The organism is Stenotrophomonas maltophilia complex sp. Om-AH-Sm3, assembly GCF_059337855.1.
Genome location: NZ_JBYBLQ010000025.1, coordinates 1 through 49,438 on the forward strand (window position 1 = coordinate 1; position 49,438 = coordinate 49,438).

At 66.7% G+C, this 49,438-nt stretch carries 38 protein-coding genes, 1 rRNA gene and 1 riboswitch; of the genes, 16 read left to right on the top strand and 23 right to left on the bottom strand.

Annotation, left to right across the window (positions count from 1 at the left end; all coding sequences use genetic code 11):
- Window positions 1–222 precede the first annotated feature (222 nt).
- The 8 genes from AC10QF_RS19265 to AC10QF_RS19300 all read right to left on the bottom strand — a co-directional run bounded on the left by AC10QF_RS19265 (window position 223) and on the right by AC10QF_RS19300 (window position 6,364).
- A complete protein-coding gene (locus tag AC10QF_RS19265; RefSeq protein ID WP_019661748.1) occupies window positions 223–570 on the bottom strand; it encodes a lipid-A-disaccharide synthase N-terminal domain-containing protein in 348 nt (115 codons plus the stop codon).
- On the bottom strand, window positions 570–1,292 hold the full coding sequence (locus AC10QF_RS19270; RefSeq protein WP_005420380.1) for a glycosyltransferase family 2 protein: 723 nt from the start codon (window positions 1,290–1,292) through the stop codon (window positions 570–572). Before AC10QF_RS19270 ends, AC10QF_RS19265 begins: the two co-directional genes overlap by 1 nt.
- Window positions 1,293–1,382: 90 nt before the next feature.
- Window positions 1,383–2,348, bottom strand: a complete 966-nt coding sequence (locus AC10QF_RS19275; protein WP_005420382.1) for an NAD-dependent epimerase/dehydratase family protein — start codon at window positions 2,346–2,348, stop codon at window positions 1,383–1,385.
- 45 nt (window positions 2,349–2,393) lie between these two features.
- Entirely contained in the window at window positions 2,394–3,128 is a 735-nt protein-coding gene (locus AC10QF_RS19280) for a suppressor of fused domain protein (RefSeq protein WP_053498802.1), read from the bottom strand.
- 125 nt (window positions 3,129–3,253) lie between these two features.
- Entirely contained in the window at window positions 3,254–4,177 is a 924-nt protein-coding gene (locus AC10QF_RS19285; RefSeq protein WP_005420385.1) for a ParB/RepB/Spo0J family partition protein, read from the bottom strand.
- The gene (locus AC10QF_RS19290; protein WP_005420387.1) at window positions 4,177–4,974 is read right to left on the bottom strand and encodes a ParA family protein; all 798 of its coding nucleotides are present in this window, start codon (window positions 4,972–4,974) and stop codon (window positions 4,177–4,179) included. Before AC10QF_RS19290 ends, AC10QF_RS19285 begins: the two co-directional genes overlap by 1 nt.
- 112 nt (window positions 4,975–5,086) lie before the next feature.
- Window positions 5,087–5,725, bottom strand: a complete 639-nt coding sequence (gene rsmG, locus AC10QF_RS19295) for a 16S rRNA (guanine(527)-N(7))-methyltransferase RsmG (protein WP_005420388.1) — start codon at window positions 5,723–5,725, stop codon at window positions 5,087–5,089.
- 39 nt (window positions 5,726–5,764) lie between these two features.
- Window positions 5,765–6,364, bottom strand: a complete 600-nt coding sequence (locus AC10QF_RS19300; protein WP_005420390.1) for a 4'-phosphopantetheinyl transferase family protein — start codon at window positions 6,362–6,364, stop codon at window positions 5,765–5,767.
- 84 nt (window positions 6,365–6,448) lie between these two features.
- Between AC10QF_RS19300 and AC10QF_RS19305 the strand changes: the two genes are divergently transcribed.
- Complete coding sequence (locus AC10QF_RS19305) at window positions 6,449–6,700, top strand: GlsB/YeaQ/YmgE family stress response membrane protein (RefSeq protein WP_005411656.1); 252 nt, start codon at window positions 6,449–6,451, stop codon at window positions 6,698–6,700.
- Window positions 6,701–6,772: 72 nt separating this feature from the next.
- On the opposite strand, the gene xth is transcribed toward AC10QF_RS19305, so the two are convergent.
- Window positions 6,773–7,540, bottom strand: coding sequence for an exodeoxyribonuclease III (gene xth, locus AC10QF_RS19310; RefSeq protein WP_069138894.1), 768 nt, complete (start codon window positions 7,538–7,540; stop codon window positions 6,773–6,775).
- 162 nt (window positions 7,541–7,702) lie between these two features.
- Entirely contained in the window at window positions 7,703–9,112 is a 1,410-nt protein-coding gene (locus tag AC10QF_RS19315) for a coniferyl aldehyde dehydrogenase (RefSeq protein WP_069138895.1), read from the bottom strand.
- Between the two features lie 619 nt (window positions 9,113–9,731).
- On the opposite strand from AC10QF_RS19315, the gene AC10QF_RS19320 reads away from it, so the two are divergent.
- Genes AC10QF_RS19320 through AC10QF_RS19330 form a run of 3 tightly spaced genes read left to right on the top strand, consistent with a single transcriptional unit; the run spans window position 9,732 to window position 11,571 of the window.
- A complete protein-coding gene (locus AC10QF_RS19320) occupies window positions 9,732–10,172 on the top strand; it encodes a hypothetical protein (protein ID WP_222523836.1) in 441 nt (146 codons plus the stop codon).
- A 14-nt stretch (window positions 10,173–10,186) separates the two neighbouring features.
- Window positions 10,187–10,882 (top strand): hypothetical protein, encoded by a 696-nt coding sequence (locus AC10QF_RS19325; protein ID WP_494542706.1) that lies wholly within the window; start codon window positions 10,187–10,189, stop codon window positions 10,880–10,882.
- A gap of 44 nt (window positions 10,883–10,926) precedes the next feature.
- Entirely contained in the window at window positions 10,927–11,571 is a 645-nt protein-coding gene (locus tag AC10QF_RS19330; RefSeq protein WP_069138898.1) for a hypothetical protein, read from the top strand.
- A 295-nt stretch (window positions 11,572–11,866) separates the two neighbouring features.
- Here AC10QF_RS19330 and AC10QF_RS19335 read toward each other — a convergent pair whose 3' ends face one another.
- The gene (locus AC10QF_RS19335) at window positions 11,867–13,528 is read right to left on the bottom strand and encodes an MFS transporter (protein ID WP_069138899.1); all 1,662 of its coding nucleotides are present in this window, start codon (window positions 13,526–13,528) and stop codon (window positions 11,867–11,869) included.
- A gap of 127 nt (window positions 13,529–13,655) precedes the next feature.
- The gene (locus AC10QF_RS19340; protein WP_053498792.1) at window positions 13,656–15,083 is read right to left on the bottom strand and encodes a DcaP family trimeric outer membrane transporter; all 1,428 of its coding nucleotides are present in this window, start codon (window positions 15,081–15,083) and stop codon (window positions 13,656–13,658) included.
- Between the two features lie 245 nt (window positions 15,084–15,328).
- Between AC10QF_RS19340 and acs the strand changes: the two genes are divergently transcribed.
- The 3 genes from acs (at window position 15,329) to AC10QF_RS19355 (ending at window position 18,953) form a co-directional block, all read left to right on the top strand.
- The gene (gene acs / locus AC10QF_RS19345) at window positions 15,329–17,272 is read left to right on the top strand and encodes an acetate--CoA ligase (protein ID WP_494542707.1); all 1,944 of its coding nucleotides are present in this window, start codon (window positions 15,329–15,331) and stop codon (window positions 17,270–17,272) included.
- A gap of 80 nt (window positions 17,273–17,352) precedes the next feature.
- Window positions 17,353–18,018 carry a response regulator transcription factor gene (locus tag AC10QF_RS19350; RefSeq protein WP_494542708.1) on the top strand — a complete coding sequence of 222 codons (666 nt, stop codon included), beginning with the start codon at window positions 17,353–17,355 and terminating at the stop codon, window positions 18,016–18,018.
- A gap of 181 nt (window positions 18,019–18,199) precedes the next feature.
- Window positions 18,200–18,289, top strand: a riboswitch (yybP-ykoY riboswitch).
- Window positions 18,290–18,377: 88 nt separating this feature from the next.
- Window positions 18,378–18,953, top strand: a complete 576-nt coding sequence (locus AC10QF_RS19355; protein WP_494542709.1) for a manganese efflux pump MntP — start codon at window positions 18,378–18,380, stop codon at window positions 18,951–18,953.
- A 190-nt stretch (window positions 18,954–19,143) separates the two neighbouring features.
- Here the strand turns inward: AC10QF_RS19355 and AC10QF_RS19360 are convergent, their stop codons facing one another.
- Window positions 19,144–22,590 carry a hybrid sensor histidine kinase/response regulator gene (locus AC10QF_RS19360; protein ID WP_494542710.1) on the bottom strand — a complete coding sequence of 1,149 codons (3,447 nt, stop codon included), beginning with the start codon at window positions 22,588–22,590 and terminating at the stop codon, window positions 19,144–19,146.
- A 135-nt stretch (window positions 22,591–22,725) separates the two neighbouring features.
- Window positions 22,726–24,873, bottom strand: a complete 2,148-nt coding sequence (locus AC10QF_RS19365; protein ID WP_053498782.1) for a S46 family peptidase — start codon at window positions 24,871–24,873, stop codon at window positions 22,726–22,728.
- Window positions 24,874–24,999: 126 nt separating this feature from the next.
- On the opposite strand from AC10QF_RS19365, the gene AC10QF_RS19370 reads away from it, so the two are divergent.
- From AC10QF_RS19370 to AC10QF_RS19380, 3 genes are read left to right on the top strand one after another with little or no spacing between them, the layout of a single operon-like run.
- On the top strand, window positions 25,000–26,688 hold the full coding sequence (locus AC10QF_RS19370; RefSeq protein WP_111176072.1) for a molecular chaperone HscC: 1,689 nt from the start codon (window positions 25,000–25,002) through the stop codon (window positions 26,686–26,688).
- Complete coding sequence (locus AC10QF_RS19375) at window positions 26,685–28,142, top strand: J domain-containing protein (protein WP_494542711.1); 1,458 nt, start codon at window positions 26,685–26,687, stop codon at window positions 28,140–28,142. Before AC10QF_RS19370 ends, AC10QF_RS19375 begins: the two co-directional genes overlap by 4 nt.
- The gene (locus tag AC10QF_RS19380; protein WP_111176076.1) at window positions 28,139–29,386 is read left to right on the top strand and encodes a J domain-containing protein; all 1,248 of its coding nucleotides are present in this window, start codon (window positions 28,139–28,141) and stop codon (window positions 29,384–29,386) included. Before AC10QF_RS19375 ends, AC10QF_RS19380 begins: the two co-directional genes overlap by 4 nt.
- A gap of 11 nt (window positions 29,387–29,397) precedes the next feature.
- Here AC10QF_RS19380 and AC10QF_RS19385 read toward each other — a convergent pair whose 3' ends face one another.
- From AC10QF_RS19385 to glyQ, 4 genes are all read right to left on the bottom strand, one after another.
- A complete protein-coding gene (locus AC10QF_RS19385) occupies window positions 29,398–33,255 on the bottom strand; it encodes a translocation/assembly module TamB domain-containing protein (RefSeq protein ID WP_494542712.1) in 3,858 nt (1,285 codons plus the stop codon).
- Window positions 33,252–35,048 (bottom strand): autotransporter assembly complex protein TamA, encoded by a 1,797-nt coding sequence (locus AC10QF_RS19390; protein WP_032954656.1) that lies wholly within the window; start codon window positions 35,046–35,048, stop codon window positions 33,252–33,254. Before AC10QF_RS19390 ends, AC10QF_RS19385 begins: the two co-directional genes overlap by 4 nt.
- Window positions 35,049–35,292: 244 nt before the next feature.
- Window positions 35,293–37,368 (bottom strand): glycine--tRNA ligase subunit beta, encoded by a 2,076-nt coding sequence (gene glyS, locus AC10QF_RS19395; protein ID WP_494542713.1) that lies wholly within the window; start codon window positions 37,366–37,368, stop codon window positions 35,293–35,295.
- A gap of 87 nt (window positions 37,369–37,455) precedes the next feature.
- A complete protein-coding gene (glyQ, locus tag AC10QF_RS19400) occupies window positions 37,456–38,367 on the bottom strand; it encodes a glycine--tRNA ligase subunit alpha (protein ID WP_049412007.1) in 912 nt (303 codons plus the stop codon).
- An 83-nt stretch (window positions 38,368–38,450) separates the two neighbouring features.
- Between glyQ and AC10QF_RS19405 the strand changes: the two genes are divergently transcribed.
- From AC10QF_RS19405 to AC10QF_RS19415, 3 genes are read left to right on the top strand one after another with little or no spacing between them, the layout of a single operon-like run.
- Complete coding sequence (locus AC10QF_RS19405; RefSeq protein WP_494542714.1) at window positions 38,451–40,286, top strand: GspE/PulE family protein; 1,836 nt, start codon at window positions 38,451–38,453, stop codon at window positions 40,284–40,286.
- Complete coding sequence (locus AC10QF_RS19410) at window positions 40,258–41,004, top strand: glutamine amidotransferase (RefSeq protein ID WP_111177763.1); 747 nt, start codon at window positions 40,258–40,260, stop codon at window positions 41,002–41,004. Before AC10QF_RS19405 ends, AC10QF_RS19410 begins: the two co-directional genes overlap by 29 nt.
- Before the next feature lie 49 nt (window positions 41,005–41,053).
- Window positions 41,054–41,965, top strand: coding sequence for a BPSS1780 family membrane protein (locus AC10QF_RS19415; RefSeq protein ID WP_005420447.1), 912 nt, complete (start codon window positions 41,054–41,056; stop codon window positions 41,963–41,965).
- 76 nt (window positions 41,966–42,041) lie between these two features.
- Here the strand turns inward: AC10QF_RS19415 and tatC are convergent, their stop codons facing one another.
- From tatC to AC10QF_RS19435, 4 genes are all read right to left on the bottom strand, one after another.
- Window positions 42,042–42,791: a twin-arginine translocase subunit TatC gene (tatC, locus tag AC10QF_RS19420; protein ID WP_005420449.1), complete on the bottom strand. Its 750-nt coding sequence runs from the start codon at window positions 42,789–42,791 to the stop codon at window positions 42,042–42,044.
- On the bottom strand, window positions 42,788–43,249 hold the full coding sequence (tatB, locus tag AC10QF_RS19425) for a Sec-independent protein translocase protein TatB (RefSeq protein WP_494542715.1): 462 nt from the start codon (window positions 43,247–43,249) through the stop codon (window positions 42,788–42,790). The genes tatC and tatB overlap by 4 nt, the downstream gene beginning before the upstream one ends.
- A 15-nt stretch (window positions 43,250–43,264) precedes the next feature.
- Window positions 43,265–43,492 (bottom strand): Sec-independent protein translocase subunit TatA, encoded by a 228-nt coding sequence (gene tatA / locus AC10QF_RS19430; protein ID WP_005420453.1) that lies wholly within the window; start codon window positions 43,490–43,492, stop codon window positions 43,265–43,267.
- A 75-nt stretch (window positions 43,493–43,567) separates the two neighbouring features.
- Entirely contained in the window at window positions 43,568–44,461 is an 894-nt protein-coding gene (locus AC10QF_RS19435) for a lipid-binding SYLF domain-containing protein (protein WP_069138914.1), read from the bottom strand.
- A gap of 165 nt (window positions 44,462–44,626) precedes the next feature.
- Here AC10QF_RS19435 and hemH point away from each other — a divergent pair, with 165 nt between their 5' ends.
- The 3 genes from hemH (at window position 44,627) to AC10QF_RS19450 (ending at window position 48,836) form a co-directional block, all read left to right on the top strand.
- A complete protein-coding gene (gene hemH, locus AC10QF_RS19440) occupies window positions 44,627–45,589 on the top strand; it encodes a ferrochelatase (RefSeq protein WP_494542716.1) in 963 nt (320 codons plus the stop codon).
- Entirely contained in the window at window positions 45,586–46,440 is an 855-nt protein-coding gene (locus tag AC10QF_RS19445) for an alpha/beta fold hydrolase (RefSeq protein ID WP_353076114.1), read from the top strand. The genes hemH and AC10QF_RS19445 overlap by 4 nt, the downstream gene beginning before the upstream one ends.
- 290 nt (window positions 46,441–46,730) lie before the next feature.
- Window positions 46,731–48,836 (top strand): methyl-accepting chemotaxis protein, encoded by a 2,106-nt coding sequence (locus AC10QF_RS19450; protein WP_494542717.1) that lies wholly within the window; start codon window positions 46,731–46,733, stop codon window positions 48,834–48,836.
- Between the two features lie 479 nt (window positions 48,837–49,315).
- Here AC10QF_RS19450 and rrf read toward each other — a convergent pair.
- A 5S ribosomal RNA gene (rrf, locus tag AC10QF_RS19455) occupies window positions 49,316–49,430 on the bottom strand.
- Window positions 49,431–49,438 lie beyond the last annotated feature (8 nt).

Genomic DNA, 49,438 nt, shown 5'->3' on the forward strand with positions numbered 1-49,438 from the left:
AAACGGCGTCAAACGGGCATTTTTATGATGGTTCATCCGGGCTCTTTGGGGACTGGATAGGTGTGGTAACCACCATTTTCCAAAGATGCCCCGGATGAACAACCTACCGAGAGATCACAGTTAGTCGGCTGCTCTTCCGCCAGACGTGGCAAAGTCCGCGCTCCGCGCGAAAGTCGACTGACAGTCGACTCTACCCGCGGCAGACCGCATCCCGGCGCAGCCTCAGTGACTGGCCTTGTCCCGCTTCCAGCCGCGGTGCTTGATGTCCAGGTGCAGGCTGTACAGGGCGGTGAACGCCGGGAACAGGTTCTGCAGTACACCCACCGAGTCCTGCTTGGCCGAGAACAGGAAGTAGCTCAGGGTCATCAGGCTGCCGAGCACGCTCATGTACCAGAACAGGCGCGGTATGACGGGTTTGCCGGCGCGCTTGGAGGCGATGAACTGGACCAGCCAGCGGCCGCCGAACATCAGTGCGCCGGTGTAGCCGATCAGCTTCCAGCCGGTCACATGCAGGCCTGTCCAGTACAGCCAGGTCAGGGGCTGATCCAGCCAGTGCAGCTCCAGATCCATCAGCGCTCCTCCACCGCGGTGCGCTTGCTTCGGGTGATCAGCCAGGCTACGCCACGCAGGTCGCGGATGCCGACCAGCGCGCGGCCGAGGTTGTTGTACTTGGACACGCCGGCGGTACGGTGGCGGTGATTGACCGGCACGCTGGTGGTCTTCCAGCCGGCACGCTGCATCAGCGCTGGCAGGTAACGGTGCATGTGGTCGAAGTACGGCAGGTCGAGGAACGCGCTGCGTTCGAACAGCTTGATGCCGCAACCGGTGTCGGGCGTGTCGTCGCGCAGCATGCGCGCACGGATGGCGTTGGCCCATTTGCTGGCCCAGCGCTTGCTGCCGCTGTCCTGGCGGTTGACGCGCCAGCCGGCGAACAGCTTCACCTGCGCCTCGGCGGCGTCGCGTGCGGCAAGCAGCTTGGGAATATCGGCCGGATCGTTCTGGCCATCGCCATCCAGGGTGGCGATCCACGGCGCGCGCGCGTGCTTGACGCCGGTGCGCACCGCCGTGCTCTGCCCGCTCTGGTTCACATGGTGCAGCACGCGCAGTTCCGGGGTGGTTGCCTTCAATCCCTGCAGCACCGCCAGGGTGTCATCACGCGAGTGGTCGTCGATGTAGACGATCTCGAACGGCAGCCGGCCACGCAGCGCAGCGGTGATTTCGGCGACCAGCGGGGCAACATTGTCGCGCTCGTTGAACACCGGGACGACAACGGAAAGCTCGGGTTGGCTCATAAGGCACTCGGCCAAAGGGGGGACAAAGACCGCGCATTCTCCGAAACCGAGGTTATCCGAAGATGAACCCGGCGGCGTGAGGATCCGTCCTCAGGCGCGATCGCCAAAATACTCGCGGCACCACTGCACCACAGGCGGCAGGCCTTGTTCGATCGGGGTCACCGCATCGAAGCCGAAAGCGTCATGTGCGCGCCGGGTATCGGCCATCGTGCGCACCATGTCGCCGGGCTGCATGGGCTTGTAGACCTTCTGCGCAGGGCGGCCGGCGGCCTGCTCGATCACGCTGATGAAGCGCTCCAGCTCGACCGGTGTATGGTTGCCGAGGTTGAACACCCGGTGCGGCACCGGACCGTCGGCCGGATGCGCGAGGGCGCCGAGGATACCGGATACGATGTCGGAGACATGTGTGAAATCGCGCTGCATGCGGCCTTCGTTGAACACGTCGATCGGCCGACCGGCCAGCACCGCGCGCGAGAACAGCAGCGGTGCCATGTCCGGCCGGCCCCACGGGCCATACACGGTGAAGAAGCGCAGCCCGGTGGCATGCAGGCCGTACAGCTGCGCGTAGGTGTAGGCCATCAGCTCGTTGGCCGCCTTGGTCGCCGCGTACAGCGAGCGCGGCTGGTCCACGCGCTGGTCTTCGGAGAACGGCGGCGTGGCCGAATCGCCGTAGACCGAACTGCTGGAGGCATACACCAGGTGCTGCACGCCACGGTGGCGGCACAACTCGAGCATGTTGACGAAGCCGACCAGGTTGCTGTCGACGTAGGCATGCGGGTTTTCCAGCGAATAGCGCACGCCGGCCTGCGCGGCCAGGTGGATCACCGCGGTCGGCCGCACCTCGTCGAACAGTGCGGCCAGGCCCTGCTGGTCGGTCAGGTCCAGGGTGCGCAGGTCCAGCGCCGGACACAGCGCGGCCACGCGGTCACGCTTGATCTGCGGGTCGTAGTAATCGTTGAAGTTGTCCAGGCCGACCACGGCCTGGCCGGCCTCCAGCAGCGCGCGGGCGGTGTAGGCACCGATGAAGCCGGCAGCGCCGGTGAGCAGGATGGTCATGGCAGGGGCCTGGGAACGAAGTTCAGGCCCCTGATGTTACCGGTCTCAGAACAAACCGAAACGCTTCTTCGCCACGTTGGTGCGGCCGGGCTCGATCACATCGTTGATCTGTTTCGCATCGAAGCGGTCGAGCAGGGCGTCGGCGCCCTTCTTCAGCTTCAGGTCCATCTCTTCGGGGTACAGCGGAACCAGGCTCATGAAGCTGATGGTATTGCCATCCTCCAGCTCCAGCGTGGCGAAGTCCTCCGGGGCGGTCACCGGCGGCAGCACGATGGCACCGTCGAAACCCACGCCCGGCGCATAGGGCTCGCTGGGATGGCCGTTGGGAATGGTGTGGCCGAAGCCCAGCCACGTGTCGTACTCGTGCGGCAACCGCGCCATGCCCTTCAGCAGGCGCACCGGCCAGTAGTTGCGCTCATCCTCGAAGGCGTCCTGCGTGATCGGCCAGTCGGCCGGCAGGGTCACCATCAGTTCCATGTAGCGCGGCACGTCCGCATCCACCTCGGCGGGCACGGTCATCGGCAGGTCGCTCATGCCGGAGGTGACCAGGCGCAGGTACGGGCAGTGGTCATTGGCCGGCACCACGTGCACGTCGATGTGCACCAGGTCGGAGATGATTTCATGGAAGACACCGGACACCGGTCCCAGGTGGTGTTCGATGTGGGCACTGATCGCCTCGATGTGCCGTTCTTCGCCGATGGCGAGCACAAAGTCCTTCTCACGGCGATGTACCAGTATCTGGGTGCCGTCCGGACTGACGTCTTCGTAGTCGTTGCTCATGTCCTGCTCCCTGGATGAGGCCACGGGCCGGAAGACAGTGCATTCCGCGGTGCGCGTGGCAGTGCGTTCCCTGTCATTCGCCGGGCGCGGCAGGAACAGGCCGCCTCCCCGACGCGGCGCCGGGCTCAGCCCTGGCGCGCGCGCAGTTTTTCCAGCACGCCGTCCAGGGTGTCCAGGTCGGTGTAGTGGATGATCAGCTTGCCCTTGCCGCCACGGCCGTGGCTGATCGCCACCTTGGCGCCGAGCGCTTCGGACAGCTCGGTTTCCAGCGAGGCGATGTCGGCCTGCTGCACCTTCGGCGTGGCCACCGGGCGGCTGCTCGGCACCTTGCCGGCGGCGAAGGCCTGCGCGCGCCGCTCGACCTCGCGCACCGACCAGCCTTCGTCGGCCGCTTCCTGGGCCAGCTTGCCGGCCAGTTCGGGGGCCAGGGTCAGCAGCGCACGGGCATGCCCCATTTCCAGGCGGCGGGTTTCCAGCAGCAGGCGGATCGCCACCGGCAGTTCCAGCAGGCGCAGCAGGTTGGACACCGCCGCGCGCGAGCGGCCGACGGCCTCGGCGGCCTCGGCATGGGTGAGGGTGAACTCGCTGATCAGGCGCTGCAGCGCTTCGGCTTCCTCCAGCGGGTTGAGGTCTTCACGCTGGATGTTCTCGATCAGCGCCATCGCGATGACGGTGCGGTCTTCCAGCTCGCGCACCACCACCGGCACTTCGTCCAGCCCGGCCAGCTGCGATGCGCGCCAGCGGCGTTCACCGGCGACGATTTCGTAGTTGCCCGCCGGCAGCTGGCGCACCAGGATCGGCTGGATCACGCCCTGCGACTTGATCGAGTCGGCCAGCTCGGACAGCTTGCCCTCGTCCATCTCGCGGCGCGGCTGGTACTTGCCCGGCTGCAGCTGGCCGACCGGCAACTTGCGCAGCACTTCCCCCGGCAGCGGCTCGATCACCGCCGTGGTGGCCTGCACCTGGCTGACCGCGCCCTTCGGGCCCAGCAGCGCGTCCAGGCCACGGCCGAGGCCTCGCTTCTTGGCTGCCGGCTTGCTGCTGGTCATCAGACGGTCTCCACGGCCTTGGTGGCCTTGTTGCGTTCGTTGTTGCGGCGGATGATCTCGCCAGCCAGGCCCAGGTAGGCCACGCCACCGCGCGAGGCGCGGTCGTAGCCGACGATGCTCTGGCCATGGCTGGGTGCCTCGGCCAGGCGAACGTTGCGCGGCACGATGGTGCGGAACACGCGATCGCCGAAGTGCTCGGTGAGCTCGGCCGAGACCGCGTTGGCCAGGTTGTTGCGCACGTCGAACATGGTGCGCAGCACGCCTTCGATCTCCAGCGCCGGATTGAGGTTGGCACGCAGCGCTTCGATGGTTTCCACCAGCGCGCTCAGGCCTTCCAGGGCGTAGTACTCGCACTGCATCGGCACGATCACCGAATCGGCAGCGGCCAGCGCATTGAGCGTCAGCAGCGACAGCGCCGGCGGGCAGTCGATCAGGATGTAGTCGTACTCGTCGCGGATCGGTGCCAGCGCGCGCTTCAGCCGCTGCTCGCGCTCGCTCTGCGCCATCAGCTGGATCTCGGCGGCGGTCAGGTCGATGTTGCCGGGAAGCAGGTCGTAGCCTTCGGCGGTCTGCACGCGTACATCGGCGGCGCTGGACTCGCCCAGCAGCAGATCGTAGGTGGAAGCGGCCAGCTCACGCTTGTCCACGCCACTGCCCATGGTCGCGTTGCCCTGCGAATCGAGGTCGACCAGCAGCACGCGCTTGGGTGCGTTGGCCAGGGAAGCGGCCAGGTTGACGGCGGTCGTGGTCTTGCCGACGCCACCCTTCTGGTTGGCGATGGCGATGATGCGGGCCATGCGGGTGTGCCTCGTCGACGTGTGCTGGGACCGGTCATTATGCGTACAACCGGCCCCTTGCGGAAATCGTGGATCGCCAACCCGTTGTTGCACAAGGGGCTGGCGGCGGGAATCAAGGGCCTGTAACAGTGACCAGGTGGCGTTCGCCGGCCAGGCCGGGCACGCTCAGCGGGGTCACCTCGCGCACCTGCCAGCCAGCCGGCAGGTCCGCGATCTCCTCATGCGGGTAGACGCCCTTCATGGCCAGCAGCACGCCCCCCGGCCGCAGCAGGTGGCCACCGACGCGGACGATGCCGGCCAGGGTATCCATGGCACGGGCGGTCAACTGGTCGTAACGACCGGCCTCGTCCAGCGCCTCGGCGCGCGATTCGGCCACGCGGGCATTGCCCAGGCCGAGTTGGCGCACGGCCTCGCGCATGAAGCGCGCCTTCTTGCCATTGCTCTCGACCAGGGTCACCTGCAGGCCCGGGCAGGCGATGGCCAGCGGGATGCCCGGCAGCCCGGGGCCGGTGCCGAGGTCGGCCAGGCTGCCATCGGCCACGAACGGCTGCATCGCCAGCGAGTCGAGCAGGTGGCGGGTGACCATCTCCTGCGGGTCGCGGATGGCGGTGAGGTTGTAGGTGCCGTTCCAGCGGTGCAGCAGGGCCAGGTAGCGCAGCAGCGGCGGCGCCAGCGCGGCATCCAGGCCCATGCTGGCCAGGCCCTGTTCCAGCGTGGCAGCCACGCTGGCGGGAAGTGGGTGTTCGCTCATGCCGGCATTATCGCCGGTTTTGCGCGCTGATTCCCCGCCTCAGTGCGGATACCAGGCCAACGCCGCCCGGAACTGACCGGTGGCCTGCCATTCGTGCAGGTGCCAGCGCGCGGCCTCGCCCAGTTCCGGGTCGCACCAGCGCAGGTGCAGGGCACCATCGGCCCCCGGCGCCAGCTGCAGGCGGTGCAGGCCGAACGAGATACCCTGGCCGTGCGCCTTCAGCATTGCTTCCTTGGCGCACCACACGCGGAAGAACCAGTGTTCGCGGTCGGCCTGGTCCAGGCTTTCCAGCCACGCCACCTCCTCCGGGTGGAAGAAGCGCTGCACGATCTCCAGCAGGCGGGCGCGCGGCCGCAGCAGTTCCAGGTCCACGCCCAGCCGCACGCCTTCGCCCAGCGCCACCAGCAGCACCTCGCCGCTGTGGCTCCAGCCGGTGCCGTAGTGGGCCAATGCGCCGCTCAGCTCCGGCCGGCCCTTGTCATCGCGGACCAGCGGCAGCGTCTCCGGATCGGCCCCGAGGGCCTGCGCCAGCACCTGCCGTGCCTGCGGTTCGCCGCGCTGGCCGGGCACGTGCGGGCGCCGCCAGACCGTCACCGGACCAAAGCGCCACGGGCCGTCGAGGGTGGCTGGCAGGCTCATGCGCACGCGCCCGTCACACGATTGCACGACGGGTTCACGGCCCTGCGCGTCAACTGGTCACCGTTCCCCACCGGAGGTTCGATCATGGGCATCATCATCTGGCTGATCGTCGGCGGCATCGTAGGCTGGCTGGCCAGCATCATCATGAAGCGCGATGCCCAGCAGGGCATCATCCTCAACATCGTGGTCGGCATCGTCGGCGCGCTGATTTCCGGCTGGCTGTTCGGCGGCGGCATCAACGAAGCGATCACCATTCGAACCTTCCTGTTCTCGCTGATCGGTGCGGTGATCCTGCTGGCGATCGTCAACCTGTTCACCCGCAAGAGCATACGCTGACGCGGCGGTAGCGCCGGCCGCTGGCCGGCGGGCCTTTCAGAACGGGCCCGGCAATCGCCGGGCCTCGTTCATTCAACCGATCTGTACCCACGCCGGCGCATGGTCGCTCGGACGTTCCCAGGTGCGCGGCTCGCGGTCGATACCCGAAGCCACCGCACCGCTCTTCAGCGCATCGGAGACCAGGGTCAGGTCGATGCGCAGGCCCAGGTTGCGACGGAAGCCGGCGGCGCGGTAATCCCACCAGCTGAAGGTGCCCGCCTCGTCGTTGTGCAGGCGGAAGCCATCGTGCAGGCCCAGCTGCAGCAGCTTGTTCAATGCGCCGCGCTCGGCGGTGGAGGTCAGGATGTGGTTGTCGTTCCACACCTCCGGGTCGTGCACGTCGCGTGCGTCCGGGGCAATGTTGAAGTCCCCCATCACGATCAGCTTCGGGTGGCGCTGCAGTTCTTCGGCGATCCAGGCATGCACCGCCTCAAGCCAGCGCAACTTGTACTCGTATTTGTCGGTACCGATGTCCTGGCCGTTGACCACGTACAGGTTGATTACCCGCAGGTCGCCGAAGGTACCGGCGATGACACGCTTCTGTTCGTCCTCGAAGCCGGGAATGCCGATCTGCACGTCCTGTGCAGGCTCACGCGACAGCAGCGCCACGCCGTTGTAGGTCTTCTGGCCGGCGAACACGCTGCGGTAGCCGGCAGCGATCAGCGCAGAGTCGGGGAACTTGTGGTCCTCCAGCTTGGTTTCCTGGATACCGACGATGTCCGGGCCGAACTCCTTGAGCCACTGTTCCAGGTGCGGCAGGCGGACATTGAGCGAATTGACGTTCCACGAGGCGATTTTCATGCGGGCATTCTACCCGGGTGGGCTTTGGTAGACGCCAACCTGGGTTGGCGCATGGCCGCCCCCGTGCCAACCAAGGTTTGCACCCACCGGTAGTGCCGGCCGCTGGCCGGCAACCCCATGAACCGTCGGCAGGACCCCGCAGTTGCCGGCCAGCGGCCGGCACTACCGCAGCAGCAGCTTCAACAAACCCGCAATCTTCGAATAAGGCGGCCGCAGCCGGTCGCTGGCCGCCCAGCGCGACTGCCACAGCACCGGCAGCCGCTTGCTCATCGCATCGAACCCGGCCCGGCCGTGGTAGGCGCCCATGCCGCTGGCCCCCACCCCGCCAAACGGCAGGCCATCGGCGGCGAAGTGCAGCAGCGTGTCATTTACCGTCACGCCACCGGCCACCACCTGGCCGAGGATGCGCTCCACCGTGGCCGTGTCATGGCTGAAGGGATACAGCGCCAGCGGCCGGTCGCGGGACAGCACGTCGGCCAGCGCGGCATCCAGATCCGGATAGGCCCGCACCGGCAGGATCGGGCCGAAGATCTCCTCGCGCATCAGGTCCAGGTCGTCCGGTGGGTCCAGCACCACGGTCGGCACCAGCAGGCGCTCCCGGTCGGCGCGCGTGTCATCCACCTGCGCCAGCGGAATCACCGGCACCCCGCGTTCGCGCGCCTGCGCCAGATAGCCCTGCAGGCGTTGGTACTGGCCTTCGTTGATGATGCGGGTGTAGTCGTCGGCATCGCTGAAGTCGCCATAGCGCTCGCGTACCTGCTGCTGCAGCGCCTGCACGAACTCGCGCTGGCGCACGGTGTCGATCAGCACGTAATCCGGCGCGATACAGGTCTGGCCCGCGTTGAACCACTTGCCGGTGGCCAGCCGCGCAGCGGCCTTTTCCAGCGGGAAATCGCGGCAGACGATGGCCGGCGACTTGCCGCCCAGCTCCAGCGTGACCGGCACCAGATGCTCGGCCGCGGCCGCCATCACCTTGCGGCCAACCGCTGTCGAGCCGGTGAACAGCAGATGGTCCAGCGGCAGCGAGGACACGGCCGCGGCCACATCCGCCCCGCCCTGCACCACCGCCACCCGATCGGGCGGGAACACGCGGGCCAGCAGATCGGCCAGGAACGCGCTGGTGCGCGGCGTGTGTTCCGAAGGCTTCAGCAGTACGTGGTTGCCCGCAGCGATGGCGGTGGCCAAAGGCACCAATGCCAGCGTGACCGGGTAGTTCCAGGGCGAGATCACCCCGACCACGCCCAGCGGCGTCGGCCGCAGCTGCGCGCGCGCTGGCCACAGCTTCCAGCCCGCCGATGCTCGCTGCGGCTTCGACCAGCGCCGCAGGTGGCGGCGCAGGTGGTCGATGGCCGACAGCACGCTCATGCCATCGGCCAGCTTCGATTCGGTGTGGGCGCGGTGGCCGAAGTCCTCGGCGATGGCCGTGGCCATTTCGTCCAGGCGTGGCTTCAGCGCCTCGCGCAGGCGGCGCAGGTCGGCTTCGCGCTGGTCGAGCGTGGGCCGCTGCGACTGCCAGGCGCTGCGCAGGGTGTGCAGGATGGCGGGAAGGTCGGCGGGGGCGGTGGTCGTCATGGGCCGACTATACGAGCTACGGCGGTCATCGCCGCATGACAGGGGCGTGGAATCAACTGGGTCGAGTCAAATCTACTTCTCGCCATACCTCCGGAGGTATGGCCAAAAATGCAGCTCCATCCTGTGAGCGTAAGAATATCTGCAATTTCGTACTTTCTTCATGGTCGAGCGGCTTCGCGTCTACCAATGTATGCGTCTGACGTGCCGAAGAGCAGGATGTGATGCGAGGGATACCCGCAGTTCTAAGCGGCCTGATGCTGATGGCCTTTTCCGCCGGAGCCTCAGCCCCGACTATTGACTACGAGAAGGTGGGAATGGTCGGTGCCCAAAGAGTGATGGGCCAATGGGTGCGTTACATCGTGCTCGGGGAGGACTCGGCGTGCATCACGGTTCAGATCTTCAAAACCGCGAACATGGAAGGACTCGTTCGCCAGAAGACAATCTGTTCGCTTGGGGAGATGCACTTTCACCGTGACTTCGCGTTTGTCGACGTGTGGAGGGTCGACTTTGAGCCAGACCGACTATCACTGGAGATCGAATTCATCAAACTTCGCGGTAGCGGCCATGAAGTGAGACCTTGTTCAATTGAAATCGGAAATAGGTCTATCGGAGATCTGGAATGTTCACTCGAGTATGGAAGCGTGTACTACTGACCACGCCATGGATTGTTCTTTACGCTGCGTCAACCCTTTCGGGTAGCCCCGCCAAAGCATCGGAGCGGCACATCGACTATTCAAAAGTCACGAAGGCTGAAGGGGCAATTGTTCGGGAGCGTTCCTTCAGGTATCTCGTAATCGCCGACAATCCATGCCTGACAATTCAGTCCTTTAGGCTCGGCCATCCAAGCAAGCCCCATCGCGAAAAGTTCATCTGCTCGCTCGGCGAGGCCCGCTTTGATCGCGACTTCGCTTTGGTCGACTTCAAGACACTCGATTTCCACGATGACCGTCTGGATGTAGAAGTGGAATTCACTCCCTCACGAAGGGGACGCAAGGTGATCAGGTGGTGCTCCATCGCCCTGCAGCCTGATTCCATTGGCGATCTGGTGTGCAATCGATGATGGTGGCTCTCGTGATGGCCCTAGTACTGTCTCTGTCTGAAGCGTCGACTACCCCTCCGCCGCCCAATGGCCATTTCGCGCAGGATACAAAGCGCGAGTATGTCCCGATGGTGGGCGACAGCCTGGCGTCGCTTGTGGGCGAGCTGGACGGTGAGCCCACCTCTGGCGCCACCATCGATCGGGTGCTGGCTGCTTTGGAGGAGCGACTGAAGCGTACCCCATGCAGGTCAGCGGGACTTGGCAATACGCAGTCGCAACCACGTGGCATCACCTGCAACGTACCCGATGCAGAGCGGCTTTTTCCCTACTACGCGGCCCTGCGGCGGGCAGAGACGCCAGCAGAGCACGATCGCCGGGGCCGTCGCTTCCTGGACGCCTATGCGACGTTGCTCAAGAATGCACCGGATGTCGCCCTCACGCGACCAAGCGAGGATGAAGCGGCGGATGGCTTGTTACATGTGCTCTTTCCGTTCGAGATCTGGGGCAGAAAGCTGAACATCCCACGCCATCAGGTGCACTTCCCGTTCGTTCCTGTGTGCAACCTCGTTGTCGCCCGCGCTGCGCGTTGCCCGGGAGCCGACCAGCTGCGCAGGAAAATTGGGCAGGCAGGCGATGAGAGTGAACAGCGATTGTTCTGCATCAAGAAGTTCTCGACGCGACGGCTGGCGGAGGAAGGTGAATGCGCGGAAGTGGCTACCACAAGCCCCTGATGCCCATCGCATGCTCCCGCATGTAAAAGACGGTTTCCTGGAGAATGAATTTGCTGAGCTTGATCTTCACCGTGCTCGCAACACTGGCTTCAACAGAGGATGCGAAGGCTGACAGCGGGAGATGGGTTCACGCTGGCAGCAGCATCACACTGCGATACGACGGCGAGGAGAATGGTCGCTACCGGAACCTGTCGGTGATGAAGCAGGGCAAGCTGGTGCGCCGCATAGCGCTGGGCAAACGCTCGTACTCTCTGTTCGAGTACGACCCCGATCCGGCGACGCCCCCTGACGGTCGGTATGTGCTTGTCACTGACGTGGAATCCGGTGAGGTTGGTATGCCGGATGGACGCCGTTCTCTGCATGAAAGGCCGTACTGCGGTTTCATCGACACACGAAGCGGCTGCCTGCTTGCGCGTCAGACCGGGCAATTCTGTGAAGGGCAGTTCAATGACGCTGGCGCCTGGGTATCTCCGGCCCTTCCCAACCTGACCATTTCTGAGGAGCTCCCTACCGCAGAAGACTATGCCTCAGGCCGCCTGAGCCCCTCGGATGCGCCCGATGGTTCCATCGATAATCTGCTTCGCTGCGACCCGCCAGGTCCAAGCAACAGAGACCACTACAGGAAGCTGATCGATGCGGGGATCTTTGAAGTCACTCCTTCGCAGAGAAAGGCGCTGTACGGCGGGTAGAGCCGACTGTTGATCGACTGCACCAGGCTCTAACGTGCACTGCCTACCGCGATTGGGTCAGAGCCCTTTCGCATGCGAAAGGGTTCCGACCCCGGGCGCGATACGAGGTGTGGCTTCGGATGCTTTTCAACCGCGATTTCGACATTGAGCGCTGCCTTTTCGCGTCTGCGGAGTTTTGTGCCGCGCGTTGCGCGGTCGCCGAGCATGGCTCGGCGCTACAGGGTAACGAAAAGGCCGTGGTCTGCACCACGGCCCCTGAAACCCGGTGGGTGCCGACCGTTGGTCGGCACGCCGGTTATTTGGTGATATCCACGTTCCTGGTTTCGCGCAGGAACAGGCCGCCGATCACCACCGACATCAGTGCGATCGCAATCGGGTACCACAGGCCGTAGTACAGGTTGCCGGTACCGGCCACCAGCGCGAACGAGATGGCCGGCAGGAAGCCACCGAACCAGCCGTTGCCGATGTGGTACGGCAGCGACATCGAGGTGTAGCGGATGCGGGTCGGGAACAGTTCCACCAGGTAGGCGGCGATCGGGCCGTAGACCATGGTCACGTACAGCACCAGCAGCCACAGCATGAAGATGGTGCCGGCGATGTTGATGCGCGCACCATCGGCCTTGGCCGGGTAGCCGGCAGAGGTCAGGGCGGTCTTCAGTTCCGCGCCGAACGCATCGGCCTTGGCCTTGCCTTCTTCCTTGGTCAGGCCGGCGGCCTCATACGAGGTGACGCTGGCACTGCCCACGTTCACCATCGCCAGCGAACCGGCGGCGGCGGGCTGCACGTCGTACGGCACACCGGCCTTGGTCAACGCGGCGGTCGCCACGTCGCAGGAGCTGGTGAACTTGCGCAGGCCCACCGGATCGAACTGGAACGAGCAGGTGGCCGGATCGGCGACGACCAGCGCCGGCGAGCTGCTGCGGGCTTCTTCGATGGCCGGGTTGGCGAAGTGGGTCAGGCCCTTGAAGATCGGGATGTAGGTGATGGCCGCCAGCAGGCAGCCGGCCAGGATGATCTTCTTGCGGCCGATGCGGTCGGACAGCCAGCCGAAGAAGATGAAGAACGGCGTGCCCAGTGCCAGCGCTGCGGCGATCAGCAGGTAGGAGGTGGTGGCATCGACCTTCAGCATGCTGCTGAGGAAGAACAGCGCGTAGAACTGTCCGCCGTACCAGACCACGGCCTGGCCAGCCGCTGCACCGAGCAGGACCAGCAACATCAGCTTCAGGTTGCCGCCCTTCAGGCTGTCGCGGAACGGGGTCTTGGAGCCCTTGCCTTCAGCCTTCATCTGCTGGAACAGCGGCGATTCGCTCAGCTGCAGGCGGATCCACACCGAAATGCCCAGCAGCAGGATCGACACCAGGAACGGAATGCGCCAGCCCCAGGCTTCGAACGCCTCGTTGCCCAGCGTCATGCGGCAGGCCAGGATGATCAGCAGCGAAAGGAACAGGCCGAGCGTGGCGGTGCACTGGATGAAGCTGGTGTACAGGCCGCGCTTGTCGTCCGGCGCGTGCTCGGCCACGTAGGTGGCGGCACCGCCGTACTCGCCGCCCATCGCCAGGCCCTGGGCCAGGCGCAGGATGATCAGGATCACCGGTGCGGCGAAACCGATCGAGGCGTAGTTGGGCAGCACGCCGACCAGGAAGGTCGAGATGCCCATGATCAGGATGGTGACCAGGAAGGTGTACTTGCGGCCGATGCGGTCGCCGAGGCTGCCGAAGAAGGCCGCGCCGAACGGACGCACGAAGAAGCCGGCGGCGAACGCCAGCAGGGCGAAGATCATGCCCGTGGTTTCATTGACGCCACTGAAGAACTGCTTGGCGATGATGGCCGCGAGCGAGCCGTACAGGAAGAAGTCATACCACTCGAACACCGTGCCGAGGCTCGAGGCGAAGATGACCTTCTTGTGGCCCTTGGTCAGGGTGCCCGCTTTATGTGCGGTGCTGGGTGTACTGGACATGGGACGCTTCCCCTCCGAAGCAATCGTTGTTGGTGGGTGCCGACCGTTGGTCGGCACTCAATTCGGTAGATGCCGACCTTGGCCGGCACCCCATCTCGGTAGGTGCCGGCCGCTGGCCGGCACGCTCTTAGAAGCTGTACTTCGTAGTGAACTGCAACCGGGTGATGTCACCCTTGTTGCCGTTCTCAACTTCGCGACGGCCGTACATCAGCTCGGCGCCGATATCGACCTTGGGCAGCGGTGAATAGAAGATGTTGCCGCGGATGCTCTGCACGCTCTTGGTCACCAGCGGGCCGAGGATGCTGTCGTTGTCGTAGTCGCTGCGCGCGTAGATCAGGTTGGTGCGCAGCTTCGGCGAGAACGCATGCCGCCAGCCGACATAGCCGGCCAGCACGCCGGTCGGGTTGAGCTCATCACGGGCCACGTCGTAGGCGCTGTCGGCGGTGATGCCCAGGCCGATGTAGCGGGCGATGCCTTCGCCGCCGGTCAGCTGGTAATGCAGCGAATCGCTGTCACCCATCACCCACTTGCCGCCCAGGGTCAGGCCGCCAGCCACCTTGTCGGCCTTCGCGCCGGTGGCCTGGTTGTCGACCTTCAGCTGACGGACGATGCCGCCGACGCCGAAGGTGCCCCAGTCGCCCTTCCAGCCATAGCGCAGGGTCAGGTCGGGCAGGCTGCCACGGTCGGAGTTGGCGCTGGCGTTGGTCCAGGCACCGGTGACCGGGTTGCGGGTGCCGGTGAGGGTGGTGGTTTCCGGGTTTTCCAATGCGACACTGAAGCCGCCCTGGGTGTAGCGCACCTGGGCCTGGCGCACGAAGATCACGCCGTCGGTGGGGCCGACGAAGTCGACCGCTTCCGGCAGTGCGGCCGCGTCCATGAAGTTGGACCAGGTCTGGCCGGCCAGCCAGTTGTTCCAGTACATGTAGGCGTGGCGCAGGGTCACGCCGTAGGTATTGGTGGCAGTCTGGTTGCCCAGCGAGTTGCCGAAGAAGTCCATCTCGAAGAACGCACCGGCCTTGTTGCCCGATTCGCTGACGTTGTCGATGCCCAGGTTGAAGCGCGAGAACTTGGCATGGGCGTTGAAATCGGTGCCCGAGCGCTTGCCGCTGCCGCCGGCGCCTTCCACCGGGGTCTGGCCCGGGAGGTACAGCGAACGGCCGGTGGCGTCGTCGGCCAGCTGGCCATCGCTGGTCTGGGTGGCCAGGAAGTCGGCCTTGATGAAGCCGCCGATCTTGACCGTGGTGCCCGGTGCCGCGCCCGGGGTGATGGTGGTGACCTGGATCGGCTGCTTGCCGGCCGGCACCTGTGCAACCGGCTTCTGCTCGGCCTGCACCGTGCGCACTTCGGTCACCGCCTGCTGGGTCTGGCTGATCTGGGTCTGTTGTTGTTGCTGCGAAGACAGCAGCAGCTGGACCTGGCGTTCCAGTTCGGCAACGCGTGCTTCCAGTGCCTTCTCTTTGGCGGTCTCTGCGAACGCCATGCCCGGTGCGACCAGGGCGACCAGCAGGCAGGCCGCCAAAGGTGTGCGCACGGCTTTCAACGTACGGTGGCTCATGTTGCCCTCTCTCCCAAGTGGCAAGGTGATGCCGCGCGTGGGGCACGGTCGAGCCGAGACTGCGGGGCGATTATGTATAGCGGCTATTCGCCATTGGTCGAACCCGGCCCTGCAAGGCGCTCACTTTCGACCATGGTCTAACCAGGGTGGTGACGCGGCCGGGGGTGGATGGGGCAAACTGAGGGGGATCGGTCGTTGCGATGCTGCGGCCGCACATACAAAGTCAACGTGCAAGTGAGGGTGCCATGGCTGATATCTACCCCGTCGATCCGCAGTTCGCCGCCAAGGCACGCATCGACAAGAAGACCTATGAACAGCAGTACCAGGCGTCGGTGACCGACCCGGATGGATTCTGGGGCAGGGCCGCCGAGCGCCTGCAATGGATGCGCAAGCCGACGAAGATCAAGAACGTCAGCTATGACCTGTCCGACTTCCACATCAAGTGGTTCGAGGATGGCGAGCTCAATGCCAGCGTGAACTGCCTGGATCGCCAGCTCGAGACGCGCGGCGACAAGACCGCCCTGCTGTTCGAGCCGGACGGCCCGGATGCACCGGCCCAGCACGTGACCTATCGCGAACTGTATGAGCGCACCTGCCGCCTCGGCAATGCGCTGCGCAACCTTGGGGTCAAGAAAGGCGACCGCGTCACCATCTACCTGCCGATGATCGTCGACGCCGTAGTAGCCATGCTGGCCTGCGCGCGCATCGGTGCGATCCACTCGGTGGTGTTCGGTGGCTTCGCGCCAAACTCGATCGCCGACCGCGTCAGCGACTGCCAGAGCAAGCTGATCATCACCGCCGACGAAGGCTTGCGCGGTGGCCGCAGGATTCCGCTGAAGGCCAACGTCGATGCCGCGCTGAAGCTGCCGGGCACGAACACGGTTGAAACCGTGCTGGTGGTGCGCCACACCGGCGGCGCGGTGGACATGCAGGCCCCGCGCGACCGCTGGTTCCACGATGTGGTGGACAGCCAGCCGTCCACCTGCGAACCGGAACGCATGAACGCGGAAGACCCGCTGTTCATCCTCTACACCTCCGGCTCCACCGGCAAGCCGAAGGGCGTGCTGCACACCACCGGCGGCTATCTGCTGTACGCGGCCTACACCCATGAAGCGGTGTTCGACCTGCGCGAGGACGACATCTACTGGTGCACCGCCGATGTCGGCTGGGTCACCGGCCACAGCTACATCGTGTACGGGCCGCTGGCCAACGGTGCGACCTCGCTGATGTTCGAAGGCGTGCCGAACTATCCGGACACCTCGCGCTTCTGGAACGTCATCGACAAGCACAAGGTGAGCATCTTCTACACCGCCCCGACCGCGATCCGTGCGCTGATGCGCGAAGGCGAGGAGCCGGTGAAGAAGACCTCGCGCGCGTCGCTGCGCCTGCTCGGCAGCGTCGGCGAGCCGATCAACCCGGAAGCCTGGCGCTGGTACTACGAAGTGGTCGGCGACAGCCGCTGCCCGATCGTCGATACCTGGTGGCAGACCGAGACCGGCGGCATCCTGATCTCGCCGCTGGCCGGTGCGATGGACCTCAAGCCGGGGTCGGCCACCCTGCCTTTCTTCGGCGTGCAGCCGGCGCTGGTCAATGCCGATGGCGAGATCCAGGACGGCCCGACCGAGGGCAACCTGATCATCCGTGACTCCTGGCCGGGCCAGATGCGCACGGTGTACGGCGACCACCAGCGCTTCATCGATACGTATTTCCGCACCTACCCCGGCAGCTACTTCACCGGCGACGGTTGCCGACGCGACGAGGACGGCTACTACTGGATCACCGGCCGCGTCGACGACGTGATCAATGTGTCCGGCCACCGCATCGGCACCGCCGAAGTGGAAAGCGCGCTGGTCTCGCACCCGAAGGTGGCCGAAGCGGCGGTCGTGGGCTTCCCGCACGACGTCAAGGGCCAGGGCATCTACGCCTACGTCACCCTGGTGGCCGAAGAGGCCCCGAGCGATGAACTGCACAAGGAGCTGATCGCCTGGGTGCGCAAGGAGATCGGGCCGATCGCCACACCGGACCACCTGCAGTGGGCACCGGGCCTGCCGAAGACCCGCTCGGGCAAGATCATGCGCCGCATCCTGCGCAAGATTGCCGAAAACGCGCCGGACCAGCTCGGCGACACCTCGACCCTGGCCGATCCATCGGTGGTGGCGTCGCTGGTGGACGAGCGCAAGGTGCGATGACGTACGACCCGGGGTCGGATCCCTTTCCTCAAGGAAAGGGCTCTGACCCCATCTGCTTTCCCCCACGGTTCCCCCCGACCATGACCACCCTCCTGATTGCCGATGACCACCCGCTGTTCCGCGAAGCCCTGCGTGGAGCCGTGCAGCGGGTCATCCCCGGCGTGCAGCTGTTCGAGGCCGACAGCGTGGAAGCGCTGTACGCGCTGGCCGACCTGCACAACGACGCCGACCTGGTCCTGATGGATCTCAACATGCCCGGTGCGCAGGGCTTCAACGCACTGGTGCACATGCGCTCACTGCACCCCCAACTGCCAGTGGTGGTGGTGTCCGCGCGCGAAGAACCCACGGTGATGCGCCGCGCGCTCGACCACGGTGCGCTGGGCTTCATCCCGAAGTCTGCGGATTCGGACACCATCGGCCATGCGCTGGGCACCATCCTCGATGGCGAGACCTGGGCACCGCCGGAAGCGCACAACGTGCCGCCCACCGGCAGCGAAGAACGCGAAGTCGGCCAGCGCCTGCGCGAGCTGACCCCGCAGCAGTTCCGTGTCCTGCAGATGCTCGGCGCTGGCCGCTTGAACAAGCAGATCGCCTACGACCTCAACGTCTCCGAAGCGACGATCAAGGCCCACGTCACCGCCATCCTGCGCAAGCTCGGCGTGACCAACCGCACCCAGGCCGTGCTGATGGCCGGCAAGCTGGCCATCGACGACGACGCCATCGTGCTGCCGCCCGAAGAAGACTGACGGTAGTGCCGGCCGCTGGCCGGCATTCGCCTGGAACGTCTGAAACCGCCCTGGTAGGTGCCAAGCTTGCTTGGCACGCCTTTGCTTGGCCCGTGTTATAGCCATCGCTATACAAACCAGCCCTGCCTGCGCGTTTGTCCGTAAATGCGCCACGCGCGGATCGCAATGCTAAGCTTCGCGTCCCCTTGGGGAGTAGCCGGATTCCTTCGCAGGAATCGTCCACGTCAACATACTCGGCCAGTGCGCCGTGGCGTGGACAACCATGATGGTTGGCGAGACCAGCGGCCCGCGCGCGCAACGTCAGGTTGGGCGCGAGCGCGAGCCGTGCGTCCGTCCTTGCCCGACCTCAGCCGCTGTCCATGTCCCCCATTTCGATCCTCCTGATCGGCTTTGCCATGTCCACCGATGCCTTTGCCGCCGCAATCGGCAAGGGTGCGGCCATGCGCAAGCCGGTGTTCCGCGATGCACTGCGTGCCGGCATCATCTTCGGCGTCATCGAGGCGATCACGCCGATCATCGGCTGGCTGCTCGGCCGCGCCGCGCTGCAGTACGTCCAAGCCTTCGACCACTGGATCGCGTTCGGCCTGCTCGGTGCGCTGGGCATCCACATGATCTACAACGGCCTGCGCCCGGACAGCGCCGAGGATGACGAGGATCCCTCGCAGCACCACGGCTTCTGGAAGCTGGCGCTGACCGGCTTCGCCACCAGCATCGACGCGATGGCGGTGGGTATCGGCCTGGCCTTCATGGACGTGCATATCGGCGTGATGGCCGCGGTCATCGGCCTGTGCACACTGACCATGGTGACCGCCGGCATCATGCTCGGCCGCGTGCTGGGCAGCATGGTCGGCAAGCGTGCGGAGATCATCGGTGGCGTGATCCTAGTGATCATCGGCGCGACGATCCTGTACGAGCACCTGCACGGCGCGGGGTAAACGCTTCCGCTATTACGTGGTTGCCGGCCAGCGGCCGGCACTACCTGACGTCACATCCACGCATGGCGTGGATCTACTGCCAGGCCGATGAAGCTTTGGTAGATGCCAGGCTTGCCTGGCATGGTTTCACGTCGTGGTTGCCGGCCAGCGGCCGGCACTACCTGGCGTCGCATCCACGCATGGCGTGGATCTATTGCGCATCCCGCAGCGCGCCCAGGAAGGCGCGCAGCGAGGCCGGCTTGATCGGCTTGGTCAGCACGCGGTAGCCACGCTCGCGTGCCATCCGCTTCAGCTCGTCACGTCCGTCGGCGGTCAGCAGCGCACCCGGCAGCGGGTAGCCGGCCGCCTCGCGCAGCGCCACCAGCGCATCCAGGCCATCCATGCGATCGTGCAGGTGGTAGTCCACCAGCATCACCTGCGGTCGCTCGGCGATCTTCTCCAGTGCCTGGTCGACGGTGGCGGCGGTGATCACCTGCACCTGCCAGCGGCCGAGCAGTGCGCGCATGCCGTCGAGGATTTCCTCGTCGTTGTCCACGCACAGCACCCGCAGGCCCGCCAGCGAGTCGCTGCGCACCGGTGTGGCCACGGCCTGGGTCGCCTTGGCAGGCTCGGAGTAGCCGGGCAAGGGCGCAACCCGCGGCAGGATGATCGAGAACATCGAGCCACTGCCAACGCGGCTGCGTGCATTGAGGCGATGGTCGAGCAGGCGCGAGATGCGCTGGCAGATCGACAGGCCCAGGCCCAACCCCTGCTCGCCCCAGTCGAACGGCTGCTGGTAGCGGTGGAACTCGTCGAAGATCTGCCGCATGTGGTGTTCGGGAATGCCAGGGCCGGTATCCCACACCTGCAGTTCCACCTCGTCGCCGCGCTGGCGCACGGCCAGCACGATGCGCCCCTGGCGTGTGTAGCGCAGCGCATTGGCCAGGAAGTTCTGCAGTACGCGGCGCAGCAGGCGGCGATCGCTGCGTACCCAGGCCGCGCGCGCGAACAGGTCCAGGCGCAGGCCACGGCCTGCGGCCACCGGCGTGTACTGCGCGGCCAGCTCGCGCATCAACGCACTCACATCGAACTCGCCGATCACCGGGTGCAGGCCACCGGCATCCAGCCGCGACACGTCCAGCAGACCATCAAGCAGTTCTTCGGCAGCGCGCAGCGACGCGTCCACGCGCTCGGCCAGATGCTTCTGCTCGTCGCTGACGTGATCACTGTCGCGCAGTGCCGAAGCGAACAGGCGTGCTGCGTTCAGCGGCTGCAGCACGTCGTGGCTGATCGCCGCCAGGAAGCGCGTCTTCGACTGCTGCGCGACCTCGGCCTCATGCGAGCGCTCGGCCACGCGCTGTTCCAGCGTCTCGTTGGCTTCAAGCAGCGCCCTTTCAGCGTGCTTGTAGTCGGTGATGTCGTTGTAGCTGGTCACGTAACCGCCGCCGGGCAGCGCCTGGCCACGCATCTCGATCACCTTGCCGTCGCTGCGGGTGCGCTCGAACACGTGCGGCGAGCCGGCGCGCATGTAACCGATGCGGCGGTTGATCTGCACTTCGATATCGCCCTCGCCCAGCTCGCCGCGCTCGGCGTTGTAGCGGATCAGGTCGGCCACCGGGCGGCCCACGTAGAGCATGCCGTCGGGGTAACCGAACATGTCCTGGTAGCGGCGGTTCCACGCGGTCAGGCGCATGTCCGGATCGACCACGCTGACCCCGGCGCTGATGTTCTCCAGCGTGGTCGACAGGATCTCGCGGTTGAAGCGCAGTTCCTGCCCGGCTTCGTCCAGCACCGCCACCACTTCCCCCAGGTCCATGCCCGAGCCACGCAGCAGGCTGGTCAGCAGCAGGCGCGCCGATGCCGCACCGATCGAGGCGGCCAGCAGGCGCTCGGTGAACTGCACCCACGGCCGGTCAGCCGGTGCCGAGGATTGCAGCTCACGGCCCAGCGACTGCGCCTGCTCGAAGAACGAACGCCGTGCATGGCGTTCGCCGACCACGCGCGAAGCCAGCGCCAGCAGGTCGCCCACATGCACATGCCCGGGCCAGCCACCGGCCACCGACGGGCGCTCGGCATACGGGTCGAGGAACGGTGCCGCACGCAGGCGCTCGTCGACGCCGGGCCGCCAGCGTGCGGAAACCAGCATCATCGTGGCCGCATTGACCAGCAGCGACCAGAACGTGCCGTGGGTCAGCGGGTCCCAGCCGGACATGCCGAACAGCTGCTGCGGACGCAGCCACTCGATGCCGAACGGGCCGTGCTGTACCCAGGCGGCGTCGACCCAGCCGGCCATGGTCATCGCCGGCAGCAGCAGGGTGTACAGCCAGGTGGCAAAGCCCAGCAGCATGCCCACTTCGACGCCGCGCCGGCTGGCACCGCGCCAGTACAGGCCGCCGATCAGGCCGGGCGCGAATTGCGCCACCGCTGCGAACGCCATCAGGCCGTACGAGGCCAGCGTGCTGTCGTTGCTGCTGGTGCGGTAGTAGCTGTAGGCCATCAGCGCCAGCAGCAGGATCGCCAGGCGGCGGATCCACAACACGCGCGAGGCGACGTCAGCGGCTTCCTGGTGGTCACCGCTCCGACGCAGCAGTACCGGCATCACCAGATCATTGCTGACCATGGTCGCCAGCGCGATGGACGAGACGATGACCATGCCGGTGGCCGCCGAGAAGCCGCCCACGTAGGCGATCAGCGCCAGCGCATTGCGGCCTTCGGCCAACGGCAGCGCCAGCACCATCGAGTCGTCGGCGACGCTGCCGCCGGTGCCGAACAGGGTCACGCCGGCGGTGGCGATCGGCAGCACCATGCCCGAGATCAGCACCAGGTAACCGCCGAACATCCAGCGCGCGCGGCGCACGTCGCGCACGTCACCGCACTCGACCACGGCCACGTGGAACTGGCGCGGCAGGCAGATGATGGCGAGGAAACTGAGCAGGGTCTGCGAGATGAAGCCGACCGGCGGCAGGCCGGTGAACAGCGTATGCACCGACTCGACCACCGCGTCGGTGCGGTTGCTCAGCCACAGGTAGGCGAACACGCCCACCGCCAGCATCGCCAGCAGCTTGATCACCGATTCAAAGGCAATCGCCAGCATCATGCCGTGGTGGTGCTCGGTGGCATCGACCTGGCGGGTACCGAACAGGGTGGCGAACAGCGCCATCAGCAATGCCACGTATAGCGCCGGGTCGGTGAAGAAGCCGGTCGGGCCGGTGTTGCCGGTCAGCACCTGCAGGCTCATCGCCACCGCTTTGTACTGCAACGCCAGGTACGGAATGATGCCGATCAGCGCGATGATCGCCACCAGCGCCGCCAGCCGCCGCGAGCGACCGAAGCGCGAGGAGATGAAATCGGCGATGGAGACCACGTTCTGGCTGCGTGCGATCAGCGCCAGGCGCTCGATGATGCGCCAGCCGAACAACAGCAGCAGCAGCGGGCCGATGTAGATCGGCAGGTAGCCCACGCCATTGCGCACGGCAGTGCCGACCGCGCCGTAGAAGGTCCACGACGAGCAGTACACCGCCAGCGCCAGGCTGTAGACGACCGGCCGCAGCCACGGCCGGTCGGGGTACATCGGCCGACGGTCGCCCCACCACGCCACGCCGAACAGCAGCGCGGCATAGGCAACCGAGACCAGCAGCAGGACCCAACTGGAGACCACGCGTGTGTTTCCGTCGGAGGAACCCGCAGTGTAGGCCAGGCGCGGCCGGGTGTACGGGCTCGTTGGGGGCAACCGCCCCCACCAGTGTGGGGGCTTACGCGGTGCGGGCCACGACCGTGGGTCGTGGCCGGCTTCTTACTGGGCCGGCACGCCCATTTCCTTCAGCAGTTCCGGCGCCGGGTAGACCTTGGCCAGCAGCCAGCGCAGGTAGCGCATGTCCACGTGCACGGCACGCTTGTAGCGCGGGTCGAACCACCAGCTGGCGCTGACCGACTCCCAGTTGCTGTCAAAGTTCAGGCCGATCAGTTCGCCCTTGGCATTGAGCACCGGCGAGCCGGAGTTGCCGCCGGTGGTGTCCAGGTTGGTCAGGAAGTTGACCGTCTGGGTCTTCAGTGCCGGATCGGCGGTGCTGCCGAAGTCACCCTTGGCGATCGCTGCCAGCAGCGGCTTGGGTGCGTCGAACGGATAGGCGTTGGTGTTCTTCTCGACGATGCCGGCCACGGTGGTCACCGGCGAGTAGGTCACGCCATCGCGCGGGTGCAGTGCCTCGACCTTGCCGTAGCTGATGCGCAGGGTGCGGTTGGCATCCGGGTACACGGCGCGGCCCTGCTTGGCACGCCAGGCGAACAGCGCCTGCATGTAGGCCGGGCGCAGGCGCAGCTGCTCGCCCTCGCGGGTCTTGCTTTCGTTCTCGATGCGCAGCTGCGCGGCCACCAGCGGGCCGGCCACGGCGATCAGCGGATCGGCGGCCAGGGCCTTGCCTTCGCGCGCAGCCGCGAAGCGCGACAGGCGCTGCGCCTCGTCACCCAGCTGGGTGCCGGCGTACAGGGTATCCAGTGCCTTGGCCAGCTGCTGCGGGGTACGGCCGAAGGCGGCGTCGAACTCGGCCACGCGCTGCGCGTCCGGCAGCTGCTGGTAACGGGTCAGCAGGGTGGTCAGCAGGGCCTTCTCGACCTCCGGTGCGTAGCGGCGCTGGACCTGCTTGAGCACGCCTTCGATCATCGCCTGGTCGCGCTGCTGGTAACCGCTCTCGCGCTGCGCGTCCGGTTTGGCCGATTCGATGCGCAGGCGCTCCAGCAGCAGCGCCGAGCGCAGCAACTGGCTCTGTGCGGCCATCTGGTCCAGCAGCAGGTCACGCTCGCCCACCGCCGCGCCCTGTGACAGGTTGGCCAGCAGCGCCTTGATGTCGCTCTGGTACCTGCGGTCGGTGGCGGCCAGCATCGCGGTCTCGTCGGCGGCACGCTGGGCCTTGGCGTCGCTGCGCAGCAGACCTTCCAGCTCACCGGCGGCGCGCTTGCGGTTGTTCTTCAGCGACTGCAGCTGCGAAGCGTAACGGGTACGTGCCTGCGCGTCCTTGGCAGTTGCCGCCTCGATGGTGTCGATCATCTGCTGGAACACCGAAACGCGGCGCGGCAGCACGGTGTCGATCTGGCCGGCGAATTCTGCCGCGGTACGGTGGCGGTAGGTGATGCCCGGATAACCGGCCAGCATCGCGTAGTCGCCCTCCTTCGGGCCCTCCACCGACATCTGCAGGTGTGCCGGCGCCTGGTAGGGCACGTTGTCCTTGCTGTAGGCGGCCGGCTTGCCGTCCTTGCCCACATAGGCGCGCAGCAGGGTGAAGTCGCCGGTGTGGCGCGGCCACATGAAGTTGTCGATCTCGTCGCCGTAGTTGCCGATCGCACGCGGCGGCGCGTACACCAGGCGCACGTCGCTCAGTTCCAGCTGGGCGATCCGGTAGAAGTCGGTGCCGTAGTACATGTTGGCCACCGAGCAGCGCACACTGCCATCCTTCTCGCACTCGGCCACAATCTGCTTGCTGGCGGCATCGACGGCATCGAAGTAGGCACGGCCGGTCTTGCCGCGGGCCTGCGCCAGCACCTGGTCGGTCACCTTGTCGAAGCCGACGGTGACCAGCACGCGGAAGTCCGGGTTGGCCGGGCGCTCATCGGCACGGTCCCTGGCGATGAAGCCACCGTTGATCAGGTCGTGCTCTGGGGAGCTGTTGTACTGGATCACGCCCATCGCCACGTGGTGATTGGTCAGCAGCAGGCCGTCGCTGGACACGAACGAGCCGGTGCCGCCGCCAGCGCGCACCACCGCGCTCAGCGGCGGCGCGGTGACATTGGCCAGGTCGGCCGGATTACCCTTGAAGCCAGCGGCCTGCAGCGGCTTGGCCAGGTCCGGCAGCTGGGTCGGCATCCACATGCCTTCATCGGCGTGGGCACCGGCGGCGAGGGTCAGGCCCAGGGCCAGGGCGGTGGGAAGGGCTTTGCGTGGTGACATGAGGCAATCCGGTACGACTGAACAGCCCGGGACCATAGCCGCTGGGGCGCTGTCGGGCAACGCCCGATAGTCAGGCCTGCGCCGCGCTCCTAAAATTGCCGTTTTCTGCACATCGGACGTTCGCAGATGATCGTCGGCATCGATCTTGGCACCACCCATTCCCTCATCGGCATGCACACGGCAGCTGGGCCGCAGCTGTTCCCCAATGCCCATGGCGAGCTGTTGACCCCTTCGGTGGTCAGCCTCGCCGAAGGTGGCGTATTGGTCGGCCAGCCGGCCCGTGACCGCCTGGTCAGCCATCCGCAGCAGACCGTGGCCCATTTCAAGCGCTGGATGGGCAGCGACCGTGAGACCCGGCTGGGTGAGCGCAGTTTCCGTCCCGAGGAGCTCTCGGCCATGGTGCTGCGCTCGCTGCTAGCCGACGCCGAAGCCGCCCTGGGCCGCAAGGTGGAGGAGGCGGTGATCAGCGTGCCGGCCTATTTCTCTGACGCCCAGCGCAAGGCCACCCGCGCCGCCGGCGAGCTGGCCGGCATCCGCGTCGAGCGCCTGATCAATGAGCCCACTGCCGCCGCGCTGGCCTACGGCCTGCAGGAGCGTGACGGCGAAGGCCGGATCCTGGTGCTGGACCTGGGCGGCGGCACCTTCGATGTGTCGATCCTGGAAATCTTCGATGGCGTCGTCGAGGTCCATGCAAGCGCCGGCGACAATTTCCTGGGTGGCGAGGATTTCCTGCAGGTACTCGTGCAGGCCTTCCATGCCGGCCAGGGTACGTCTGCCAGCGACCTGTCCGCTGCCGAGCAGGCGCAGCTGCTGCGTCGGCTGGAACTGTTCAAGCGCGAACTCAGCCAGAGCGGCACTGCCAGCCTGCAGTTGCCCCTGGCCGGCAGTGAACGCAAGTGGCAGCTGGATGAAGCTCGCTACACCCAGCTCTGTGAGCCACTGCTACTGCGCATGCGCACGCCCATCGAGCGCGCGATCCGCGACGCCCGGCTCAAGCCCGAGGCGCTGGACGACATCATCCTGGTCGGCGGTGCAGTACGCATGCCGATGGTCAGCAAGCTGGCGACCCGCATGTTTGGCCGGCTGCCGCTGCGCCACGTCCATCCGGACCAGGCGATCGCATTGGGTGCCACCGTTGCCGCCGGGCTGAAGGCACGCGACGAATCGCTGCGCGAGGTCGTGCTGACCGATGTCTGCCCCTATACACTGGGCACGCAGGTGTCCCGCCAGGATGCTTCCGGTGGCGAGCGCAGCGGCTATTTTCACCCGATCATCCAGCGCAACAGCGTGGTGCCGGTCAGCCGCGAAGATCGCTTCTACCCGGTGCACGAGCAGCAAAGTGCCATTCGCCTCGACGTATTCCAGGGCGAGAGTCCGACGGTGGATCGCAACATCAAGCTCGGTGAGCTGACCGTGCCGTTGACCCATTCTGTCCCGATTCAAGAGCGCAGCGTCACCGCCCGCTTTACCTACGACGTGAACGGGCTGCTGCAGGTCGAAGTCACCGAGGACGCCACCGGTAGGCGCCACGAGCTCATCCTCGAACAGAACCCCGGGCTGCTGTCACCCGAAGAAATCCAGCAGCGCCTGCGGGTGCTGGAAGCATTGAAGATCCACCCGCGCGACGCGCAGCCCAACATCGCCGTGATTGCCCGCACCGAGCGCCTGTACGAGGAACGCATCCATCACCGCGAACTGCTGCAGTCGTGGCTGAACAACTTCCGCCATGTGCTGGAAAGCCAGGATGCCATTGCCGTCGAGCGTCATCGCCATCAGCTGGACGAGGCACTCGACACCCTCGAGCGCGATGCATGAGCTGGGCACTGCACGTCCTGGAGCTGGACGAGACGGCTGACGAGCGCGCGATCAAGCGCGCCTACGCAAAGCGCCTGCGGGTGACACGCCCCGACGAAGATCCCGTCGCCTTCCAGCACCTGCATGAGGCTTATCAGGCGGCATTGGACTGGGTTCGCCAGGAACCACTGCCCGATAACGCGAACGAGACCGAACCGGCACAGCATGCAGCCGATAGTACGCCTTGGCTGCACGACGCCGACGTGGCCTCGACGCCGCCCGGGACGCGTTCGTACTCGCCTCCATTGCCACCACGCGGCATGCCTGCGCTGTTGCGCACGGCGCCGGTGGTGGAGCTGGAGGGCGTGGTCCACGTATCGGGTCATGCGCAGACGATCCTGCGCATGGCCCATCTGTCTTCCCCCGAAGACTTCGGGCCATGGCTGGAGGCCACGCCGGTCCTGTGGTCACTGCGCTACAAGCCATTGGTGGGCGACGCACTGCTGGACGAGCTGGCCCGCAGTCACGATGGCATCTGCGCAGCCAACATGGATCTGCTGGCACGTTGTTTCGGCTGGGATGATGTTCACGACGGCCTGGATGCGGACAGGCTGATATCGATCCGATCGCGCGGTCATCGACGCTGGGCCGCCGAGACCGGCAATGCGGCGGAGCTGTCTGCGCTGCTTGAGGAGGAAGGCAGCCTGCGGCTGGGGAAGATCACTGTCGGCCGTTGCCTACGCTACCTGTCGCAGCCATGGCACCCGCCACGATCCCTCTGGCCGGCGCAGTTGCCCGAACACATCAATGAAGTCAACGCGCTGCTGGATGCGCTGGAACGCGGTGGCCAGGAACCACTGCCCACCGCCTGGGATCCGCACCAGGTGCAGTTCTGGCGCAGCCTTGGCGACGTTTCCCATCCCAACCGCTGGCGTTGCCAGGTCAACGCGCTGCGTGGCGTGCTGCTGGGCGTCTGCAGCCTGGTGTTCTTTGGTGGAATCGCAGGTGTCTCGTTGGTCCAGGGAAAGGCGGGCGAAGCCGCGATGTTCGTCCAGCTGGGGGCGCTCTTGGGCCTGCTGCTGGCGGTGATGGGGGTACTGTGGGTGCCTGTTCGCTGGGCGCTGCGCCAACTTACGCTTGACCTCACTCATCAGCGTGCAGGGCTGCTGCTGGCCCTACCGGCGCCGTTGATGGCGATCGGCAGCCTGGTTCTTGTCCATGGCCTGGGTCACCGCATGGAAGGTACGCTGCTGATCTACATGGCACTGCCCTTGGCGACTGCGCGCCTGTGGCGACGCGTCGGTGCCGGGGTGCGGTTCGGAATCCGCCACGCCGTGTTCATGGTGCTTGCCATACTGATCGCCGAAGCAGGCATCGTTCTGACCCTGCTGCAGTGGGGCGCCGAGTTCGTGCATCGCGCGCGTCGTCACGCGCGGATTGACCGGCTCCCGCCGGCCTCTGGGAACCCTGCGTGAGCCGCGCGCTGGACGCTCTCGGGCTCGACGCCAGCGCCGACGAACGGGCGATCAAGCGCGCCTACGCGCAGAGACTGCGTGCGGCACGCCCGGACGAAGACCCCGTGGCATTCCAGGCACTGCACGAGGCTTACCAGGAGGCTCTGCTGTGGGTACGCAACCGCACGCAATGGCAGGAGGGAAGCAGTGCAGAAGCGCTGTCGACGCCACCTGCAGACAACAGCCCACCCGGCCCACCGGCGCTATACGACAGCCATTCGCCAACGGACCACATGCCTGTGCTGCATCGTCCATGCACGTTCGACACCGGCATGCGGGACGATGTGGCGGAGCAGGCATTGAACCTGCCCCGGTTTGCGCGTCTGCTGATCAACACCGCGACCGATGCCGACCCGGCCAGCTTCGAGCGATGGCTGGCCCATCGTCCGGAGCTGTGGTCATTGGCCGACAGGCCACGCATCGGCGACGTGGTACTGCAGCAGCTGCTGCACCAGGGCGGGCCCCTGTGCGAGTCCAACTTCGATCTGCTCAGCCGGTATTTCTGCTGGGATGAGATCCGGCGTGATATCGATCCCTACCGCGTGCGCGCACGACGCAGCCAACTGCATCGCCACTGGCTGCTGCAGCCGCGCAACCACGCGGCCCTCACCGCAGCACTGGATCGACCGCAGGACCGCATGTCCACACATGAAGCCCATGCGCGCATGGAACGCTTGACCCGACCCTGGCACTGGCTGGAATCGACGCTTTCGGCCTGCGTGCCCGGGCGCGCAGGCACCATGCGGCGCACGATGCAGCATCTGGGGGTGCACACCGTCCGCGACACGCTGGCGCCACTGGACGCAGATCAGGTCGCCTTCTGGATGGCGATATCGCAACCCAGGCACTTCAGTCTCCCGAAGATGCAGGTGGCGATTGTTCGCTGCCTGCTGGGCGCAATGATCGTGCTGGCGGTTCTGGCGGTTCTGGCACTGCTGGGTGATGCCGCGCGGCCGCTTGCGATCAGCACGACCGGCATGAAACGCGTGGCAATCCATGCCTCGGTGGTCATCGTGGCTGGCGTCCTCATACTGGCGTCCTTCGTGGGACGCACTCCCTCGCGAACGGCACCCGCGCCAGCGCCCGTCGAGCCACCGTGGCCGCTCGATGGGCAAGGCATGATCACGCACGGGCCTCGCCTGCGCTGGCCAGTCCCCTCATTCGCCGTCGTGAGCCAGCTGGACCCTGGCACAAGGAATGGTTGAGTGGCGGCGGGTTATTTCTCCCGCCGCCAGTTGATCGAACCACGGTTTTCCACCGTGCTCGATTCCACTTCCACATCAAACCCGCGGCGCAGCAGGTACTTCAGCGTGATCACCGAACCGGCGCCCACCAGCGACACGCCGTAACCCACGTAAAGCTTGGGCGAGATGTACTTGCCGACGCCGATCACCGAACCACCCAGCGCGCGCGACTGGCTCACGCCTGCATCATCCAGGCCCAGCTTGGCACCCAGCTGCGAGGCGAGCAGGCCACTGCCAGCCGAGAGCGCCGCCGAGGCCGCGTTGACCTGCTGCGCCTGGTCGCTGCTGGCGCCGGTCAGGCTGCGTCCCAGCACCAGATAGGCCAGTGCCTCGGACTGCGACATCGCCGGATCGGACCACACGTCGGCACGCGGTTGCTGGGCACGCCCGGTCACGTCGATGCCGGCGGTGACATCACCGATGCGGCGCTCGGCGCGGATGTTGATGCGCGGGTCGGACACCGCGTTGTAGTTCCAGTTGAGGTTGCCACGGGTGATGGTCAGGTCCTGCCCATACGCCTTGTAGCGGCCGCTCACTTCCAGGCCGCCATTGGCGGTCATTTCGCGGCCGGGCTTGGCCCAGACCTGCATCTTGCCGGTCAGCGCGCCCTTCAGGCCGAACCCGGTCATCTTCACCTTGTCGCCGAGGCTGACGGTCAGGTCCATGTCCAGCGGCGAGGTGCGCGACTCTTCCGGATCGGCCGGGTCGAGCACCACCACGTCTTCGGATACCGAGGTGCCGCGGTCCAGGCGTTCCAGATCGATGTCGGCCTCGGGCACGTGCACGGTGCCACGCAGCTCCATCGCTGCCTTGGCCAACGTGAAGTCGAGGTTGGGGTTGGCGACGATGCGCAGTTCGCTGGTGTTGGACAGCAGCACGTTCTCGCCATGGATCTTCAGCTGCAGCGGCTGTGCATCGCCGAACCACGACAGGCCACCGTCCACGTACAGCGTGCCCTGGCCGGAGTTGGCCTGCGCGGTGATCTTGGCCGAACCATCGGGCTGGGCCACGAAGCTGCCCTTGCCCTGGTCGAAGGTCAGGCCCAGCGCCGGGAATTCACCCTTGAAGTTGCTCAGCTGTGCGTCGCCACCCAGCGACGGCTGGCCTCGCGTTCCGCGCAGGCTGACGTGGCCTTCGATCAGGCCGGTCGGTCGCACGATGTCCGGCGAGAACAGCTCCAGCCAGTACAGCCGCGACATGTTGAGGTAGAGCTCACCATTCAGCGGCGCACTGGCTTCCCAGCCGGTCTGCATCTTGGCGTCGACGAAGCCGTTGCCCTGGAAGCCCATGCCCAGGTAGCCCTTGATGCTGGCCGGGGTCATGTCGAGCTTCAGCGAGAACTGGTCATAGCGCACCAGCTCGCCGCGGGTGGTATCGCCCACAGTGTTGCGGTTCTCGCCCAGGCGCACGCCGCCTTCCTTCGAGCGCACTTCCACATGGCCTTCCCAAGCGTTGCCGCGCGGGCGGATCTGCGCGTCCAGGCTGACATCGCCGCGAAGGTAGATGCGCCGGCCGGACTGCGGCGGCAACCACGGCTGCACCAGCGCCAGTGGCAGCGCGTCGCTGCGCACCACCAGGCCTTCGCGCGGCCAGTTGGCCTGTGCGCACAGCGCGCCGCTGCTGGCCGCGGCCAGGCAGGCTTCGGACAGCGTGTAGGTGCTGCCGTTGATCGCGAACGCCGCCGGTGCACGCAGCGCCCAGGCATCGCCCTTCACCGGTGCGATGCGCAGCGACGCCAGTTCGCCACGCCACTGCGTGCCCTGCTGGCGCACGCTGCCCTGCAGCTCGACCGCACCCATCTCGTTGCGGGTCTGCGCGGCCAGGCGCAGGTTGGACACACTGCCCTGTGCGTCGATGTTCAGCCGCTCCAGCAGCATGCCCGCGTTGACCTGCTGGCCCTGCACGGCCAGCGTGCCGCTGTCGCCGCGCCACGGCAGGCGGCCCTTGATGCTCAGGCTCTCGGCGCCGTAGCCATCCCAGTTGAGGTTGTTGCCGACCAGGTCAGCGGTGATGTCCGGCGCATCGCGCGGGCCCTTCACCTGTACCTGGCCACGCAGGCCACCGTCGGCGGCCGGCAGCAGGTCGCTCAACTGCAGCGGCTCGAAACGCGCCTCGATGTCGAGGCGGTCGCCGACCTTGCCCGACGCGGTCACCCGGCTGCTGCCCAGCGACAGCTTCAGGTCACCCTGGCCCTGCGCGCCCTGCAGTGCGAACTTGCCCTGTGCGTCGAGATTGCGCTGGCGCAGCATGCCCTTCAGCGAGGGCAGGTCCACCGTGGCTTCCAGCGTACCGGCGGTGCCCGGTGCGGCATTGGCCGGCGGCGGCAGCTGGCGGCCCTTGGAGGCCAGGTTGCCGGACAGGCGGCCATTCCAGCCCGGCACGAAGTAGCCGGGGTCGAAGTCCTTCAGCGTGGCCTTGGCGTCCCAGTTCAGCTGCGGCGCCCACGCCACCTGGCCTTCCACCTGCAGCTGGCCACCGGGCGTCTGCGCCTGCAGCTGGTGGATCGACGCGGCCTGGTCATTGCCGCGCACATCGAAGTGCAGCTGCGCCTTCTGCTTTTCGCGTTCGACCTCGGCGCGGCCGATCGCCGCCCAGGCCTTCAGGGTACCGGCCAGGCCGAAGCGTGCTTCCTTCAGAGTGACCGGCACCGGTGCGCTGCCGGCGGTGTTCGGATCGGGCGCCGGTACATAGGTCAGGTCACGCGCGACCACCGAGAAGTTGAGCTTCTGCTGGTCTTCCTGGCTGAAATCGGCGGTACCCTCCAGGCGGGCTTCGCCACCGAGACCCTTCAGCAGCAGCGGCGAAACCTTCAGCACCTGGTCCTGCAATGACACCACGGACGGTGCCAGTTCCAGTTCCTGCTCGCCCTGCTTCACCTTGCCACGCAGGGTGGCATTGCCGCCCTTGCCAGCAGCAGTGAAATCCAGCGACAACGGCGTGATCGCCGAGCTCGCCAATGCCGGCGACAGCAGCGCCAGATCCAGCTCGTCGCTGCGCACGCTGGCATTCCACGTCGGGTCGGTGCGGCCATCGAACACCAGCATCGCGTGCAGCGGCTTCGGTGCACGCCCGGCCACCGCCACTTCCATGTGCGACAGGTCACCGCGGGCGACCAGGCCGACGGTAGCGGCCGTGCGCCCACGCGGTGCCGGCAACACCGCCGTCACCGTCACGTCGGTGTCGTAGTCCTTGGCCGGGATGTAATGGCCCTGGGCAGTGAAGTTGCCCATGTCACTGTCCACCACCAGCTTGTGCGCCTGGAACTCGCCGTTGGCGATCTCGATGCCGCCGCGCACGCGGCTGATGTCGATCACCGGTTCGTTGGCCTGGCTGATGCGGAAGCCATCGATGGCGATGGCATCGGCCTGGATCGCCAGCGGCATCTCGATCTGCGGCAGGGAATCGGGCCACGACGGCAGCTTGAACGGCTCATCGCTCTTGGCCAGGTTCAACGTCGCGTTGGTCAGCTCCAGCTTGTCCAGCAGCAGCTTGCGGCCCAGCAGCGGGCGCAGGTCCGGCTCCAGGTGCGCACGCTCGGCGTGGAAATGGATGTCGTCATAGCGGAAGTCGACGTTGTACAGGGTCAGCGGTCCGGCCACCGGACCCTCCACCTTGTCCCAGGTGAAGCTGGCACCCACCGGCAGCCGCGCCACCACCTGGGCCAGCAGTACGTCACGGCCGGCCACGGTCTGCAGCAGCCAGTACACCGCCAGCAGGGCCAGCAGCACCAGGCCGATCACGCCGGCGCCGGACCATGCCCAGAAGCGGCGACGGCGATAGAAACGCACGCGTGGCGGCGGGGTGTTCGGGGTCGGTGCGGGCGTGCTCACAGGTCCGCTCCGATGTTCAGGTACAGCTGGAACTGCGAATCCGGGTTGTTCAGGCCGTGCGCCACGTCGATGCGCACCGGGCCCACCGGCGATTTCCAGCGTACGCCGAAGCCGACGCCGGTATGCAGGTCGATGGTGTTGTCAAAGGCACTGCCGGTATCGACGAACACCGCCGCACCCCAGGGGCCACCGTTGAAGTAGTGCTCGTACTCGGCCGAGCCGATCACCAGGTTCTTGGCACCCAGCGCGTACTTGTCCGGCTTCGGCGTACGCGGGCCGACCTCACGGTAGGCGTAGCCGCGGATGCTGCGGTCACCACCGGCGAAGTAGCGCAGGCTCGGCGGCATCGCTACCAGATCGCTGGTCCAGGTGGTGCCGCCCTCGCCGCGCAGGATCAGGCGATTGCTTTCACCCACCGGGATGTACCAGCGCAACACGGCGTTGGCCTGCACGAAGCTGGTATCCGAGCCGGCGCCTTCCACGCCGGCACGCACCGTTGCAGCGCCGCTGATGCCCTTGCGCGGGAACATCTCGTCGTCGACGTTGACGTAGTCGGCAACCATCTGCGGGTACACCAGCGTCGAGGTGTTGTAGACGGCGTCGGTGAATTCGGTGCCGGAGGCATAGCGCCAGCGCTCGCGCAGCGCGTTGATCGAGGCGATCGCGGTCCAGTGTTCGTTGATCTCGCCGCTGCGGCTGGCGATCAGCTTGAAGTTGCGCAGGTCGATGTAGTCGGTCTGCTCGTCATACGCGCTGGCAGCGAAGGTGTACCAGCCATCAAGCCAGTTGAAGGCCGGAATGCGGTAACTGGTGACCAGGCTCTTGCGCTTCTGCGCATAGTCCAGCTGCGTGTTCATCTTGTGGCCGCGGTTGTTCAGGAACCGCCGCTCGATGCCACCGCGCACACCCGGGCCGCTCTCGCTGCCGTAGCTCAGGCCTGCGGTGTAGATGGTGCGCTTGGCCCGGGTCAGCTTCACGTCCACCGGCACTTCGCCGTTCTCGTCGGCCTGGTCCGGGCGCGGCTGGATGTCGATCACGCTGAAGTAGTCCAGCTTGGTCAGCGACTCGCGCAGCCGGTCCAGCTTGCCCTCGTGGTAGTAGCTGCCCTGGTCCCAGTACACCAGTGGATCGAACAGCTTGTCGACGAAGTAATCCTGCTCGAAGCGCACCGGGCCCATGTTGTAGCGGCGGCCGCTGTCCCAGGTCAGGTCGATGTCGGCGGCGTTGTCGGCGCGGGTGATCTGCACCTGGCGCTGGGTGTAGTCGGCATCGAAGTAGCCACGCTCGGCCAGGCGCCGGGTGATGGTGATCTTGCTGGCTTCGTACTGGGTGTGCTCGAAGCGCTGGCCCTTGCGCGGCTTGAAGGCGGCCAGGTCGTCCTGCAGGTACTGGTCGTACATCGCCGGGCCGGTGATGTCGATGTGCTCGCGGCGCACGGTCACCGGGGCGCCCTTGTCGACATGGATCAGCACGCGCACGTGCTCATCCTCGCGCGGCGCCTCGACCTTGATCACCGGGTTGTAGTACCCGAATGGTTCCAGCGCCTGGCGGGTCTGCCGCTCGGCCTGCGACAGCAGGTACTCCAGGCGCGATTCGCCCTGCTCCTTGCCGATCGTGTCGTACAGCGACAGCGATTCCTGGATGTTCTCGATGATTGCGGCGTCGTCGCCCTTGTCCAATCCCTTGATGTCCACCTTGTCGATGGTGCCGCGCGCATGGACCACGGAAGTGGCGGCCAGCGACAGGACCATCAGCGGCAGGGCGTATTTCTTTGGCTGCATGCGGCACAGCATACCGACCGGAGGTGACGATGCGAAATGCATCACGTCATTGCGGATCGGTTGTTAAGTGGCGGTCAAAATACACCGCAAGGTGTCGATTGTCGCAACCGACCAATCAGGATGCCGGCATCGTCCACGATGTCGGCAATGACCGCGATAGACAACGCCGGCGATGTTCCGGTAGTGCCGGCCGCTGGCCGGCACCCCACAGATCGGGAGCAATGCCGGCCAGCGGCCGGCACTACCGATACGGGCGTCAGCTCGACAGATGCTCGATCGCCGCCACCTTGCCCAGGCGCTCGCTCAGCATCGTCAGCAGCGCCAGGCGGTTGCCACGCAGTGCCGGATCTTCCGCGTTGACCATCACGCCATCGAAGAACGCGTCGACCTGCGGACGCAGGCGCGCCAGGCGTGCCAGCACCGCCACATAGTCCTTCTGGTGCAGGCTGGCGCCGGTGTCATCGATGGCGGCGGTCACCGCTTCGGCCAGCGCGCGCTCGGCATCTTCCTGCAGCAGTGCCGCGTCGATCTGCGCCGGAATCTCGCCCTCGGCCTTGCGCAGGATGTTGCGGATGCGCTTGTTGGCCGCGGCCAGCGCCTCTGCCTCCGGCAGCGCGGCGAAGGTGCCGATCGCATCCAGGCGGCGATCGAAGTCGTACAGCGAGGCCGGCTTCAACTCGGCCACCGCGTTGAAGTGCGTGGCCGGCACGCCCTTGTCGCCGTAGTAGCCCTTCAGGCGGTCGAGGATGAAGTCGTACAGCTCGCCGACATCGGCCTGCACGTTGCGCGCGGCCAGGCCGGCATTGGCGCTGGCCATCAGCGCGCGCAGGTCCAGTTCGAAGCCGCTTTCGATGATCGTGCGGGCCAGGCCCAGCGCATTGCGGCGCAGCGCGAACGGGTCCTTGTTGCCGGTCGGCTTCAGGCCTGCAGCGAAACCACCGGCCAGCGTATCCACGCGTTCGGCGATGGCCAGCACCTTGCCCAGCGGCGACAGCGCGATGTCGTCACCACCGAAACGTGGCTGGTAGGCCTCGTCGATGGCCAGCGCCACGTCGGCCGATTCACCACCGGCCACGGCGTAGTGGCGGCCGGCGACGCCCTGCAATTCCGGGAATTCGTTGACCATGCGCGACTGCAGGTCGTTCTTGGCCAGCTCGGCAGCCCGCCTGGCCTGCGCCGGATCGGCACCGACCTGGGCTGCGATCACTTCGGCCAGTGCGGCCACGCGCGCCACCTTGTCGGCCACGCTGCCCAGCTTGGCCTGGTAGGTCACCGTCTTCAGGCCGTCGCCCATCGACACCAGGCCCTGCTTCAGGTCCTCGTCGAAGAAGAACTTGGCATCGGCGAAGCGCGGGCGGATCACCCGCTCGTAGCCCTTGGCCACTTCGGCCACGTCCTTCGATTCGATGTTGGCAATGCCGATGAACTTCTCGGTCAGCGTGCCGGCGGCATCCAGCACCGGGAAGAACTTCTGGTTGATCTCCATCGTCTCGATCAGCGCTTCCTGCGGCACCGCCAGGAACGCGCGTTCGAAGCTGCACAGCACCGCCGACGGCCATTCGACCAGGTTCACCACCTGCTCCAGGTTGTCTTCGGTGATGCGGGCGCTGCCACCGGCCTTGGCCGCAGCGGCCTCGACCTCGGTGACGATGCGCGCGCGGCGCTCGCTCGGGTCGACCAGCACGAACGCGGCGCGCAGCGCTTCAACGTAGTCCTGCGGCTGCGCCAGCGACACGGCCTGGTCGTGGTGGAAACGATGGCCACGGCTGGCGCGGCCGGCCTGCAGGCCGAACAGTTCGGCCTCGACCACGTTGGCGCCGTGCAGCAGCACCAGCCAATGCGCCGGGCGGGCGAAGCCCCAGGCGTGGTCGCCCCAGCGCATCGGCTTGGGAATCGGCATCGCCGCGATCGCCTCGCGCAGGATGTCCGGCAACAGGCTGGCGGTGCTCGCGCCCGGGGTCACCGCGCGGTGCACGAAGCGCTCGCCCTTGTTGTCGGTGGTCTTCTCCAGCGCGGTCCAGTCGATCCCGGCCTTGGCGGCGAAGCCCTGCAGGGCCTTGGTCGGCTGGCCTTCGGCGTCCAGCGCGATGTTCAGATACGGGCCCAGCACTTCGCTGTGCTGTTCCGGCTGTTCCAGGCCTACGCCCGGCAGCAGCACGGCCAGCCGGCGCGGGGTCGACAGCGGGCGGGCATCGCCCAGCTCCAGCGCGACGCCACGCTTGCGCAGGCCTTCGACAACACCGTCGAAGAACGCCTGGGCCAGGCCCGGCAGCGCCTTGACCGGCAGCTCCTCGGTGCCCAGTTCGATCAGCAGGGGGGACAATTGGCTCATCGGTTCGATCCTGTGGTGGGGGCGCAGCGCGCAACGCGTCCGGCGCCCCGGGTAGTTGATGAAAAGCGGGACGGTGCAGGAAGGCGGTCAGGCCTTCTTCGCACCCGGGAAGCCCAGCTTCTCGCGCTGCTCGTAATACGCCTTGGCCACCGCCTGGGCCAGCGCGCGCACGCGCAGGATGTAGCGCTGGCGCTCGGTCACGCTGATCGCGCGGCGCGCATCGAGCAGGTTGAAGGTATGGCTGGCCTTCATCACCTGCTCGTAGGCCGGCAGCGGCAGGCCCACTTCCACCAGCTTCTGCGCTTCACGCTCGCAGGCATCGAAGCGGTGGAACATTTCGTCCACGTCGGCGTATTCGAAGTTGTAGGTGCTCTGCTCCACCTCGTTCTGGTGGTAGACGTCGCCGTAGGTCACCGGCTGGCCGTCCGGGCCGTAGGTCCAGACCAGGTCATAGACGTTGTCGCAGTTCTGCAGGTACATGCACAGGCGCTCGAGACCGTAGGTGATCTCGCCCAGCACCGGGCGGCACTCCAGGCCACCGGCCTGCTGGAAGTAGGTGAACTGGGTCACTTCCATGCCGTTGAGCCAGACTTCCCAGCCCAGGCCCCACGCGCCCAGCGTCGGCGATTCCCAGTTGTCCTCGACGAAGCGCAGGTCGTGCACCAGCGGATCGATGCCCAGTGCCTTCAGCGAATCCAGGTACAGCTGCTGGATGTTGTCCGGCGCCGGCTTCATCGCCACCTGGTACTGGTAGTAGCGCTGCAGGCGGTTCGGGTTCTCGCCGTAGCGGCCGTCGGTCGGGCGGCGCGACGGCTGCACGTAGGCCGCGTTCCAGCTTTCCGGCCCGATCGCCCGCAGGAAGGTGGCCGGGTGGAAGGTACCGGCGCCCACCTCCAGGTCGAGCGGCTGGATGAGCACGCAGCCCTGCTGGGCCCAGAACTGGTTCAGGGTCTGGATCAGGCCCTGGAAGGTGATCGGAACGGTCGGGGTCGCGGACATGCGTACGAGTCTTGGCCGGCAAGGGGGTGCGCTAGTATAACGGCCGACCTGCGGGGCATTCCGTACCCGGGAGGAGCAGGCAGATGGAACATCGGCTGCCGGTGGGCACGCCCGGCGAGCCAGGCGGCGTCCCGCTGCCGTGGGGCCGCCTGCATTTCGAGCAGGTGGGTGCGGCGCTGCTGGCCGACGGCCTGGTCGCCGAGCACGAGGGCGAGCGCATGCGGTTTTCCGCACAGGGCGCGCGCAATGCCAGTGAAGTGCACCCGCTGGTGCTGCTGTCCAACCTCAAGCTGGCCACCCGCGACGGCGGCGAACTGACCCTGGAACGCCTGACCGAATGGCTGGCCCAACGCACCGGCAACCGCTACCTGCGCATCGATCCGACCCGGGTCGACGTCGCTGCGGTCACCGCGCTGGTCTCCCACGCCTATGCCCGTCGCCACCGCTTCCTGCCGCTGGCAGTGGATGCCGAACGGGTGCTGGTGGCCACCAGCGAGCCGCTGGTGCAGGAATGGCGCCGCGACCTGCAGCACCTGACACGCCGCCGCATCGAGCTGGCGGTGGTCAATCCGCTCGACCTGCACCGCTACACCATGGAGTTCTACGGGGTGACCCGTTCGGTGCGTGGCGCGCGCGGCGACGTCCGCGGCGAGGCCAACACCACCCTGCCCAGCTTTGAGCAGCTGGTCGAGCTGGGCCGCACCGGCGACGTCAATGCCGACGACCAGCACATCGTGCACATCGTCGACTGGCTGCTGCAGTACGCCTATGAGCAGCGCGCCTCGGACATCCACCTGGAACCGCGCCGCGAGATGGGACGCATGCGCTTCCGCATCGATGGTGTGCTGCACAAGGTGTTCGAGGTGCCGCCGGCAGTGATGACCGCGGTGGTCAGCCGCATCAAGGTACTCGGCCGCATGGACCTGGCCGAGCGCAGGCGCCCGCAGGACGGCCGCATCAAGACCCGCTCGCCGGGTGGCCGCGAGGTCGAGATGCGCCTGTCTACCATGCCCACCGCCTTCGGTGAGAAGTGCGTAATGCGCATCTTCGACCCCGATGCCGCCTTCAAGAGCATCGACCAGCTCGGCTTCAGCCCGCAGGAGGCCGCTGGCTGGAATGCACTGGTCGAGCGCCCGCACGGCATCGTGCTGGTCACCGGCCCGACCGGCTCGGGCAAGACCACCACCCTGTATTCCACGCTGAAGCGGCTGGCCACGCCGGACGTGAACGTGTGCACGGTGGAGGACCCGATCGAGATGATCGCGCCCGAGTTCAACCAGATGCAGGTGCAGGCCAACATCGACCTGGACTTCGCCAGCGGCGTGCGCACCCTGCTGCGGCAGGACCCGGACATCATCATGATCGGCGAGATCCGCGATCTGGAAACCGCGCAGATGGCGGTGCAGGCCTCGCTGACCGGCCATCTGGTGCTGTCCACCCTGCACACCAACGATGCACCGTCGGCGGTCACCCGCCTGCTCGACCTGGGCGTGCCGCACTACCTGCTGGCCAGCACCCTCAACGGCATCCTCGCCCAGCGCCTGGTGCGTACCCTGTGCCCGCACTGCAAGCAGCCGCACACCCTTGGTGCTGCCGACTGGGAGGTGCTCGCTGATAGCCAGGCTGCATATCCAGATGCCGCCACGCCCTGTCGTCCGGTCGGTTGCCTGGAGTGCCGGCGCACCGGATTCCTCGGCCGCATCGGCCTGTATGAGTTGCTGCCATTGGGCTCGCGGCTGCGCGGGCAGATCCGCGCCGACATGGATCTGGCCGGTTTCACCCGTGCCGCGCGCGCTGAAGGGCTGCGAACCCTGCGCCAGGCCGGGCTTGAAAAGGTGGCGCAGGGGCTGACTACAATCGAGGAAGTCCTGTCAGTGCTGCCGCCCCCGGATGAACCCAGCCCCCTTCCTGATCCTTGAAACCGGCCGCCCGGTACCGTCGCTGCGCCGCTACGGGCGCTTTCCGCACTGGATCCGCGTCGCCGCCGGGCTGGAGGAACATGAGACGGTGGTGGTCGATGTCGAAAACGGTGGCGCCCTGCCCGATCCGCACGGTTTTGCCGGGGTACTGGTGACCGGTTCGGCCGCCTTCGTTACTGACCACGCCGACTGGAGCGAGCGCAGCGCGGCGTGGCTGCGCCAGACCGCCCACGCTGACCTGCCGGTGTTCGGCATCTGCTACGGCCACCAGCTGCTGGCGCATGCGCTGGGCGGTGAGGTGGCCTACAACCCGGCCGGGCGCGAGTCCGGCACGATCGAACTGGAGCTGCAGCCACAGGCGGCACAGGATCCGCTGTTCCAGGGCCTGCCGCAGCACTTTGCCGCCCACGCCACCCACCTGCAGACCGTGCTGCGCGCACCCGACGGTGCCGAGGTGCTGGCACGCTCGCCGCTGGATGGCTGCCACGCGTTCCGCTGGGGGCGCCAGGCCTGGGGCGTGCAGTTCCACCCCGAATTCGCCACCCACCACATGCGCGGCTACGTGCGCGCCCGCGCCGACTGCATCGGCCGCCACGGCGGCTGTGCGCGCAGCATCGAGCGCGCAGTCAGCGCCGCACCGCTGGCCCGCCAGCTGCTGCGCCGCTTCGTCCGACAGGCGCGGCTGTCTTCAGCCCAGCCGGCGGCAAAACAGGGATAATCAGCGGCACGGGCAACCGCCCGTCCCCTCCTGTCCTTCCCGGATGTCCATGAAAGAGATTCGCAAGCTGCCGGCCTCGGCGGGCGCCCAGTGGTTGCTGGATACGTTCTCGCTGTATCGGCGTGCGCCGCTGCAGCTGGCCCGGATCGGCCTGGCCTGGCTGCTGGTGAGCTGGGTGGTCACCCTGTTGTCGACGCTGATTCCCGGCGCCGCCGGCATGGCCGTGCAGCTGATGACCCTGGCCATCTCGCCGATCATGTTCGGCGGCATGCTCTACGCCGTGGGTGAGATCGACGAAGGCCGCCCGGGCCTGTCCTCGCACCTGCTGCAGCCGATCCGCGACCACCGCGTCAGCCACCTGCTGGTGCCGCTGGCGATCCAGGTGCTGGCGGTGCTGCTGCTGGGCGCGTTGCTGTTCATGATGATCGGCCGCGAAGGCTTCACCGCCTTCAGCGAGGTCATGACCAAGATGGAAGAGATCAGCCGCAGTGGTCAGCAGATCAAGCCGGACGATGCCGCGGCGCTGGTGGCCAACCTGCCGGCCAAGCGCATCGCGCTGTGGATGCTGCTGGTGTTCCTGAGCGCGGTCGCACTGTCGCTGGCAATGTTCACCCAGCCGGCGCTGGTGGTGTTCGACAAGCAGAGCGGCATGCACGCGCTGCGCCTGAGCCTGCAGGGCTGCATCGAGAACATCGGCGCGATGATCGTGTTCGCCGTGCTCGGCCTGATCGCCGCGTTCTGCATCTACATCCTGTTCGTGATCGTGATCCAGATCGCGATGCTGATCGGTGGCCCGCTGGCCGCCGCCTTCATCGCCCAGCTGGTGCTGACCACGGTGCTGATGCCGCTGTATGTCGGCGCGGTCTATGCCGCGTGGAAGCAGATGTTCGTGCACCGTGGCAGTCGCGCCGCACCGCCGGTCCCGACCACCCCGACCTCAAGCGACATCTTCCACGCCTGACGAAAAAGGGGACGGAGGGGATTAAGTCGTTTGTGCCACTGTGCCGATAGCGACTTAATCCCCTCCGTCCCCTTTTTTAGGCGGCGGGTTTCTTCACCGCCGACGATGGCACCAGCCAGCGTGCGGCGTGGATGCCCAGCTCGTAGAGCAGGCACATCGGGATCGCCAGCATCAGCTGCGAAACCACGTCCGGCGGGGTCAGCACCGCCGCCAGCACGAAGATGCCGACGATCGCGTAACCACGTCCTTCCTTGAACTGCTGCGGCGTCACCCAGCCCAGCAGGACCAGGATCACCATCGCCACCGGCAGTTCGAAACTGCCACCGAAGGCGAAGAAGATCGCCAGCACGAAATCCAGATAGGCATTCGCATCCGGGGTGATCGCGATCACGTCCGGGCTGAAGGTGGTCAGGAAATGGAACACCGCCGGCAGCACCAGGAAGTAGGCGAAGGCACAGCCGGTGTAGAACAGCAGTACCGAAGACACCAGCAGCGGCACCGCCAGGCGCTTCTCACGCGCGTAAAGCCCCGGGGCGACGAAGGCCCACAGCTGGTACAGCAGCCACGGCACCGCCACGAACAGGGCCACGAAGAAGGTCAGCTTCAATGGCGCGAAGAAGGCACCGGCCGGATTGGTCGCGATCATCGTCTGCCCATTGGGCAGCTGCGAGACCAGCGGTTCGGCCAGCGCGTTGTACAGCTTCTGGGTAAATGGCAGCAGCGCCAGCAGCACCACGCCCAGGCCCAGCAATGCGCGCACCAGGCGGCCGCGCAGCTCCACCAGATGTTCGACCAGCGAGCTTTCGCCGAAATCCTGTTCACTCATGGCTGGCGCTCCGGGCTGCTCTGCGGCGGCGGCGCACCGGCTTCAGGGGGTGTCGCCGGCGTCGGCTCGGGAGCAATGCCCTCCTGTACCGGTGCATCGGCAGGCGGCAGGCCGCCCATATGCGGCGGCGGATCCGCAGGCGCCGGCGCGCGTACTTCCTGCGCCAGCGCATCGCCCTGCTGCTGCGCCTGCTGCGCTTCGCGACGGATCGCCTCGCCGCTGGCGCGCAGCTGGTTCTCGGTGTCCTGCATGCCCTGGCGCACCTCCTGCATTTGCCGCTTGATGTCCTCGGCCTGCAGTTCGCGTTCCAGTTCCTGTTTCACCGAATCCCACTGATTGCGGGCACGGCGCACCCACAGGCCAGCGAAGCGGGCCGCCTTGGGCAGGCGCTCGGGACCGAGCACCACCAGGGCGACCACCGCGATCACCAGCAGTTCGCTGAAGCCGATATCAAACACCGCAACCGCTCCGGATCAGCGAGCGTTACGGTCGTGCTCGTCCTGCGCGGTGCGCGAGGCGTCCTGGCTGCGCGACTCGTCGCCCAGCTGCGCGTTGGGCTTGTCCTCGTCGCGCATGCCCTTCTTGAATTCCTTGACCGCCGAGCCGAGGTCCTTGGCGCCACTGGTCAGGCGCTTGGTGCCGAACACCAGCAGGACGATGGCCAGCACGACCAACCAATGCCAGATGCTGAAACTGCCCATAAAGACGCTCGTTACGTTAGTGATCAGGCTGTCGAGCATAGCGCACCGGCTGTCAGCCGGCGCGCGTGACGAAAGTCAGTTCCCGCCCAGCGTTTCCGTGCGGATTTCGCCGTCGTTGACCGGCTGGAAACCCTGCTGCTGCGGCGGCGGGTTCTGCGGCACGTTCTGCAACGGCGCGGTGGTGGCTTCGGCCGGGGCCACCGGCGCTGCCTGAACAGGCGCCGGCGCAACCGCCGGGGTCGCCGCCGGACGCGGTGCACTGCCACCGTTGCCGTTGCGATTGTTGCGGGCGGCGTAGGTGGCCTCTTCCAGACGATCACGGAAGGCGACCACGTCCATCGACGGCGAACCGGCGGCGCGACCTTCGAAGATCATGCGCGGCGTGGTGTTGCTGCCGTAGGCGTCAAGGTTGGCGGCATCGTCGATCTGCAGCACCGCACCATCCAGCGCGACGCCCGCGAACAGCCCACGGGCACGCGACCAGGACCAGATCTCGGCCTTCAGCTGGCCGTCGGTGGCGGCGGCGGCATTGCGGCCGACCGGACCGGCGGCAACGCCGGCATCGGCGCCGAGCGTGAACTTGCCGTTGACCAGGTTGTCCAGGCTGCGGTCGTTGCGGAACACCAGCACCACATCCGAAGATTGCACGCCGGCCTGGAAGCCGATGCTGCCACCGGTGAGCTTCACGAACACCGGGTTGGACCATGCGCCATTGGGCATGCGCACCGACATCAGGCCGTGGCCACGGCGACCGCCAATGACAAGACCGGCCTTGATCGTGTCGGGAATGACGATGACCGCGCGGCCTTCGTCGAGCAATTTATCCGGAATGCCCTGTTCAGGAATTTCCTGGATTTCGGCCAGCACGCGCACGGCGTTGCGGGCGCGCTGGTCTTCCTGCGGTCCGGCCATGGCCTGGCTGGACAGCAGGCTGGCGGCGATCAGCAGGGCTTGGATCGGGCGACGCATGGCAGGCTCCAGAAGTCAGTCCATAGGAAGATATAGCAAGTGACTGAAATTAGTGGTGTTGTCATGAATCCCCAATGAGCGTTCCCTGCCCGCATTGATGCGCGCTATGCCTGCAATCCGAACCCTGCATCCCGGTGCGGCGCCGGATAGGCGACAATACCGCCCATGCTCGACGCACCCGATACCGCCGTGCTGGCGGTCAACCTAGGCACGCCCGAGACGCCGACGGCCCCCGCCGTACGCCGTTACCTGGCCGAATTCCTGTCCGACCCGCGCGTGGTCGCGATTCCGGCACTGCTCTGGCAGCCGCTGCTGCGCGGGCTGATCCTGCCGCTGCGAAGCGGCCGGTCGGCGGCCAAGTACGCCCAGGTCTGGCTGCCCGGCGGCTCACCGCTGATGGTGCATACGCGCCAGCTGGCGCAGGCCATGCAGGCCCTGCTGCCGACCCTGACGGTACGCCATGCGATGCGTTACGGCGAACCGGCGCTGGCCGGCGAGCTCGACCGTCTTGCCGCCGACGGTGCGCGCCGGATCGTGGTGTTGCCGCTGTACCCGCAGTACTCCACCACCACCACCGCCTCGGTCGAAGACCGGGTCGATGCGTGGCAGCGCCGCAACCCGGGCGTGACCGTGAGCCTGGTGCGGGATTACTCGGTCGATCCCGGCTGGGTCGAGGCCATAGCCGGATCGATCCGCCGCTACTGGGAACAGCACGGTCGCGGTCAGAAACTGATGTTCTCCTTCCATGGTATCCCGCAGCGCCTGGCCGACGCGGGCGACCCGTATCCGCAGCGCTGCGAGGCCAGTGCGCAGGCCATCGCCAATGCACTGGGCCTGGTCAAGGACGACTGGCAGATGGGTTACCAGTCGCGCTTCGGCCGCGAGCGCTGGTTGCAGCCGTATGCCGAGCCCAGCCTGTGGGCGCTGGCCGAATCCGGCGTGAAGCAGATCGACGTGGTCTGCCCCGGATTCGCCACCGACTGTCTGGAGACGCTGGAAGAGGTTGCGCTGGGCTTCACCGAAACACTGGCCGAGCGCGGTGCGACGATGCGCTACATCCCCTGCCTCAACGCCGAGCCGGAGCATGCACGCGCCTTGGCACGGCTGGCCGTGTCCTCGCTGGCATGAGCCTGCAACCGTTTGAACTCCAGGTCGGTGGCGCACGCGTCGCCGGCCTGCGCAACCACGGCGGCGGCCCACGCGTGCTGGCCCTGCATGGCTGGCTCGACAACGCCGCCAGCTTCGTGCCGCTGGCGCCGCACCTGTCGGCGTTGCAGCTGGTTGCCATCGATCTGCCCGGCCACGGTCACAGCGCGCACCTGCCGATGGGTGCCAGCTACACCACGGCCGCCGCGATCTGCCACGTACTCGATGTCGCCGACGCACTGGGCTGGGACCGATTCAGCCTGCTCGGCCATTCGATGGGTGCCGGCATCGCCAGCCTTACCGCCTCGGTCAGCGACCGTGTTGATCGGCTGGTGGCGATCGAAGCACTCGGCGGCCTGCGCGGTCCCGAGGAAGAAACGGCGCATCGCCTGCGCGAGCATGTGAACGCCACGCGCGCGTTGGCACGCAAGCAGCTGCGCGTGTTCCCCGATCTGGCAGCGCCGATCCGCGCGCGGATGATGACCAACCAGCTCAGCGAACCCTGCGCACGGCTGCTGGTCGAGCGCGGCGTGGAACCGGTCGAGGGTGGCTACCGCTGGTGCAGCGATCCGCGCCTGATGCTGCCCACTGCGATCCGTCTCAGCGAAGGCCAGATCGACAACCTGCTGCAGGCCATCGCCTGCCCGACGCAGGTGATCTATGCCACGCCAGCGCAGTCCTACTACCCCGAGCCGATGCGCAGCGATCGCCTGCAGCACCTGCGCGATGGGCGGTTGGCGGTGTTTCCCGGCAACCATCACCTGCACATGGAAGATCCGGAACAGATCGCAGGCGTGATCCTGCGCTTCTTCAGCAACGACAACGCGGGCTGAGCAAAGGTAACCGCGCGCTTCACTCTGCGCGTCTGCGGCCGATACATCAGTTGCGGGCGCCTGCGTCCGCAGCACGCAGGTCCGGTCGGGCCTGCGGCGTGTGTCTGGTCCTGCAAGGAAGTCCGCATGCCTGCTCCATTGCACCGTCACCCACAGGATGTGGCCGCGGTGTCCCGTCTCCGCGTCGCTGATCGCGTCGCATTCCCCGAATTCCCGGCTCGCGCCCTGGTCACGCACTCCTGCGTGCGCCGCGGCGTGGCCGTTGTCGTCTGCTGATCCAGGAGTCGCCGATGTCCGTTGCATCCTCCCGTCCCCCCGATACCGCCCGCCTGCCGCACCTGCAGCAGCTCGCGCACCGCGCTGACCGCCGCCTGCTGATCGGCAGCGCGGCACTGGCGGTGGCCGGCCTGGTGCTGGCCCTGCGCGGGCCTCATGTCCTGACCGCCTCGCTGGTCGCGGCCGCTGTGCTGCCTGCCATCTGGCTGGCCGGTCCCAAAGCGGGCCATAGCGTCACCCGCAATGGCCTGGCGCTGTTGTTGTCGCTGCAGCTGGCATGGCTGTGCGCGATCGCGGGCTTGTCACCGGCGTTGCCGATTGCACTGCTGCTGGGCGTGCTGTTGAGCCATCGTGATCGCCTGCCGGTATGGCTGGCCGGCGGCATCGGCACGCTCGCGCTGTTGGCGCCGCTGCTGCAGGGCGCAGCAGTGGGACCTACGTTGCTGCAGGCGGGCCTGTTCGCCGGGCTGACGGCATTCCTCGGCCAGGTCGCGCTGCGCCTGCGCCAGCAGACCGAGGCGCTTGGCCACGGCCCGCGCCGGCTGGCTGCGCTGGCCCGCGACATCGCCACGGGCACCGACCTGGGCGCACATGCCGACACCGCATCCTATGCACCCGGCTCGTTGGCCCATGCGCTGGCCGATACCGCGCGCCACGTCCAGGCCCAACGTGGGCGTGAGGCTGAGGCGCATGCCGAGAATGCGCAGATCCGTCAGGCGCTGGATGCCTCGCGCACCGCGATGATGATCGCCGACAATGATCACGTGATCCGCTATGTGAACCGCTCGGTGGTGGCTCTGCTGCGCAACCAGCAGGCGACACTGCGCCAGGCCTTCCCTGACTTCGATGCCGAACGCCTGGTCGGCAGCAGCATCCATCGCTTCCATGCCAACCCGGACCGCATCCGCGCCATCCTCAATGGCCTGCAGGCCAGCCACAACGGCAAGGTACAGATCGGCCCGGTGCACTTCGCCCAGGTGGTCACCCCGGTGTTCGATGCACAGGGCATGCGCCTCGGTTTCGCCGTGGAATGGCATGACCGTACCCAGGAGCTGGCGCTGGAGAACGCCGTGGCCGGCATCGTCGCTGCTGCCGCTGCCGGCGATCTCGGCCAGCGCCTGCAGGCAACCGAAGGCGCCAGCTTCCTCGATGGCCTGACCGGTGGCATCAACCAGCTGCTCGATACGCTGGGCAGCACCGTCAACGACGTGCGGCAGATGCTTTCGGCGCTGGCCAACGGCGATCTCGATCGGCGCATGCACGGTGAGTACCACGGTGCCTTCGCCGCGATCCAGCGTGATGCCAACGCCACCGCCGGCCAGCTGGCGCGCATGGTGGGCCGCATCCAGCAGTGCGCGGCCTCGATCAGTACCGCCGCCAGCGAGATCGCTGCAGGCAATGGTGCGCTGTCCGAGCGCAGCGAGCGCCAGGCGGCGCACCTGCAGGAAGCCGCAGCCTCGATGGAGGAGCTGACCGCCACCGTGCGCCAGAATGCTGCGCATGCGCGCGAGGCCAGTGAGCTGGCTGCGTCCACGCAGAGCGCCGCCAGTGACGGCAACACCGCGATGCAGCGGGTTGTCGACACCATGCAGGCGATTGAAGGCGCCTCGAAGCGGATCGGCGACATCACCGGCGTGATCGATGGCATCGCCTTCCAGACCAATATCCTCGCGCTCAATGCGGCGGTGGAAGCCGCACGTGCCGGTGAGCAGGGCCGTGGCTTCGCCGTGGTGGCCAGCGAGGTGCGCGTGTTGGCGCAGCGCTCCGCCGCCGCCGCACAGGAAATCAAAAAGCTGATCGATGAGGCGGGTCGCCAGGTGGGCGAAGGTGCCCAGCTGGTGGCCGACGCCGGCCAGCGGATGCAGGGCATTGTCGGCGGCGTGGAGAATGTCAGCCATCTGATGCGTGAGATCTCGGCGGCATCTCAGGAGCAGTCGGTTGGCATCGAGCAGATCAACCAGACCGTGGTGCAGATGGATCAGGCCACGCAGCAGAATGCGGCGCTGGTGGAGGAGGCCACCGCTGCCGCACGTGAGCTGCAGTCGCAGGCTGGGACGCTGACTGAAGCGGTGTCGGTCTTCCGCCAGCAGGAAGCACACGAGGTCCCGCGGGCCGCCTGATCAGGGTCTGCCAAGCGAGTGGATGAGGACGGCGCCCGCAGGGCGCCGTCTTTTTATGCGTGACCTGCCCCTGGTAGTGCCGGCCGCTGGCCGGCAACCGATTGCTGTGTGGGCCTGCTGTTGGTGGCGGCCAACCTTGGTTGGCACCGCTGCTCCTCGCAGGGGGTATCCACGCATGGCGTGGATCTACCGGGCGATGTAACGCCATCGGGTTGCCGGCCAGCGGCCGGCACTACCCGGTGTTTACCGCGCACAAAGTTGCCGGCCGCTGGCCGGCAAACGACCGCTGTGTGCGCCTGCTGTTGGTAGCGGCCAACCTTGGTTGGCGCCGCTGTTCCTCGCAGGGGGATCCACGGATGGCGTGGATCTACCGGGCGATGTAACACCGTCGGGTTGCCGGCCAGCGGCCGGCACTACCCGGTGTTTACCGCGCAAAAAGAAAAACCCCGCTGCGTCAGCAGCGGGGTTTTGGGTATAAACCCTGGCGATGACCTACTCTCGCATGGCTTGAGCCACACTACCATCGGCGCAGCTGCGTTTCACTTCCGAGTTCGGGATGGGATCGGGTGGTTCCACAGCGCTAATTTCACCAGGGAGGCTTT

Coding starts and splice junctions, on each gene's coding strand:
- AC10QF_RS19375 (WP_494542711.1), top strand. CDS start 26,685: ATGAGCTGGGCACTGCACGTCCTGGAGCTGGACGAGACGGCTGACGAG.
- AC10QF_RS19370 (WP_111176072.1), top strand. CDS start 25,000: ATGATCGTCGGCATCGATCTTGGCACCACCCATTCCCTCATCGGCATG.
- glyS (WP_494542713.1), bottom strand. CDS start 37,368: ATGAGCCAATTGTCCCCCCTGCTGATCGAACTGGGCACCGAGGAGCTG.
- AC10QF_RS19450 (WP_494542717.1), top strand. CDS start 46,731: ATGTCCGTTGCATCCTCCCGTCCCCCCGATACCGCCCGCCTGCCGCAC.
- AC10QF_RS19355 (WP_494542709.1), top strand. CDS start 18,378: ATGTCCCCCATTTCGATCCTCCTGATCGGCTTTGCCATGTCCACCGAT.
- AC10QF_RS19275 (WP_005420382.1), bottom strand. CDS start 2,348: ATGACCATCCTGCTCACCGGCGCTGCCGGCTTCATCGGTGCCTACACC.
- acs (WP_494542707.1), top strand. CDS start 15,329: ATGGCTGATATCTACCCCGTCGATCCGCAGTTCGCCGCCAAGGCACGC.
- AC10QF_RS19270 (WP_005420380.1), bottom strand. CDS start 1,292: ATGAGCCAACCCGAGCTTTCCGTTGTCGTCCCGGTGTTCAACGAGCGC.
- xth (WP_069138894.1), bottom strand. CDS start 7,540: ATGAAAATCGCCTCGTGGAACGTCAATTCGCTCAATGTCCGCCTGCCG.
- AC10QF_RS19300 (WP_005420390.1), bottom strand. CDS start 6,364: ATGAGCCTGCCAGCCACCCTCGACGGCCCGTGGCGCTTTGGTCCGGTG.
- glyQ (WP_049412007.1), bottom strand. CDS start 38,367: ATGTCCGCGACCCCGACCGTTCCGATCACCTTCCAGGGCCTGATCCAG.
- AC10QF_RS19415 (WP_005420447.1), top strand. CDS start 41,054: ATGAAAGAGATTCGCAAGCTGCCGGCCTCGGCGGGCGCCCAGTGGTTG.
- AC10QF_RS19330 (WP_069138898.1), top strand. CDS start 10,927: ATGAATTTGCTGAGCTTGATCTTCACCGTGCTCGCAACACTGGCTTCA.
- AC10QF_RS19445 (WP_353076114.1), top strand. CDS start 45,586: ATGAGCCTGCAACCGTTTGAACTCCAGGTCGGTGGCGCACGCGTCGCC.
- AC10QF_RS19405 (WP_494542714.1), top strand. CDS start 38,451: ATGGAACATCGGCTGCCGGTGGGCACGCCCGGCGAGCCAGGCGGCGTC.
- AC10QF_RS19325 (WP_494542706.1), top strand. CDS start 10,187: ATGGCCCTAGTACTGTCTCTGTCTGAAGCGTCGACTACCCCTCCGCCG.
- rsmG (WP_005420388.1), bottom strand. CDS start 5,725: ATGAGCGAACACCCACTTCCCGCCAGCGTGGCTGCCACGCTGGAACAG.
- AC10QF_RS19410 (WP_111177763.1), top strand. CDS start 40,258: ATGAACCCAGCCCCCTTCCTGATCCTTGAAACCGGCCGCCCGGTACCG.
- AC10QF_RS19365 (WP_053498782.1), bottom strand. CDS start 24,873: ATGTCACCACGCAAAGCCCTTCCCACCGCCCTGGCCCTGGGCCTGACC.
- AC10QF_RS19435 (WP_069138914.1), bottom strand. CDS start 44,461: ATGCGTCGCCCGATCCAAGCCCTGCTGATCGCCGCCAGCCTGCTGTCC.
- AC10QF_RS19390 (WP_032954656.1), bottom strand. CDS start 35,048: ATGCTGTGCCGCATGCAGCCAAAGAAATACGCCCTGCCGCTGATGGTC.
- hemH (WP_494542716.1), top strand. CDS start 44,627: ATGCTCGACGCACCCGATACCGCCGTGCTGGCGGTCAACCTAGGCACG.
- AC10QF_RS19350 (WP_494542708.1), top strand. CDS start 17,353: ATGACCACCCTCCTGATTGCCGATGACCACCCGCTGTTCCGCGAAGCC.
- AC10QF_RS19265 (WP_019661748.1), bottom strand. CDS start 570: ATGGATCTGGAGCTGCACTGGCTGGATCAGCCCCTGACCTGGCTGTAC.
- AC10QF_RS19290 (WP_005420387.1), bottom strand. CDS start 4,974: ATGGCCCGCATCATCGCCATCGCCAACCAGAAGGGTGGCGTCGGCAAG.
- tatA (WP_005420453.1), bottom strand. CDS start 43,492: ATGGGCAGTTTCAGCATCTGGCATTGGTTGGTCGTGCTGGCCATCGTC.
- AC10QF_RS19320 (WP_222523836.1), top strand. CDS start 9,732: ATGTTCACTCGAGTATGGAAGCGTGTACTACTGACCACGCCATGGATT.
- AC10QF_RS19340 (WP_053498792.1), bottom strand. CDS start 15,083: ATGAGCCACCGTACGTTGAAAGCCGTGCGCACACCTTTGGCGGCCTGC.
- tatC (WP_005420449.1), bottom strand. CDS start 42,791: ATGAGTGAACAGGATTTCGGCGAAAGCTCGCTGGTCGAACATCTGGTG.
- AC10QF_RS19280 (WP_053498802.1), bottom strand. CDS start 3,128: ATGAGCAACGACTACGAAGACGTCAGTCCGGACGGCACCCAGATACTG.
- AC10QF_RS19305 (WP_005411656.1), top strand. CDS start 6,449: ATGGGCATCATCATCTGGCTGATCGTCGGCGGCATCGTAGGCTGGCTG.
- AC10QF_RS19335 (WP_069138899.1), bottom strand. CDS start 13,528: ATGTCCAGTACACCCAGCACCGCACATAAAGCGGGCACCCTGACCAAG.
- AC10QF_RS19315 (WP_069138895.1), bottom strand. CDS start 9,112: ATGACGACCACCGCCCCCGCCGACCTTCCCGCCATCCTGCACACCCTG.
- AC10QF_RS19285 (WP_005420385.1), bottom strand. CDS start 4,177: ATGACCAGCAGCAAGCCGGCAGCCAAGAAGCGAGGCCTCGGCCGTGGC.